The organism is Halodesulfovibrio spirochaetisodalis (assembly GCF_001672295.1).
GTDB lineage: Bacteria > Desulfobacterota > Desulfovibrionia > Desulfovibrionales > Desulfovibrionaceae > Halodesulfovibrio > Halodesulfovibrio spirochaetisodalis.
Map to the genome: position 1 here is coordinate 57,672 of NZ_JXMS01000008.1, position 57,671 is coordinate 115,342.

At 45.4% G+C, this 57,671-nt stretch carries 43 protein-coding genes and 5 tRNA genes (2 of these 48 cut by a window edge); 11 read left to right on the forward strand and 37 right to left on the reverse strand.

The features are described 5' to 3' along the window. The 3 genes from SP90_RS06090 to dksA all read right to left on the reverse strand — a co-directional run. Positions 1-905 carry the 5' portion of an NAD(P)-dependent alcohol dehydrogenase gene (locus SP90_RS06090; protein ID WP_066853642.1) on the reverse strand. Its footprint begins 61 nt before the window's first position, so the window shows 905 of its 966 coding nt (coding positions 1-905); it begins with the start codon at positions 903-905; its stop codon lies beyond the left edge, outside the window. A 122-nt stretch (positions 906-1,027) separates the two neighbouring features. Continuing rightward, positions 1,028-2,626 (reverse strand): NFACT RNA binding domain-containing protein, encoded by a 1,599-nt coding sequence (locus SP90_RS06095; RefSeq protein ID WP_066853644.1) that lies wholly within the window; start codon positions 2,624-2,626, stop codon positions 1,028-1,030. Positions 2,627-2,632: 6 nt separating this feature from the next. Beyond that, positions 2,633-2,995: an RNA polymerase-binding protein DksA gene (gene dksA / locus SP90_RS06100; protein ID WP_066853646.1), complete on the reverse strand. Its 363-nt coding sequence runs from the start codon at positions 2,993-2,995 to the stop codon at positions 2,633-2,635. Positions 2,996-3,517: 522 nt separating this feature from the next. Between dksA and SP90_RS06110 the strand changes: the two genes are divergently transcribed. From SP90_RS06110 to SP90_RS06130, 5 genes are all read left to right on the forward strand, one after another. Beyond that, a tRNA-Gly gene (locus tag SP90_RS06110) sits at positions 3,518-3,592 on the forward strand. Between the two features lie 87 nt (positions 3,593-3,679). Continuing rightward, a tRNA-Gly gene (locus SP90_RS06115) sits at positions 3,680-3,754 on the forward strand. Between the two features lie 45 nt (positions 3,755-3,799). Further along, positions 3,800-3,874: transfer RNA gene (locus tag SP90_RS06120), tRNA-Gly, on the forward strand. Positions 3,875-3,902: 28 nt separating this feature from the next. Next, positions 3,903-3,977: transfer RNA gene (locus tag SP90_RS06125), tRNA-Cys, on the forward strand. 6 nt (positions 3,978-3,983) lie between these two features. Next, positions 3,984-4,058, forward strand: a tRNA-Gly gene (locus SP90_RS06130). A gap of 209 nt (positions 4,059-4,267) precedes the next feature. On the opposite strand, the gene SP90_RS06135 is transcribed toward SP90_RS06130, so the two are convergent. Then, complete coding sequence (locus SP90_RS06135; RefSeq protein ID WP_082936317.1) at positions 4,268-6,826, reverse strand: tetratricopeptide repeat protein; 2,559 nt, start codon at positions 6,824-6,826, stop codon at positions 4,268-4,270. Between the two features lie 87 nt (positions 6,827-6,913). Between SP90_RS06135 and SP90_RS06140 the strand changes: the two genes are divergently transcribed. After that, positions 6,914-7,276: a molybdenum cofactor biosynthesis protein MoaE gene (locus SP90_RS06140; RefSeq protein WP_066853651.1), complete on the forward strand. Its 363-nt coding sequence runs from the start codon at positions 6,914-6,916 to the stop codon at positions 7,274-7,276. A gap of 159 nt (positions 7,277-7,435) precedes the next feature. Here the strand turns inward: SP90_RS06140 and treS are convergent, their stop codons facing one another. From treS to SP90_RS06155, 3 genes are all read right to left on the reverse strand, one after another. Continuing rightward, the gene (treS, locus tag SP90_RS06145) at positions 7,436-10,768 is read right to left on the reverse strand and encodes a maltose alpha-D-glucosyltransferase (protein ID WP_066853653.1); all 3,333 of its coding nucleotides are present in this window, start codon (positions 10,766-10,768) and stop codon (positions 7,436-7,438) included. Between the two features lie 225 nt (positions 10,769-10,993). Beyond that, positions 10,994-12,355: a sodium-dependent transporter gene (locus SP90_RS06150; protein WP_066853655.1), complete on the reverse strand. Its 1,362-nt coding sequence runs from the start codon at positions 12,353-12,355 to the stop codon at positions 10,994-10,996. A 535-nt stretch (positions 12,356-12,890) separates the two neighbouring features. Next, a complete protein-coding gene (locus SP90_RS06155) occupies positions 12,891-13,970 on the reverse strand; it encodes a DUF814 domain-containing protein (RefSeq protein ID WP_066853732.1) in 1,080 nt (359 codons plus the stop codon). A gap of 234 nt (positions 13,971-14,204) precedes the next feature. Between SP90_RS06155 and recA the strand changes: the two genes are divergently transcribed. Continuing rightward, complete coding sequence (gene recA / locus SP90_RS06160; protein WP_066853657.1) at positions 14,205-15,287, forward strand: recombinase RecA; 1,083 nt, start codon at positions 14,205-14,207, stop codon at positions 15,285-15,287. A gap of 102 nt (positions 15,288-15,389) precedes the next feature. Then, complete coding sequence (alaS, locus tag SP90_RS06165; RefSeq protein WP_066853659.1) at positions 15,390-18,035, forward strand: alanine--tRNA ligase; 2,646 nt, start codon at positions 15,390-15,392, stop codon at positions 18,033-18,035. Positions 18,036-18,176: 141 nt separating this feature from the next. On the opposite strand, the gene SP90_RS06170 is transcribed toward alaS, so the two are convergent. The 19 genes from SP90_RS06170 to SP90_RS06250 form a co-directional block, all read right to left on the reverse strand. Beyond that, on the reverse strand, positions 18,177-18,644 hold the full coding sequence (locus tag SP90_RS06170) for a YybH family protein (protein ID WP_066853661.1): 468 nt from the start codon (positions 18,642-18,644) through the stop codon (positions 18,177-18,179). A 216-nt stretch (positions 18,645-18,860) separates the two neighbouring features. Continuing rightward, entirely contained in the window at positions 18,861-20,063 is a 1,203-nt protein-coding gene (locus SP90_RS06175) for a dicarboxylate/amino acid:cation symporter (RefSeq protein ID WP_157471201.1), read from the reverse strand. Positions 20,064-20,727: 664 nt separating this feature from the next. Continuing rightward, positions 20,728-21,402, reverse strand: coding sequence for a phosphate signaling complex protein PhoU (gene phoU, locus SP90_RS06180; RefSeq protein ID WP_066853663.1), 675 nt, complete (start codon positions 21,400-21,402; stop codon positions 20,728-20,730). Positions 21,403-21,460: 58 nt separating this feature from the next. Then, positions 21,461-22,210: a phosphate ABC transporter ATP-binding protein PstB gene (gene pstB / locus SP90_RS06185; RefSeq protein WP_407920032.1), complete on the reverse strand. Its 750-nt coding sequence runs from the start codon at positions 22,208-22,210 to the stop codon at positions 21,461-21,463. A 49-nt stretch (positions 22,211-22,259) separates the two neighbouring features. Further along, positions 22,260-22,949, reverse strand: a complete 690-nt coding sequence (locus SP90_RS06190) for a response regulator (RefSeq protein WP_197498769.1) — start codon at positions 22,947-22,949, stop codon at positions 22,260-22,262. A 190-nt stretch (positions 22,950-23,139) separates the two neighbouring features. After that, positions 23,140-23,787, reverse strand: a complete 648-nt coding sequence (locus SP90_RS06195) for a 3'-5' exonuclease (RefSeq protein WP_407920034.1) — start codon at positions 23,785-23,787, stop codon at positions 23,140-23,142. Between the two features lie 47 nt (positions 23,788-23,834). Next, positions 23,835-25,217, reverse strand: coding sequence for a 4Fe-4S binding protein (locus SP90_RS06200; protein ID WP_082936318.1), 1,383 nt, complete (start codon positions 25,215-25,217; stop codon positions 23,835-23,837). Positions 25,218-25,220: 3 nt separating this feature from the next. After that, positions 25,221-25,886, reverse strand: a complete 666-nt coding sequence (locus SP90_RS06205; RefSeq protein WP_066853672.1) for a 4Fe-4S binding protein — start codon at positions 25,884-25,886, stop codon at positions 25,221-25,223. A 254-nt stretch (positions 25,887-26,140) separates the two neighbouring features. Further along, positions 26,141-27,517, reverse strand: coding sequence for a tRNA uridine-5-carboxymethylaminomethyl(34) synthesis GTPase MnmE (gene mnmE / locus SP90_RS06210; protein WP_066853674.1), 1,377 nt, complete (start codon positions 27,515-27,517; stop codon positions 26,141-26,143). Positions 27,518-27,607: 90 nt separating this feature from the next. Beyond that, the gene (locus SP90_RS06215) at positions 27,608-28,783 is read right to left on the reverse strand and encodes a Jag family protein (RefSeq protein WP_066853676.1); all 1,176 of its coding nucleotides are present in this window, start codon (positions 28,781-28,783) and stop codon (positions 27,608-27,610) included. A 42-nt stretch (positions 28,784-28,825) separates the two neighbouring features. Further along, complete coding sequence (gene yidC, locus SP90_RS06220) at positions 28,826-30,442, reverse strand: membrane protein insertase YidC (protein WP_066853678.1); 1,617 nt, start codon at positions 30,440-30,442, stop codon at positions 28,826-28,828. Positions 30,443-30,458: 16 nt separating this feature from the next. Then, a complete protein-coding gene (gene yidD, locus SP90_RS16460; RefSeq protein ID WP_082936320.1) occupies positions 30,459-30,707 on the reverse strand; it encodes a membrane protein insertion efficiency factor YidD in 249 nt (82 codons plus the stop codon). Then, on the reverse strand, positions 30,707-31,093 hold the full coding sequence (gene rnpA / locus SP90_RS06225) for a ribonuclease P protein component (RefSeq protein WP_157471204.1): 387 nt from the start codon (positions 31,091-31,093) through the stop codon (positions 30,707-30,709). Before rnpA ends, yidD begins: the two co-directional genes overlap by 1 nt. Continuing rightward, on the reverse strand, positions 31,081-31,215 hold the full coding sequence (gene rpmH / locus SP90_RS16465) for a 50S ribosomal protein L34 (RefSeq protein WP_074217433.1): 135 nt from the start codon (positions 31,213-31,215) through the stop codon (positions 31,081-31,083). Before rpmH ends, rnpA begins: the two co-directional genes overlap by 13 nt. Before the next feature lie 204 nt (positions 31,216-31,419). Then, complete coding sequence (locus SP90_RS06230; RefSeq protein WP_066853684.1) at positions 31,420-32,196, reverse strand: FlgO family outer membrane protein; 777 nt, start codon at positions 32,194-32,196, stop codon at positions 31,420-31,422. Between the two features lie 2 nt (positions 32,197-32,198). Continuing rightward, positions 32,199-32,873: a hypothetical protein gene (locus SP90_RS06235; RefSeq protein WP_066853686.1), complete on the reverse strand. Its 675-nt coding sequence runs from the start codon at positions 32,871-32,873 to the stop codon at positions 32,199-32,201. Between the two features lie 161 nt (positions 32,874-33,034). Next, a complete protein-coding gene (gene groL, locus SP90_RS06240; protein WP_066853688.1) occupies positions 33,035-34,684 on the reverse strand; it encodes a chaperonin GroEL in 1,650 nt (549 codons plus the stop codon). A gap of 38 nt (positions 34,685-34,722) precedes the next feature. After that, entirely contained in the window at positions 34,723-35,007 is a 285-nt protein-coding gene (gene groES, locus SP90_RS06245) for a co-chaperone GroES (RefSeq protein WP_066853690.1), read from the reverse strand. Between the two features lie 488 nt (positions 35,008-35,495). Continuing rightward, positions 35,496-37,442 (reverse strand): ATP-binding cassette domain-containing protein, encoded by a 1,947-nt coding sequence (locus tag SP90_RS06250; protein WP_066853692.1) that lies wholly within the window; start codon positions 37,440-37,442, stop codon positions 35,496-35,498. A gap of 177 nt (positions 37,443-37,619) precedes the next feature. Here SP90_RS06250 and SP90_RS06255 point away from each other — a divergent pair, with 177 nt between their 5' ends. Continuing rightward, a complete protein-coding gene (locus SP90_RS06255) occupies positions 37,620-38,000 on the forward strand; it encodes a hypothetical protein (protein WP_157471203.1) in 381 nt (126 codons plus the stop codon). Positions 38,001-38,130: 130 nt separating this feature from the next. Here SP90_RS06255 and SP90_RS06260 read toward each other — a convergent pair whose 3' ends face one another. Together SP90_RS06260 and SP90_RS06265 are read right to left on the reverse strand one after the other, a co-directional pair. Further along, a complete protein-coding gene (locus SP90_RS06260) occupies positions 38,131-38,622 on the reverse strand; it encodes a YajQ family cyclic di-GMP-binding protein (RefSeq protein WP_066853696.1) in 492 nt (163 codons plus the stop codon). A gap of 14 nt (positions 38,623-38,636) precedes the next feature. Further along, positions 38,637-40,079 carry a DEAD/DEAH box helicase gene (locus tag SP90_RS06265; RefSeq protein WP_066853698.1) on the reverse strand — a complete coding sequence of 481 codons (1,443 nt, stop codon included), beginning with the start codon at positions 40,077-40,079 and terminating at the stop codon, positions 38,637-38,639. A gap of 209 nt (positions 40,080-40,288) precedes the next feature. Here SP90_RS06265 and SP90_RS06270 point away from each other — a divergent pair, with 209 nt between their 5' ends. Together SP90_RS06270 and msrA are read left to right on the forward strand one after the other, a co-directional pair. Then, positions 40,289-41,248: a phosphotransferase enzyme family protein gene (locus SP90_RS06270; protein WP_066853700.1), complete on the forward strand. Its 960-nt coding sequence runs from the start codon at positions 40,289-40,291 to the stop codon at positions 41,246-41,248. 132 nt (positions 41,249-41,380) lie between these two features. Further along, positions 41,381-41,989 carry a peptide-methionine (S)-S-oxide reductase MsrA gene (gene msrA / locus SP90_RS06275; RefSeq protein WP_066853702.1) on the forward strand — a complete coding sequence of 203 codons (609 nt, stop codon included), beginning with the start codon at positions 41,381-41,383 and terminating at the stop codon, positions 41,987-41,989. Positions 41,990-42,099: 110 nt separating this feature from the next. Here msrA and SP90_RS06280 read toward each other — a convergent pair whose 3' ends face one another. The 9 genes from SP90_RS06280 to SP90_RS06320 form a co-directional block, all read right to left on the reverse strand. Further along, positions 42,100-43,377 carry an NYN domain-containing protein gene (locus tag SP90_RS06280; protein WP_066853704.1) on the reverse strand — a complete coding sequence of 426 codons (1,278 nt, stop codon included), beginning with the start codon at positions 43,375-43,377 and terminating at the stop codon, positions 42,100-42,102. Between the two features lie 92 nt (positions 43,378-43,469). Beyond that, positions 43,470-46,241: an excinuclease ABC subunit UvrA gene (gene uvrA / locus SP90_RS06285; RefSeq protein ID WP_066853706.1), complete on the reverse strand. Its 2,772-nt coding sequence runs from the start codon at positions 46,239-46,241 to the stop codon at positions 43,470-43,472. Positions 46,242-46,846: 605 nt separating this feature from the next. Continuing rightward, the gene (locus tag SP90_RS06290; protein WP_066853708.1) at positions 46,847-48,106 is read right to left on the reverse strand and encodes a sensor histidine kinase; all 1,260 of its coding nucleotides are present in this window, start codon (positions 48,104-48,106) and stop codon (positions 46,847-46,849) included. After that, the gene (locus SP90_RS06295; protein ID WP_066853710.1) at positions 48,099-48,779 is read right to left on the reverse strand and encodes a response regulator transcription factor; all 681 of its coding nucleotides are present in this window, start codon (positions 48,777-48,779) and stop codon (positions 48,099-48,101) included. The genes SP90_RS06290 and SP90_RS06295 overlap by 8 nt, the downstream gene beginning before the upstream one ends. A 58-nt stretch (positions 48,780-48,837) precedes the next feature. Next, on the reverse strand, positions 48,838-51,951 hold the full coding sequence (locus SP90_RS06300) for a multidrug efflux RND transporter permease subunit (protein ID WP_066853712.1): 3,114 nt from the start codon (positions 51,949-51,951) through the stop codon (positions 48,838-48,840). Between the two features lie 24 nt (positions 51,952-51,975). Then, positions 51,976-53,151, reverse strand: a complete 1,176-nt coding sequence (locus SP90_RS06305) for an efflux RND transporter periplasmic adaptor subunit (protein WP_082936321.1) — start codon at positions 53,149-53,151, stop codon at positions 51,976-51,978. Between the two features lie 185 nt (positions 53,152-53,336). Next, positions 53,337-55,274 carry an ABC transporter permease gene (locus SP90_RS06310; protein WP_066853716.1) on the reverse strand — a complete coding sequence of 646 codons (1,938 nt, stop codon included), beginning with the start codon at positions 55,272-55,274 and terminating at the stop codon, positions 53,337-53,339. Positions 55,275-55,291: 17 nt separating this feature from the next. Then, positions 55,292-56,488 carry an efflux RND transporter periplasmic adaptor subunit gene (locus tag SP90_RS06315; RefSeq protein ID WP_197498768.1) on the reverse strand — a complete coding sequence of 399 codons (1,197 nt, stop codon included), beginning with the start codon at positions 56,486-56,488 and terminating at the stop codon, positions 55,292-55,294. 20 nt (positions 56,489-56,508) lie between these two features. Further along, positions 56,509-57,671 carry the 3' portion of an ABC transporter ATP-binding protein gene (locus SP90_RS06320; protein WP_066853718.1) on the reverse strand. It continues 538 nt past the right edge of the window, so 1,163 of the gene's 1,701 nt are visible here — the last part of the coding sequence; its start codon lies beyond the right edge, outside the window; its stop codon occupies positions 56,509-56,511.

Sequence of the window (57,671 nt, forward strand, 5' to 3'; positions counted from 1 at the left end):
AGCGCATTGTCAAACAAAGACACACTCCCTACAACGGGCTCAAGTCTGTCATTGGAAAAAAGCCCCGCAATCTTTGCTAACATTGCTGTTTCTCCATGAGGAACAGACAAGAGCTTCGATTTTTTAGCGGTAAAGTAAGATGAAACTATCCCGAGGCGATCGCGTTCAGGATGCGTTGTGATATAGATACCCTTTGAGGTCAGATGCGGGCACATACTTTCCAGATTCCAGATGCCTGCCACATCAAAAATAACATCAAAGACACTTTCTGAATGCAGAATCTCTTCCTGCGTATATTCGATAAAAGTATTAACTCCCAGTCGGAGCAGTTCATGCCGCTGCCATGAACGCCCCTGTGCAGTTATCTCCGCACCAAGCATTCTTGCAACCTGCACGGCATACATGCCCACGCCTCCGGTAGCTCCGCTCAATAGAATCCGTTGCCCTTCTTCGAGCCCGGCCAGCTCTTGCAAAGCACGCATGGCTGTCATGCAGCCTACGGGAACTGTTGCAGCCTGTACGTGCGTCAACATCGAAGGCTTGTGCCCGATAACGAGCTCTGAAACTGCAATAAACTCCGCATGAGTCACTCCTCCTTCATCCACAGGAGTGTATCCGAAGACCGCATCGCCTTCTGAAAAATGCGCGCTACTCGAGACAACAGTGCCGGAAAATTCATATCCGGTAATAACACCACGTTCAGAGCGGCGTCTTTTTGTCCGCCAGTTCAGCTCCGGTGTCTCAAAAAGCCGCTTATCCCGTCCGTCAATGGAGGCAGCATGAACACGCACCAGTACTTCGCCCTTTTCAGGAACAGGTACTGGGCGTTCTTCAAAAACAATCCGTTCTTCTGGCTTGCGCTCTGGATATAAGACCAGAACATTCATTTGCTGCTGAGGTGACATGGGCAAAGCGCCTCCTTGCTACATGCTCTTCGCACCGCACTTCTAACAGCTTACCCAAGGTTTGAAAGTATAAGCAGTATTCTTTACGAAGCCTGACCGTTCTGCAGCACCAGATATCTCAATCAAATACCTGAGCGCAGAGTTTCTTCAAGTTCAGGCTCGAGCTTTACAAGCAGGGAACCCTCCGCTTCAGCACGAACTTTACCAGCAGCTGCCCCTTTAATTTTCCGGACATTTTTGACACGTGCAAACATGATTCGAGCCTGTTCATCTTCACGCTGCCAGCTTTTTATCCCCACAAGCACAGCGGCTTCACGCAACGTCTGCTCGGGAATCTCCTGATCAGGATAATCAAGATGCAACACAAGGTGCGCACTAGGGCCGTCCTCTGCATGGAACCACAAATCATACGAAGAAACTCTGTTCAAAATTTCATGATTGCCTTGTGCATTACGTCCACGCAGCAATAAAAAGCCGTCAGAACTTCGGAACCGCTGAATAAATTTATCTTTTGCCTGCCGCTTCTGCTGCCTTTTAAGAGCTCCACCGGAAAGTTTTTTCTCTGTCTGCAACTTAGGCACTTCACCTTCACCGCGCTGCAAACGCGCATACTGCATCTCTAAAATATGACGACGTTCTGCAAGCATATCCACCCCGCGCTTACCACGGGTAGCCTGCTTAAACATGTGCGCCATATTTTCTCGGATAGTCTTGCGGGGATCTAAAGTAATTGAAACAGCATCACCCGCCTGCATGCCTTCAATACCGTCCGGTACGGTAAGTGTGACAGAAGGCATTTTCCGATCAGCGTCTATCTGCCACAAACATGCTTGCAGCAGCATCGCTTGCTGTTGCCCTGCTATCATTCTTTCAAGACGATCTTCTTCCTGAGTAAGTCGGGCAAGTGTTTTTTTTGTACGCTTCAACGCCGCTGCTACAGGTTTTGCTGCAATTGAAGCTTCAGCCTGCGCCAACTCTGCAAAAAGACGCGTTTCACCAACCATAGTTGCAGCTTCAATTGCGGTAGCAACAGTACGCTCTTCACGATGTCCGCGAATGCTTTCAGGTAAAGCCCAGACAAAAGCTTCCGCCGGCTTACCGTTTTTTGCGTATACATACACATTACCAAGCTCGCTGATGTCCTCTTCAGATGCCACAGAGCCGTACCCGTATTCCAGATCAACGAACAACGCCTGTGCATCCATCGGATCTTCACCGAGTAATGTTGTCAGTACATTTCGTAAAGGAGGGGTCAGCTGAGGATATTTACTCCAGACCTCACTGCTTGCCAGAACTTGTGGCAGATCTTCAGGTTCACACCATGCAGGCTCAAAACCGGCCCACTCAGGTTCTTCCTTGGCTATGAAGACACCGTTGCACAAATCAAGCACAAGCCATGTGACAGGAGTTGTAGAAAGAGGAAAGGCAATACGTCGATTACACCAGTCAACAACAGGCGCACCAAGACGCTTACCTGCAGCGTATTTACGCAACCACATTGACTTTGCAGAAGGGGTGTCAGGATTTACAGGACGTTTGTCACTGAGAAACAGGAGGGGAAAACGGCGACCGGCCTGAAGCAGAATATTCTGCTTCCGGCCGGTGCGGTGTATTACTATTGTAGTGGTGTCGGGAGCCGGTTCAAAAAACTTTTCTATACGTGCACCGATAAGATGCACAGAAAGTTCCACACACAGCCGCCGAAAAAAGTGTGCTTCCATTATTCGCTAGTCAGCGCGCTGGCGCTCGTCCTCTTCCTGCTTGCTTTTGCAGTTAATGCAAAGCTTAGTTACAGGACGTGCTTCAAGTCGGGCAACACCGATATCTTCGCCACATTCATCACAAATGCCATAAGAACCTTCATCAAGGCGGGCAATTGCAGAGCGAATCTTTTTAATGAGCTTACGCTCGCGATCACGAATACGTAACGTAAAGGCGCGATCAGATTCTGCGGTTGCACGGTCAGCTGGATCTGCAAACATTTCACTGTTGTCAGTCAAATCATCCAGAGTTGCGTCGCCCTTTTGCTGGGCTTCTTCGAGCATTTCGTTCAGAAGCTTACGGAAGTGATCAAGATCTTTCTGTTCCATGTATGTCCTCCTCGGCATCTTTCAAACTGCGGCTGCTAATTTTTATAGCAGCCAAAACTACACTGCAAATAACGCCAAGAGTATGGTCGTATGCGCATTACCATAAAGAAGAACAACCCAATAAACTAAAATATCTTAAAAAGCAAAGCTCTCGTGAGGAGTTATAATCCATTTGGTAACATTGTGTTGTATCAGGACAAATGTAGCCCCAAAAAACAAGGTTACCATGATTATTAGATACTTCAACCACATTCGTATAGTTAATCATATATACCACCAGACAAATTCCCTCTGTTTTTTATTTTCCACAAACAGGAATACATTCTTTTTTGTAAGCTTCGCCCTTATTCTTCCCATGCAACAGCACCTCACACTCACTTCATAAGAGTGCACACCTATTTCCCAGTCCATTTTGCAGTACTTTGCAGAAAAAAAGATTTTTTTTGCCTTTTTTGCTTGACCGGTGGAGAGCCTCTGCGTATACACCTCCCCCGTTGGGACGAACAAGTCCCTGCGTAACGAGCGGGAATAACTCAGTGGTAGAGTACAACCTTGCCAAGGTTGGAGTCGCGAGTTCAAATCTCGTTTCCCGCTCCATTAAAAAACAAAATAGCAGTCGCTTTTAGCTTGATTATACCAAAAAAGTTCCTTAAAAGCTGTCTGCATTGCTCATAAGCATTATGAGCGGGAATAACTCAGTGGTAGAGTACAACCTTGCCAAGGTTGGAGTCGCGAGTTCAAATCTCGTTTCCCGCTCCAAAAATTTACTTTCCTTTCAGTTTATTTTATACTGTCTGGATATGAGCGGGAATAACTCAGTGGTAGAGTACAACCTTGCCAAGGTTGGAGTCGCGAGTTCAAATCTCGTTTCCCGCTCCACTTAAAAATTAGTTTTTTCTCTTTTTGAGGCGACATGGCCAAGCGGTAAGGCAGAGGTCTGCAAAATCTCCATTCTCCGGTTCAAATCCGGATGTCGCCTCCATCAAGAGCGGGAATAACTCAGTGGTAGAGTACAACCTTGCCAAGGTTGGAGTCGCGAGTTCAAATCTCGTTTCCCGCTCCAAAAGATTATAAAGCCAGTTCATTGAACTGGCTTTTTTTGTATCCTCTGTACTCCCTCTTCTATTTCAGTATCAACATTTCTCTGTGCCGAGCACACATTCTTTTTGTAAGACAAAAAACACTCTCCTACACAGTTGCGTAGGAGAGTGTTTTATATTCACAAGAGTAATTTTGTAAGACCAACTTACTTACAAAAGACAATTAATGCTATCAGGCTATTCCACGAGCCTTATTAAAGTACTTTTCACGCACCTTATCAAAAACAATTACCGTTCTGAAACATGAGGCAATTATTGCAAACACAGAGAATCCAAGAATCAGTTGCTTTTGGATATCCCATTTTTCTTTAAACAAAAGCCCTTGCGCCCATTCCATACCAGTCTGTTGGCCGTAGAACATTGAAAGCGGCAACGCAACGACAACAATGCACATAAACGCCACCTCGATCCAGAAAAACGTTCGGGACATTATGAGCATAAACAGCGTAGAGTCACGCACTACCTTTAAAAACTTCAAACGTTTTTCAAGCCTTTCAAGACGCCTCTCTTCTGTATCTGCAAGAAGTTGCGCTTTTTTAAAGATATCAGCGACCTGAAAATGTGTTTTTAACGCCCAAGCAATGTTGGCTGCACATAAATTATAGTTCTTATTAAATTCCACAAGCGCTCTCGGAAATGGGAACCAAGCAGCCTCCTCCCTGATATATCGCAAACGTTCCCGCTGATCTTGAAATCTTTTTTTCAAAATACCAGCTTCTTTTGTCACATACCTATCCAAATCTTTTGCAAGTCGTTTACAGCCTTGCAGGATAAGCATGTAGGACACGTAGTTTTTGATATCTGTTGCGGCATTCATTCTGTCAATCTGCTTCATGCTTTTGATAAAGAAAGGACTTCCCTCATCAAACCACTCGTGCACTTCTTTTTTCAGATTACCAAGTTCTTCAATGGCTTTTTCAACCTGACTTTCCGCTTCTACCCACGGAGTATAAAGAGCTGACAACACCTGAATGTGACCACGCTCCATCTCTGGGTCTATAAGTACCCTGTTAAAGAAATGCGGTGTACTTTCTACAAGCGAAATTAACGATGACATTGCCTGTTCTGCAAAGCCGATTTTCACCTGACACACAGACTTGCGGTATTGGGCGTCTGTCATAGTCGGACACATGCGAAGCACACGGCTATATAGATCTGAAGCCTTCTGATACTGGGCAGTGTATTCAAGCAATCGAGCCTGAAGGAATACACAATATGCCTGCTTCAACATGGTGTTAGAAAGAATCTCTGCCTCTTTCCACATCATCATTGCCTTGTGGTCATCGCCCCGCTCCATTGCGACAAAACCGGCAAGCATTCTCGGCCGCGGATCACGCGGAGCACGGATACAAATATTAGCCAACTCCTTATCTGCCACATGGTAGTCACCGGACATAAGGTAGCTGAGTGTCCCCCATACCGGGTTACTGTCACGCGGCACAACCTCTTCAAGCCCCTTCGCAAAGTCTTTCCCGCGACAAACCCACATGTGTTGCATCATACGCAGCTGTGAAAGTTCATTCACGCCATACACAGCATTTAATAAAATACCATCATGATCTTTTGAGGCCTGAATCTTCTTTAACGCTTCAGCATCCTTTTTACCCAATTGGGACTCAATGAGATCAAAGCCTTTGTTAAATTCATCGAAACTCAATGTAGAGAGCTGCTGCCACACTTTGGGAGTCAACTTGGTAAGGGAGCGGGTCGGGCATTCTGCTGATGTATGAGAGCGCATACCGCAGTAGAAGCAATGATCATGCGTTCCGGCAATCAAATGCTTGGAAGTCCTGATTGGAAGCATCCCGTTTTCTACAGAATGGTCCACTGCCATGGTCACCTTGCACCAGTCATCTACGCTATTTGAATCCAGTGAAAAATTCACATCGTGCACTTCAAAAGAACGTCCGAGTAAATAGCCGGAGCGATAACTCATATGCGGAAAATCAGGAACAAGCTGGTTCCAGTCCAACCCCATTTTTTTTGGTAAATCAGGTGTAAAGTTTAAACCGCGTTTATTGGTTACAGCAACAACAGCAGGCCAGTATAGATCACGATTGCTTGCTTTCAATTCATCAACAAGCATCAAATGTTCACGAGTCCACTGCCGCAACATCTGTAAGTTTTCCAAATGGAAAACAAGATATGAATCCTGAACAATAAATTTGATATTCAAGCGCTCAAGCAAGTCTTTAATTTCTGAAGAATAGCTCCGCCATCCTTCAAGAAAATTCTTTTCCATTGTGTTGCCGAGCGGCTTAACAACACCATACCAGCCAAGCGTTGACTGATACGGAAGCCTTGGATCTACAATAAGAGAAGACCACTCCACCGGTGCTAAACCTGAACGGGAACCTTCCGGCTTAAAAGTCAGCCCGGGAAGCCCCTTGCCATCCGCGCGACACTTCGGATGTATCCAAATCTGGCAAGAATCAGGGACAATTATCGATTGAGCAGTGAGTGCAGTATCAAGCGAAAAAGAGATTTCACGCTTCGGACTGAATAAAAGCTTTGAAGGAATAATCTGCGCATACAATTGCAGCGCATTAAACTTAGCCCACACACTTAATCGTGCTGCTGCTAAAAATACATCAGAGCTGAAGAAGAACCACAGAGCCTGATCTCTGTCGACTTCAACCTGCAACCCACCGTAGTCCTGCAATGTCTGCACGACTGCCGGGTTAAGTTCGCCATTCCAGTTTATCCACATTCCGTAGCCGGTGGCTACCATACGGGACTCCTGGAACATTGGAAGTTTCTTGAGCAAGTTTGATAAATGAGGCATATCTACCTTTCACCATTACTTTTGGGAGGACTTATGGACATTACCAGAACTCTGGCTGAACTAAAAAAAGACCCGGGTTTTGCCGAAAACGTCGGCATGACACTTATTCATAACGGTACGGTGCGCGGTTGGTCCCGCAAGGACAGACAAGCTGTAACAGCAATCCGCGTCCGTCATGATTACGATAAAATTGAAAGCATCCGTAAGGAGCTGGAGCAAAACGAAGGCATCTACCGCATTATCACAGAAGCATACGAAGGAGACTTCAAGCCCGGCGATGATGTAATGTACCTTATTGTTGCTGGTGACATTCGTGAGAATGTAAAAGCAACCCTTGCTGAACTTCTTGACAGAATCAAATCAGAAGCAGTCACTAAAGAAGAAATTTTTGCCTAATAATTAATCGGCATTTTCTCATTTTTCTCTAGCGCAAATCGTGCGTTGCTCAACAACATGACACTTTTTGCCTGACTACCTTCTTTTTTGTTAATTTTTGCAATATTTATTCCAATAAAAAAGAGCCTGCACTATGTGCAGGCTCTTTTATGTTCTTCACTATTTTCGCTTACAGACCGGTGCAGCCTGCGGACAATGAACATTGAGTAATCCTCTTAAAACTATTTCTAACTCTGCGGTGCTCATCGAATCAAATTGCCGCAAGTCACTGAATTTCTTTTGTACACTAAACACATCCAGCATACACCGGAAAGCTTTAGGACTATCTGGAAGCAGCTTGCTACCGGATACTGTTTCTGCATAACTGCGTAAGAAAACACCACCTGCGTGCCTGCGCCACACTTCTGCCCAAAGCTCAAGCTTAGGCTTATCTTCCGGACGGATAAACGAAGCATCGTACAACACGCGCAAGACGGTCTCCTGCAAGGAATCGAGCACATCCACCACATCCCGCAACCCGCTATCTTTCAATCTTCGCGCAGTAAAAGAGCGGTGCTTATGCCCTTCAAAATTCACAAAAAGAAAATCTTTCCCCGTATAAAACACTCTGCGTAAATATAAATTTCCATGCAAACGTATTTTCTGACAATTGTACCTATAGGCGAGGAACTGTTTTGCGTCTTCAAGCAACTTCTGTTTTCGTTCCAGAACCATATCTACAAGCGGGATCACCTGACTACTCAACTTTCCACGCCTGCGCTGCAACCTGTCCATAGTTTGCTTTAGAACGCTTTGTACGCTTTGGTAGACAGAACGCGCATATAACTTTGAATATGTTTCCGGCGAAAAATGCTTCCCTGCATTTCGTCGTGTGAGGGCTAAATGCATTTCGCCAAGTCGCTTCCCAAGCAAAGTAAATACCGCCACGTCCGCGTCCGTTAACACTTCTGCATTGTCCAAATCAAACCGTTCAAAGGCAATATCAAAGACATCAGCATCCAGCTCTTCAGGAGCTTTATCAATGGCACTATCGATCGTCAGTCGCCCTTCATAAAAGCGTGTAATACTGTCCACCACCATCTGCATCACATCAGATTCACTATGCGTGTATTGGCTATATGCTGCGATGTAATGTTCATCTCCCCGTTCACATATGTACTTCACCGCACCAAAATATCTTGGCACATTAGGGAAACCACAGGTCACCGACAAATGCTCCAGCATTTCCGCATCTGGATTGATGCCGTCACTCAGTCTGCGATACATCCTGAAGAACAAGTCATCTCCACATATAACAGCACTGGATTCAGGGTAATCCTTCCACCATCCATAGCAATCTTTAAATACGGGCAACCTACGTCGATCCTGTAAAACAGAGAAGGTTCCATTTCTACCGGAAACGGATTTAACCTGCTTATACAATGAGATGAATGAATTGCAACTCCATCCCTCTATAAAGCCCTCTACTAGCGCTGCATCATCTCCATCACCAGTGATTGTGCAAATCAATTCAGAGGTACGGGCAGTAATTATATCAGCCGCTGCCGTTCCTTCTACCCTGCTTACAAACAACGTATACAATTCTGACGGTTGCTGCATAAACCGCACTTCTACTACAAGAAGCCAACATTGCTCTGCTTCGCTTCCGAACGGCAATGCTTCACGGATTGATATCTCACGCAATATGGCATTGGTTCCTACAATCTTATTACGACGTATAAAATATGCCGGAAGTACATCTTGCAAACCATTTCTAAATTCCTCATCAAACATATTGACTTTAGTTGAAGAAGCAATCGCTGGAACAACTTCTGAACGAGCAACCTCTTCAGCAACATTTCGATGTAACGTAAACATAAAGTACCCATGCGGATTCAGCGTAAGATCATACATTGCAGTACGAATCATGGGGAATTTAGTATGTGACATCAACTCGATAGGCTCACAACCTTCATACCCTGCAAGATCAAGAGATGCCGCCTGCGGGAAACGAGAAAGGTTGCAGACAATCAAAATATTTTCTTCTTGATAGGTTCGGATAAATGCTAGCACTCTGTGATTATCCGGCATGAGGAAAGACACAGCACCTCGCGCAAACGCAAGGTACTTTTTGCGCATTGCAATCATACCTTTAAGCCACCAGAACAAGGATGACTTACTGCACTGTGCTGTCTCAACATTGATGGCTTCGTAATGGTACTCAGGGTCAATAATGACTGGTAAATAGAGGCTCTGAGGATTTGCTCTGGAAAAACCCGCATTTCTGTCTGCACTCCACTGCATCGGGGTACGCACACCATCTCTGTCACCAAGATAGTAGTTATCACCCATACAGATTTCATCACCATAATACAGCACAGGGGTTCCCGGCATGGCGAACAGCATCACATTCATCAATTCAATTTTGCGTCTGTCGTTCCCTAAAAGCGGAGCAAGTCTGCGCCGGATTCCTAAATTAATTCTGCTCTTCGGATCTCGGGCATACATTCTGTACATGTAGTCCCGCTCTTCATCCGTCACCATTTCTAATGTTAATTCATCATGGTTACGTAAAAATATTGCCCATTGAGCATTATCTGGAATTTCCGGGGTCTGTTCTAAAATATCTATTATCGGGTACCTGTCTTCCATCTCAATAGACATGAACATTCGCGGCATCAAAGGAAAGTGAAATGACATATGGCATGCATCACCGTCTCCAAAGTATCGGGCAGCGTCTTCCGGCCACTGGTTTGCTTCGGCAAGCAACATACGTCCGGAGTATCGCTCATCCAATCGCGCTCGCAACTTTTTGAGAAAAGCAAAAGTCTTTGGCAAATTCTCGCAGTTTGTACCTTCCTCCTCATACAAATACGGTACAGCATCCAACCTGACACCATCCACCCCCATCTTGAACCAAAAATCAAACACCTTAAATACAGCCTTATGTACCTGAGGGTTTTCATAATTTAAATCTGGCTGATGATGATAAAAACGATGCCAAAAATAGGCCTTTGCTACAGGATCCCAACTCCAATTTGACGGTTCAAAGTCTTTAAAAATAATACGAGCATCAGTATACTTATCCGGTGTATCACTCCAAACATAAAAATTCCGATGAGAAGAACCTGCAGGAGCAATACGTGCACGCCTAAACCATTCATGCTGATCTGAAGTATGGTTCAGCACAAGCTCTATAATAATACGAAGCCCTCGCTTGTGTGCCTCCCGTATCAGACGTTTAAAATCCTGAATCGTCCCGTAATCAGGATTTACATTCATATAATCTTGAATGTCATACCCGTCGTCTCGTAAAGGAGACGGAAAAAAAGGAAGCAACCAAACAGCAGTCACTCCAAGATCTTGCAGGTAATCCAGCTTTTCAATTACCCCCTGAAGATCTCCTTTCCCACTCCCGTTGGAGTCGTAAAACGATTTTATATGTAATTCATAGATAATCGCGTCTTTGTACCAAGTAGTATTATCGGTGTCGGAAATTTTGTTTTTCGGCATACAACATCCTGCAGTTAGGTAGTAAGAAATCCAATTCACCATACCAAGGAGTCGCAGGGGATGAAACGCGGTTATATTGCGCAAGAGGCTCTTTTCAACACACCAACATCAGCCGCACAATAGAAAAGGCTGCTCTTCGTTATGAAGAACAGCCTTTTTAGTTTTCAGTCAGCCGGAGGTGTTACACCTAACCAGCGCATATCGACGACACAGAAATCGTGGATATTAGAATGCACCGAGTCCCTTGAGCAATACTATAAATACGAGAACTGGTGTCACCCATTTTACAAGGAAGAACCAGGCCTTAAGAAGGCCTTCATTTGAAAGTGTGCCATTGTTGGTCAAACATTCTTTTGAACGTTCCCAGCCCCATACCCAACCAACGAACAAGCAGATAAAAGCGCCGCCAGCAGGAAGAAGAATGTTAGAACTGAGGAAGTCGTACATATCAAAGAAGTTTTTACCGAAGATTGTCACATCGGAAAGCACGCTGAAGGACAGAGTTGCCGGAACACCGCAAAGGCCTATTCCAATGGCAACAATAACAGTTGCCACTTTACGGGAACAGGACGGAATTGTTTCGATAAGAAACGCTACCGGCACTTCGAACAAAGAACACATAGCACCGATGGTAGCTACGGAAGTCAGTACGAAGAAGAGCGTCATGAAAAGCTGTCCTGCAGGGAGCGCGCTGAATACAGCTGGCATTGTCATAAAGAGCAAGCCAGGGCCTGCAGTCGGCTCAAGACCGTAGTTGAATACTGCAGGGAAAATCGCAATACCAGCAAGCATGGATACTGTCAGGTCAGCCAGCATTACACGCAGAGTAGTTTTGGGAATATCAGCTTCATCAAGGAAGTAGCTGCCGTATGTCATCATTGTCCCCATGCCAAGGGACAGCTTAAAGAAAGCAAGTCCCATCGCATTCAGTACAACTGCGACAGTCACTTTGGAAAAGTCCGGTGCAAAGAGAAATGCAAGACCCTCCCCAGCTTTAGGAAGCATGAGAGAGCGTACACAAATTGCACACAACATGAGAAAAAGAACAGGCATGAGAATTTTTGTTGTCTTTTCAATGCCTTTTGCAACACCCGCAATAAGAATAAGTGCTACAAGCGCAAGAACAAACCACTGCCATGCTAAGGAACCGAACGGATCAGATACCATTGAGCCAAACGCTGCTTCACCAACAGACTTATCCAGCCCGTTCAACTGGCCGGAAGCTGCCTTGACAACAAAGGCAAATACCCAGCCCGCAACGTCTGTGTAAAAAGCCATAATTGAGAATGCAGCAAGAACGCCGGCACACCCTACAAGAAACCAAGGGGAACCGGGAGCAAGTTTTGACCATGTACCAATGGCATTCTGGCGAGCCTTGCGGCCAAGCATAATCTCACCGATCATTACAGGGAGACCAACCACGAGAGTAGCGAGCAAATATACGATAAGGAAAGCAGCACCGCCGCCTTCACCTGTCATGTAAGGAAATTTCCAGATATTACCAAGGCCGACTGCTGAGCCTAAAGTCGCTGTGAGGACACCAAGAGCAGTGGCGAACCCATCACGATTTTTCGCAGGAGACGTCATTTTCCACCTCAACGAGTTTTACAGTTTTGTTATTTGTCGTCCCCCTTGTAGTGCGCATCAGCATTGCATTCAAGTCTTTTTGTTCACATTCATCATGCTAATTTTTCATACCCGACCACTTCAGTCAGTAATTGGAGAAATACACTCCCAACACCACTAACAGTAAGCATGACTGCTGCATTACCGTATTGCTATGCATCACAATTGTAGTATTCATTGAATAGTGGCTAAAAATACATTTTTTGCCCTTTATTTTTTATTGCTGAATAATAAAAGGCAACGACACCACCATGTCATCAGAGAATTACTCATAAACAAAAAAAGAGAGCTCTTTCAGTTGCCTGAAAAAGCTCTCTAACATTACCCCGGATTGACCGTTACCAATGAGACCTTGCAAAATCCTTTTATTAAAGGATATGGCAGCCGCCGTCAGGAGCAACTCAATCCCCTTTGGTGACAACGGCAAGGTGCCTGCATGTGATAGTATTGATTCTGCCTACGTTTCAAAGGCTGACGAATCACCCAGGAAATTCTATTATTTCGCGCGGGCACGTGCCTCTTCGCGAATTTCTTCTTTTGCATCAGGCCAGCACCATTCGGCCCAGCCCATAGGAGTTTCCCGTAGTGGAGTAACAGTAATGATACGTTCTTCTACGTTCTCCTTACTTCCAGTTACTACACTCACTTTTACAGGAACACCAGCTTTTTTTGCTTTTGGAGAATACGATGCTGCCCATGCTGCTGCATCAGCAATGACCTCTTCAGACCATGGTGCACTCTCAAACTGACGCCCAATGGAAATTGGCCCAGGATAGTCAACTACCTTAAATACCAGGTCAGTATCCAATTTTACCTTAAGAAGGGAATCGTTGTCCATCTGGTTTCTGCCTACAGACATCCAATGAGTACCGGACCAATACTGACGCCCTATATTCGCAAGCTTAAAATCTGCAACAGAAGGATTTGGGGAGTATTTAAGTACAGGCCAGTAACGACGACCGTTTTCACGCTCTGTCAACTTACACCCGCCACCCGGTGATGGAATTTCTGTAAAACCATAGTGGTCAGCAAGCCTAAGCTGCTCTTTACGTCCGCGCCCAAAAAGACCAAGTAACTTGTCACGCTGAACAAGACCGGATTCTTCCATAGGAGTAGGATCCTGACAAAGAGCGCATAAAGGGCGAAGCAGTACAGCCTGCACGTCTGCATCACGCTTAATAACATTCAGAGTATCTCTGCGCTGCGACATTGGGCGCTGTCCGATGACCTCACCGGAGATAATAAATTTAGCGCCGTATGATTCCATCAACTCATGAGCTTTTCTGAGCATCAAGATCTTACAGTCCACACAGGGGTTCAGAGTTTTACCAAACCCGTGCACAGGTCGCTCCACCATCATGCGTACGTACTCTTCTGACACATCAATTGCATCAATTTCCATGCCGTACAACTTTTCCCAGTGGCGCACCAAATGCGGTTTACCAAAAAACGGGGTTACAAAATGCAACCCTTTAACCCTAAGCCCCTGATCCTGTATAACCTTTACAGCAAGCAGAGAATCCAGTCCGCCGGACAGTAATGCCACAGCGTCATATTGCTTCGTTACCTTTTCCATGCACGCCACATAAGGCTCATTGAACATAAAAGCAAGAGCACTTTTCCCCTGAGCACCCTATTCATCTGATTTAATGAATAAAGATTTTCCTGCATATATTTTTTTGATATTCTATAACTGTAAAATGTACCTAACCCTACGTTGTACTTTTTTGAATATTGCCCACCACAGAGCGATTTGCTATTCACGATGAACGCTCCCTAAAAAACAACACTTTCCGCACGGAGATTAAAGATGGCTACTAAATCCGCAATGAGCCCTGAAGATATGCGTCGTGAGGCTCTTAGCACAGCAATGAGCACTATCCAGCGTAAATACGGACAGGGCTCAGTAATGAAGCTGAACGATGATGCGCATGTCGCAATTCCTGTTATTCCTACAGGCTCTATTTCTCTCGATATGGCGCTGGGCATTGGCGGTATCCCTAAAGGCCGTGTGACTGAGATTTACGGTCCTGAATCCTCCGGTAAAACAACCCTTGCACTACATGCCATTGCACAGTGCCAAAAACAGGGTGGAACCGCAGCATTCATTGACGCCGAACATGCTCTTGACCCGACATATGCCCGCCGCCTTGGGGTTGACACAGAAGCGTTACTCATTTCACAGCCGGACTATGGTGAACAGGCTCTCGACATTGCCGACATGCTTGTCCGCTCCGGTGCGGTAGATATTATTGTTATCGACTCCGTAGCTGCGCTTATTCCGCAATCCGAGCTGGAAGGTAATATGGGTGAGACTCAGGTAGGCAGTCAGGCTCGCCTTATGTCACACGCATTGCGTAAACTTACAGGCACCATCCATAAATCCAACGTGAGCGTTATCTTCATCAACCAGATCCGTATGAAGATCGGCACAATGGGCTATGGTAACCCTGAAACCACTACCGGTGGTAATGCGCTGAAATTCTACTCTTCTATCCGTATTGATGTTCGCCGTATCCAGTCTCTTAAAGATAAAGACGAAGTATTCGGTAACCGCACCCGTGCGAAAATCGTAAAGAACAAGGTTGCACCACCGTTCCGTGAAGCTTTATTCGATATTTTATACGGAACAGGCATATCCCGTACTGGCGAATTGCTCGATCTTGGTGTAGAACACGGCATAGTAGATAAAAGTGGTGCCTGGTACGCGTTTGGCTCTGAACGATTAGGTCAGGGTAAAGAAAACGTTCGAGCGTTCTTGAACGAGAATGACGCGATCAGAGATCAGATTGAAAAGAAATTACTCACACATCTGGGCGTAATAGAGGAAGAGACTGGGGAAAAACAGCCGGAAGAACCTGCTGCTCCTGCTAAAAAATCTTCCAAGAAATAGCACCACTTCTCATAATATGAGAATAAAGTACGCCGCCCTGAGATCAGGGCGGCGTTTCTTTTAACAATAAGCCGTTAATGTTTTTCCAAGGGAGACAACGCTGTGATTACCGCAAACGAAATTCGGGAGAAGTTTCTCAAATTCTTCGAGGATAAGGGACACGAAATCGTTTCCTCTTCATCCCTCATTCCTGCTGACGACCCCACTCTGCTCTTTACTAACGCAGGCATGGTTCAGTTCAAAAAAACCTTCCTCGGTCAGGAAAAACGAGCGTATGTTCGAGCCACCACTTCCCAGAAGTGTCTGCGCGTAGGCGGCAAGCACAACGACCTTGAAAACGTCGGCCGTACAGCCCGCCACCACACATTCTTTGAAATGCTCGGCAACTTCAGCTTTGGCGACTACTTTAAAAAAGACGCCATCCGCTATGCTTGGGAATTCATAACAGAAGAGCTCAAACTTCCTAAAGAAAAGCTCTACATCACCATCTACAGCGATGATGATGAAGCAAAAGAATTATGGATGTCCGAAGCTGGCGTGCCGGAAGACAAAATTTTCCGTCTCGGTGAAAAAGACAACTTCTGGTCAATGGGTGACACCGGCCCTTGTGGACCATGTACTGAAATCCACGTTGATCAGGGTGAGCACATGACTTGCGGCCCAGATTGCGGAATCGGTAAATGTGACTGTGACCGCTTCCTTGAGATCTGGAACCTAGTGTTCATGCAGTTCAATCAGGATGAGCAGGGTATCCGCACTCCTCTTCCTAATCCTAATATCGATACCGGAATGGGTCTTGAGCGTATTGCTGCCGTTTGTCAGGGCGTATATTCAAACTATGACACCGACCTGTTCCTCGAGTTCATCAACTTTACCGCAGCCCTTGCTGGCGTAACCTATAAAAAAGACGGCGAAGACGTGGATACTGCTCTGCGCGTTATCGCCGACCACAGTCGCGCCATTGCATTTATGATCAGCGACGGTATCCTTCCATCTAACGAAGGTCGAGGGTATGTACTGCGCCGCCTTATCCGCCGCGCTTACCGCTTCGGTCGACTCATGGGACTTTCCGGCTGTTACATCCACAAATCCGTTGCAAAGGTTGTGGAGGTAATGGGCAAGCAGTATCCAGAACTGTGTGAAAACGCAGAATTCATGGATCGCGTTGTGATCATGGAAGAAGAAGGCTTCAACAAAACACTGGATAAGGGCCTTGCTCTTCTGGAAGATGAGATTCTTGCAGTTGAAAACACCTCTGCGAAAACGCTTAAAGGCGAAACTGTGTTCAAACTGTACGACACATATGGTTTCCCTATCGATATCATTAATGACATTGCTGAAAAGCGCGGTATTGCTGTTGATGAAGACGGCTTTAACGCGTTCATGACACAGCAGAAACAGCGCGCTAAAGCTGCGTGGAAAGGTGCTGCAGGCGATACACTTGCCGCACGCTTCCAATCTCTTCTTGAAGAAGGGGTGCGCAGTGAGTTTGTAGGATACAGCAATCTTGGTGTTGAAAGCCGCGTTGCAGTTCTTATGAATGAAGAAGCTGAAAACGTTGACTCCCTGACTGCAGGCCAGAAGGGATACCTTGTTTCCAGCAAAACTCCTTTCTACGGCGAATCAGGCGGTCAGACAGGTGACCACGGTGTGATTTCCGCTGATTCTGGTCAGGCTGCTGTAATTGATACTCTTAAGCCGAATGCAGAGCTTACAGTACATCATATTGAAGTATCCGAAGGCACCATCCGAAATGAGCAGGCTGTGACCTTGCAGGTAAGTGAAGAGCTTCGCCTTGCTTCCGCACGTAACCATACATGCACCCACCTGCTCCACGCTGCTCTGCGCAGAGTGCTTGGTGACCATGTAAAGCAGTCTGGTTCTCTGGTAACACCAGACCGCCTGCGCTTTGACTTCACTCATATTTCTGCGCTTACTCCTGAAGAGATTAAAGCAATCGAGTTGGATGTTAACACAGCTATTATGGCAAACATTCCACTTGATGTAGCAGAAATGGAATACGATAAAGCAGTTGAAAAAGGTGCCATGGCTCTCTTCGGTGAAAAATACGAAGATAAAGTCCGTGTTGTTGCCATCGGCGATAACTCTGTTGAGCTTTGCGGTGGTACCCACCTTTCCGCAACAGGTCAGGCAGGCTCCTTCTTTATTCTTTCTGATGGCGGTGTTGCCGCAGGTATTCGCCGCATTGAGGCTACTACCGGCTTTAATGCGCTCAACCTTTCTTTTGCTAACCGTGAAGAGCTGCAGGAAATTGCCGGACTGGTCAAAGGAAAGCCGGGTGATGTTGCGAACCGTGTTAAAGGGTTGCAGCAGGAAAACCGCACCCTTCGCAAAGACATGGAAAAGCTTGCAGCCAAGGCAGCATCCAGTCAAGGTGGTGACCTCATGTCCAACGTTACAGATGTGAACGGTACTAAAGTACTTGCAGCACGTGTAGACGTACCGAATGTAAAAGCACTGCGCGACATTATGGACGACATTCGCTCTAAACTTGGCTCCGGCATCGCATGTCTTGCAAGTGCAGATAGCGAAGGCAAAGTAACGTTACTCGTAGCAGTTACCAAAGATTTGAATGACAACTTCAAAGCAGGCCAGCTCATCGGTCAGATTGCCGGTGAAGTTGGAGGCAAAGGCGGCGGCCGCCCTGACATGGCTCAGGCAGGCGGTAACAACGCTGATGGCATCAACGCTGCATTCGATAAACTTAAAGAGCTTGTAAAAGGCTAATCAATAGCTTTAAAAAGCAAAGCCCATGCACAACCAGTGCATGGGCTTTTTTGTTTTGCGTAATAGGATTTCGCGAAAGAGCGGGCGTAGCCATACTGCAAACCCGCTTTTCGCATACCGGTGTGCCTGAACTACTAATGCTTATAATACATTAGAGCCGCCGCTATGGTGGTCTATGGTAAACAACCACGTGCCGTCGGGCTGTTTTTCCAACACCTCTATACCACTACTGATAACTTCCTCCTGATTTCCATCAGGAGTTTTATACACAGAACGGTATTTGGACCTGAAAAGTACTGTATTTTCTGACTCCACTTGATACACGGTTTCGAGAGAAAACGTATCCACCATATCAACCATGATGGTAAACACCCTACGGATACTGCTTTTTCCGCTTACTTCAAGCTTCCCATCCCGTAAAACCATCACAGCATCATCTGAATAAAGTGCGCAAAGCTGATCGATATTTTTCTCGGTTAACGCTTTGACGAACAATGCGTGTGCCATGTCCGGATCAGTAATTTTCTCAAGAGGTATTGCTGGCTGCTCTGCAGCAGCCCAGACCGGCATCAGCAAACAAACACATAATACGCCGATTAGTTTTTTCATATATTCTCCGTACTCAGATAAGTATGCGCGAGTAATCGTGATTATTATGTTCGACAATACAGCCTCTCTCTATCCATATTTGCGCGCAATTATTACATTTGCGTTATCATTCTTTTTTCATAAAAAAAGCCCGCAGTGTGACTGCGGGCTATAAGAGCTGACAAGGTAACGATGCTCAGCAAGACAAGCCTAAGCTTGCCTGTTGAAGTGAGGCAACTACATTGCGTTGTACACTTCCTCATCAAGTTCGTTTTCTGTGCGGGATACAAGAACTGCGGTCATGGCATCGCCTGAAATATTCACAGTAGTACGAGCCATATCAAGGATGCGGTCAATACCTGCGATAAGCGCAATACCTTCCATAGGCAGGCCGACAGAAGAAAGAATAAGGGAAAGCATGATAAGTCCTGCACCTGGAACCCCAGCAGTACCAATGGATGCAAGTGTGCCTGTGAGCATGATAGTTACAATATTACCCATTGTAAGGTCGATATTGTAGGCCTGTGCAATAAAGAGCGCACAAACACCCTGATAAATTGCAGTACCGTCCATGTTGATAGTAGCACCAAGTGGTAATACAAAGCTGGAAACTGAAGATGAGACACCAAGGTTTTTCTCAGCACAGCGAATAGTGGCAGGAAGTGTACCAGCACTGGACGTAGTTGAAAACGCCACCATGATCGCATCAAGAATCCCGCGGAAGAACTTTACTGGATTCAATCGAGCAACAACAGCCACATAGCTGCTGTATGTCACGAACACATGAAGAATCGCGCCAACGTAAACTGCACCGATAATTTTGGCGAGCGGCAGCAACGCATCCAGACCATACTGAGCAACCACTTTTGCGATAAGAGCTGCAACACCGTATGGAGCACACGCCATAACGATTGCTGTCATGCTGTACATTACTTCTGCAAACGAAGAGAAAAACGTTTTAACAGGAGCAGCCTTTTCGCCGGCAAAGTTGATAGAAAGACCAAGAAAAATAGCGAAAATAATAATCTGGAGAATGTTTCCTTTCACCATAGCATCGATCGGGTTCTTAGGAATAAGACCAGTCAATGTCTTAGAAAGGGAAGGTGCTTCCTTGGCAACCTGTTCACCGGCAGCAACAAGATTCATACCTGCGCCAGGCTGAAGCAGCTCGCCCACAATGAGGCCGATGGAAATCGCAATCAGTGTTGTGGTGAGATAGATACCGATGGTTTTTGCACTGATACGGCCAAGTTTTTTCACATCATCCATGCTGGTCATGCCAGTAACAAGAGATGCAAACACCAACGGTACGATAAGCATTTTAATTGCATTAATAAACAATGTTCCGACTGGCGCAACGTACGGAACAAATGCCGGTGCAAACGCACCAAGAACCACACCCACAACCATACCGATGAGGATTTTAGTCCACAGCTTCATTAGAGAGTTCTCCTTTGCTTGCTGATGCAGAGCAGCATCACAAATATAATGATACAAAAACAGCAGAACCGGATTTACAACGACTACTGGCAACACTCTGGCCTACGCCTCTCTCGTAAACACAAAGTTCGTCGAAAACCGGTTTTAATCCAAAACAATATGTCACACACAAACTCATGGAGTTTTACCCAGCAGTGATGAAATGGTAAAACATCCTGATAATAGTCCACAGAACAAGAAAAAAGGCAGACCCTAGACTGCCGTTACTACCTTGAAATAGACATTTTTTTACAGTGCTGACACTAAATGATGACGGTGAATAGCGCACCTTTGCTTTTTCGTCAAACACGTCACCTAGCCGCCTGTTCAACCGATATCAAACATTACGATTGCGCTATTTTTATCTTGATTATCTTAGTACTTTTTATTTTTTCACATTTCTGTAATATATTTTCTGCACAAACACCTTGCAAATACTCTTTACTATCCACCCATTACACAAAAAACCTCTGTACAATTTCTGTGTACAGAGGCCTTAGCAAAAAACATGATTATTTTATCATTTATGTAAAAATTACAACATCAAAGGGTGTTCTTCAGACTCTTCCATATAAAAACTATTTTTTCTAACCAGACAAAGGGAGCCTGTAGCGTAGCATGGCCATTAAATAATCTCTTTCTGGCTGCATATTTTATGCTTAATGCTTTCACCTTCAATAATGAATACAACAGCTTCACCTACATTTGTAGACAAATCTCCCACGCGCTCAAGGCTGCGTGAAGCCAAAATGGCTGCAACAGCTCGTTTAACGGCTGGTGACTCATAGCCCATGTAGTTGACCAGTTCTTTAATCACTTCCACATCAAGCTCATCACACTCTGCATCCATTCGACAGACTTCACGGGCAAGCAAAGAATCTCCTTCACGCATGGAAATAATGGAAGTTTTCAGCATATCCAAGGCAACAGCACAAAGCTCCTGCAAATTCTCTTCAAACGGCAACGCTGGTCGGGAAGAAAGATATTTTGCCTGCCGGGCAATATTTACTGCTTCGTCACCGATGCGCTCCAAGTTCACTGCAACACGCATCATTCCAACAATAGAACGAAGGTCAACGGCTACAGGTGCATCTAACGCAAGCAAACGCAAAGAAATTTCATCCACTTCACATTCAATCTCGTCGATAATTCTATCTTCAGCAATTACGCGCTCAGCCAATTCTACATCGCGGTGTAATAGCGCTGTTGTGGCACTTTCAACAGCATTCTGTGCTCTTGCTGCCATTTCCAACAACTTGGCGCGTAAGGCGTCAAGCTTTACATGAAACTGAGTCTCCATTCTCTTCTCCCAAACGTTGTGAAAAATACCCCGCACCCATCATCAATCAAGCACAGTGCTAGCCAAATCGACCGGTAATATAATCTTCTGTCTGTTTCTGCTGCGGTCTGGTGAACAACACCTCAGTCTCACCATGTTCAACAAGTTTACCCATGTAGAAAAATGCTGTGTTGTCTGAGACACGTGCAGCCTGTTGCATGCTGTGCGTTACAATAATGATTGTGTATTGCTTCTTAAGCTCAAAAATAAGCTCTTCAATTTTTTGCGTTGCAATAGGATCAAGTGCTGAAGCAGGTTCATCCATTAACAATACTTCTGGCTCTACGGCTAATGCCCGTGCAATACACAAACGCTGTTGTTGTCCGCCGGAAAGCCCTAGTGCCGAAGTTTCAAGACGATCTTTCACTTCATCCCATAACGCAGCACTTTTCAGGCTTTCTTCCACCTTCGCGGCAAGATACGAAGCATCTTTGACACCATTCACGCGCAACCCGTAAGCAACGTTTTCAAAGATTGTTTTTGGAAACGGATTCGGTTTTTGAAAAACCATTCCTACACGTCGGCGAAGCTCTACAACATCCAGCTTTGGATCGTTAATATTTGTACCATCAAGAACAATCTCTCCCTCCACTCGTGCAACAGGAATCAGATCATTCATGCGGTTCAAACAGCGCAGGAATGTAGATTTTCCACAGCCAGAAGGGCCTATAAGCGATGTAACCTGATTTTGTGCAAATTCAAGGTTTATATTTTCCAATGCCTGAAAATCACCGTAGTAGAAATCCAGCCCCTTGGCATACATTTTCATATTGATAAACTCCACCATTGCTCAGACATCCGAAGACGATGTTCAGATGCTATTCTTTAAATCTGTATCCGACACCACGCATTGTTTCTATATACTTTGCGTAGTCTCCGATCTTCTGGCGTAATCTTCGCACATGTGTGTCTACAGTCCGTGCATAGCCCTCAAATTCATATCCCCAAACAGTATTCAACAACTGGTCACGTGTACGAACGCGTCCCTTATTCTTAAGCAGTTCTGCGAGTAGTTTAAATTCTGTTGCCGTAAGCAACACTTCTTCACCGTCGATAATAACCTTGTATGCATCCATATCCACAACAAGCCCATCCATTTTCAGGCTTGATGTTTTTGTTGCAGGCTCTGCGGGCGCATTACGTTTAAGCACAGCACGAACTCGTAAAACAAGTTCCCTCGGGCTGAACGGTTTAACCACATAGTCGTCTGCTCCAAGCTCGAGCCCTACTACTCGGTCCACTTCTTCGCCACGTGCAGTAAGCATAATCACAGGAATCGACTCTGTTTCCGCACTGCGCTTGAGAACCTTGCAGATGTCCAGCCCACTCATGGACGGGAGCATAATATCAAGAATGATAACGTCAGGGGCCTCTGCCAGTGCAGCATCCAATCCTTCCTGACCATCTGCACGGGTAATGACATCAAATCCGGCTGCTTCAAATGTAAAGGTAAGCAGTTGTCTAATGTCTTCATCATCTTCGACTAGCAAAATTGTATTGGCCATCAGTTTCCTCCAACTCGCATGACGGTTACATCAGTAATTCATTACAACCTAATGGAGACATGGTTACATGAATATGACAAAACGAATAAATCTTAAGCAATGGTTCAGAATCATATCCTTTTTGGTTTCAAAAAACAAAAAAGGTCGGAATCAAAAGATTCCGACCTTTTTTGCATTGCGTAACCGCAGTGCATCAATCAAGGGGAAGTCCAGCCATAAGACCGGTTTCTTCCATTCTAATGTGAATGAGGCGGCTGACCCATGCATCTGTAGCAGCATAGACTATCTGCTGATGTGTCAGCTCCTTGTTCGCCCAGTTTGAGCATTGTGCTCCTTTGGAAATCCTGAACTCAAGGAGGTTAGCAGCCAAGTTGCGTAACCCGTGAGTTTCAAGTCCAATATGACGGGCGACTTCTCCCAAGTCCACCACACCCTTATCTTTGAACGGGGACAGCTTCTGTAAATCTTTAATGTCGTCTCTGACGGCTACTCCGGTTTTAAGAATAGAGTCGTCGGCAAGCAACGAAATAAGAGGTTCACTAAACGGTACCCAGTTCAGCTGGATGAGGAAGACTACATCCGAGCACGCTAATTGAACCAAAGAAGGAAGATTTATTTTACCCTTACGGAACGTCGGTCTGGTTTCGGTATCAAACCCGAGCAGATCCTCTTGTCGCATGCGGTTTACAGCATACTGCAGCTCACCTTCTGTACGAATAAGACAAATATCTCCGTCATATCGTCGTAATGGTAATGAGTTAATCTCTTCCTTGGTAATTTTGCGTTTATATTGTTCTGGATCGTACATCATAGTCATATTCAATGGACTGTAAGAATACATAACCACCGTAGTCTCGTAAAGTCCTTTGGTTCAATGCGACCCGACAACTACATTCGTGCAACTCCAAGAAATATTGCATGCAACGATGTTGCAAGTACTACAAACAGATGCGTCACCCAAGGTGCCCCTATACCAAAGAAGCGCACCTCAGCAGCTCCATGCCGGCATACCGCAGTACAATCACGGCAAAGTGAACAGGAAAAAGATGGCGACCCAGCTGTCAGACGTTCAAAACTGATTGCATTATATCGGCATACAGCTGCGCAAGCGCCACATTTGGTACATGTATCAGAAAAGCGCAAGCGCCAAGGACTGAGTTTCCCAAGCAAATTTGAAACCACCCCCAGAGGACAATACGCACTACAGTGAACCATCATCTTTTGCTTTCTACTGATAAAAAGCATTATTCCCACACCAACAAGTCCAAACAAGGCTGCCAACCCGCCCGCGACAGCTACTGGAACTCCAGTGAGTCCCATTGAAAACGCTAATCCAAAGACTACCAAAGCAAGTCCAATACGCACTTTAGGCGCCCAAGCAGGTAAACGTCCTGTTTTTCCATTCCGAACCCTGCCCATGCGATCGTCCCAAGCTCCTATGTAGCACAGATGACTGCACCAAGCTGGTCCGACAAGCAGCACTGAAATAGAAAAGAGGATTAGCATAAAAAAGCCGCTTCCCCTGAACAGAGGGCCAGCAACAATTAATGCAGGAACCGGTAAATGCAACGCACCTGTCATCAAAAACGTACTGACCCCAGCCAAGCCCAGCGCGAGCTGTGCAAAAAAGACAAAAGAAAAGAATGCCCATGCATACGAGCGGGCTTTTCGCTGGGTACGTTTATCAATAAGAAGCCCGCATAGCCAGGCAGCATAGCAAGCTATTATGAATATCTCCACAGCTCCGCTTCCAGGGAAAAAGCGATCAGCAAGGAGAAGTGTCATTTTTTTCGGCATGGCATGGCACAACCACAGCCCACCACTTGTTAACGCGAACGTCACAGCCTGACTCCACGCAAAGGTACGCCCCGTTGAGAACCGTGCAGCCGCCTTATCTGTACTGAGAAGCCATGCGCCAGCAAGACTAAATCCGCAGACAGCACTCATGATTACAGCTAGGCGAATCCATGGTTGCCCGACAGCCATTCGAATCTGAACAAAATCAATTCCAGTCTGAATCCATAAAAATGAGCCCAAAAACAGAACTGTTGCACACACGATTCGCCCCCATGCAAGTCGTGTAAAGCACAGGCCAGAGACACCGGCTAAAGCTATTGCAAGTCCTGTATCACCGAAGCGCAAAAAATGTGCAGCAAGCAGCAGCACTCCCAGAACAGGAATAACAAGCCAACCTGCTTTAAGTGGAGAAACACCGGAGGTCTTATCACAGATACCGGAGGTTGAATTACACTTTTTTTGCACCATATTCATCTGTTATCCTTTACACTGGACAGCTTTGGCCATTTCTAACCGTTGCATCAAAGATTTGTAATTGTCGTCAACAAGTGTACCGAAGCGTAGTTTTGGACGGTATTGTTCCATGTAGTAGAAGAGACACTCTGCAATAATCGCAAGTACCTGCTCCTTGCAAAAAATACCTCCAAGTTCAGTGGCAAGACGAGGATGCCTACCCAGCTTACCGCCAAGAACCACTCTGTATCCATCCTCAGATGCACTAATTGCGCGCTCGGGGCATTTTTCCATGCACAAGCCGCATTTCATACATTGTTCCAAATCAAATACAGGTTCACCCTGATTATAAGAAATTGCTTTGTCAGGACATATGCGCCCGCAAAGTCCACAGTGAGAACAGGCGGAGGCAATGAGAACAGGCTGTTTAGCACGAATGATGCCGATATCGGCGATATGAGGGCGTGAGCAACCGTTCGGACAGGCTGCCACAGCAACTTTAAACGTATGGTGGTGCAGAAGTGGCCCCGTAATCTGTGTCCGAATAAATCCATCCCATCCGGTTTGCTCTACGACCTTCTTGATGGCTTCCGGTAAAGTATCATCTGATGGCATTGCAAAACGACAATTACCGCCAGAAATTCCGCGACACGCTTTTATCTCAACTGATTCAACAGCTGGTTTGGACATAAAAACTCCTACAAATATCTGCTCCAACGTAATGCACACAATCAACAGCAGCACGACTAAACCATGTATAAACGTTGCGCACCATACCATATGACAGCAACGCCCACAGTGCATCACGCTGAAACAGTGCTATAATAATAAAAAAACGACACAGGATTACTGTGATATACATCACACACCTGTGTCGTTATTGCTATTCCAAGTGCCTATTAAGAATATATCCTGATAATAAACACTACTCAAGTTTTTTAAAACTACTTACCAATGCAGAAACTTTCAAATATCTTATTCAAAATTTCATTCGGCGTAGTTTCACCTGTGATTTCAGAGAGAATAGAACAAGCAGTCTCCAATCTGACTCCCAAAAGGTCGTACGGAACCTGCATAGCAAGATCATCAAGCAGCCCCTCAAGCTCAGCAACGGCTTGTTCAAGAGCATGGCTCTGACGCAAGTTCGGCACAAGATCCCCAGCTTCAGGCTCTTTTGCATCACCATGACGACTCAAAATCGTAGTGCGAATAGCATCAGAAAGCAGATCCAGTCCCTCTCCATGCTTTGCAGAAATCTGCACAAAAGCACAGCCAACTGAATTTACATCTTGTGCACCACCAGCAATATCAACTTTATTCCATACAAGAAGTACATTTTCTGCACCAACAGAAGCAATCAATTCTTTCTCGTGCTGACCAAGTCCTCGGGTGCCGTCTACTACCAGCAATACAAGATCTGCCTGTGATGCAAGATCACGGCTGAGACGTACCCCTTCCTGTTCAACGATATCACCTGTTTCACGCAAACCGGCAGTATCAACGAGGCGGATAGGAAGCCCGTCAAAGGTAAGGTGCTCTTCCAAGAAATCTCTGGTTGTTCCTGGAATATCAGTAACAATTGCGCGCTTACGACCAAGCAGTCCGTTCATCAAACTGGATTTGCCAGCATTCACTTGCCCTGCCAGAACCACAAGGGCACCATCACGCCAACATCTGGCCCGATCAAAGTTCCCTAACAAGGTGCGAATGGCCTGCATTACTTTTGTAATATCATCCGAAAATTCTTGAGGATCAAGGCACTCTAGATCCTCTTCAGGGAAATCTACAGCAACACACAGCTTCATGCGAATCAATTCAAGCTGAGTGCGCAACTCCACAATACGCTGCCCGAGAAGACCGTCAAGTTTAGCTTGCGCCAGACGTACTCCTTCCCGCGCTGGAGCTGCAATCATCTCCGCGATAGCTTCGACTTGCGTCAAGTCCATACGCCCATTCAAAAAAGCCCGTTTGGAAAATTCGCCACAGTCAGCAGGTCTGGCTCCGTGTGCAAAAACGGCCTCGAGCACACTACTTAAAATTGCCGGACCGCCATGACAATGAATCTCTGCACACTCTTCACCAGTAAAGGTTTTAGTGCCCGGCATATGTACTACCAGCACATCATCAAGATCCTCGCCTTTAGCATCAAGGATATGTCCATGATGAAGTACCCACGGGCGAAACCCTGTAAATTTGCTGCTGGAAGAACGGAACAGCTTACTAAGGATAGCACCGGAATCGCTTCCGCTGATGCGGATGATGCCAATTCCGCCCTGCCCCATTGCGGTAGCTATTGCTGCAATTGTATCATTCTGGGTCATATGACTGTGTCCTGAAATATTTTCTAGAGAGTAACACAAAAAAGAGGAGCCGAGGGCTCCCCTTTTTTTACTACTGTATCGTCAAAAGCGCTACTTGCGCTTGCGACCGATAATGACACGCTTAAGCGGGCCATCACCTTTACTACGGGTCTGGATTTCATCATCATCCTGCAATGCAAGATGAACCACACGGCGATGATAGGAGCTTAAAGGACGCGTAGATTGCGGCTTGCCGATCGTTTTAGCTTTTTCAGCCAAATGCAGAGCAATATCACGCAATTTATCATCCTGTCGCTCACGGTAGTCGCCAGTATCCAGCTGTACCCGTACTGCAACACCGAACACCTTAGCGACAATACGGTTTGCAAGGTACTGGAATGAAGCAAGTGTCTGACCTTCGCGGCCAATCAGCAAGCCTGAATTATCACCACTTGAAATAGACGCTTTTACGCGACCGTCTTCAATACGGGCTTCTACAGGAGTCTCACCGATAACTGGAGTAATAAGGCGGTTTACTACTTCAGTTACAACCCTCAATAACTCTGTCTGATCGAGTTCATCAAGGTTTGCTTCAGGGATCGGATCCGCTTTTACCGGTTCAATAGCAGACTCAGGCTTAGAAGCTGAGCGCTGCGGTCTTGGAGCCGGAGCACTTTCCTGTTTAGGGGACAGTGCCTTTTGCGGACGGCGGCGCTGGTTGTTACGACCGCGCTTTTGCCCTTCCTGCTTCTCTTCGCCAGCCTCGTGTTTCTTACGAGCAGGTTTTGCACCTTGAGGCTTTTCAGAAGGTTTCGCTGTCTGTTTTTTCTGACCGCGAACGCCTTCCGGCTTAGAGCGCTGGGAACGTCCACGTTCCTGCTTTGGTTTAGCAGTCTGTGCATCTTCGGAAGAAGCAACAGACTTTTCTTTTGCTTTTTGTTGTTTTCCGGACTGAGGTTTTTCAGAAGATTTCTGAGTACGTTCCTGCCGTTGTTTCGGCTTCTCAGTCTTGCGCCCGGTTTCTTGTTCCGCCGTAACCGGAGCAGCATTTTTCTTAGAGCGTCGGGAAGATTCTAACGGGGCAGACAGTGCCTGTGAATCAAACTGAACCTGCATTCTGCGGGCTCTGATCTTAGCTTTCTTCGCCCCTACCAGACCAAAAATACCGGTCTTGGCATCATTGATAAGTTCAATTTCCAGTTTTTCCCGAGGACTATTGAAGTAGCTACATGCTTCTTCAATAGCATTGTCAAGGGTTTTTCCCCTGAACTCTTTGTATCCATCCATGCATACACCTCAAAAGGTAATCGCGTTTCAAAAACAGAGGCGTTACGCCTTACGTAGCATGAGCCACTGCTGGAAGATGGAGAGCACGTTGTTTACAAGCCAATACACCACAAGACCGGCAGGGAAGTTCAAGAACATAAACGTAAAGACCACTGGCATGATGAGCATCATCTTGCGCTGAGTCGGGTCACCGGTGCTCGGGCTGAGGAGCTGCTGAAGCAGCATGGTTGCACCCATCACAATTGGAGTGATGTAATATGGGTCTGGTGCAGATAAGTCAGAAAGCCACGGCATGTTCGTAAACGGCAAGTAATCGATGAATGAAGCATGACGCAACTGAATTGCGTTAAGCAAAGCCTGATACAAGCCAAAGAAAACAGGAATCTGGATAACCATCGGCAGACAGCCACCTACAGGGTTTACCTTGTAAGTTTTGTACAATGCCATAACTTCCTGGTTCTGCTTTTCGCGATCGTCTGCATACTTTTCGCGAATTTTCTGCATCATAGGCTGAAGCTTTTTCATAGCTTCCATAGATTTATAGCTCTTACGAGACAATGGCCAGAAAGCAATCTTGATAAGAATGGTAAGCAGGATGATTGCTACACCGTAGTTACCAACGTACTGCTCAAAGAAGTTGATCATTTTGAGCATCGGCACTGCGAGAACAGTAAAGAAACCATAGTCTTCTGCTGCACTCAAAGTATTAGGAGCTGCGGCAAGGTACTTGGAAATCTTAGGGCCGAAGTAGTAGGTTGCTGTCGCAGAGGACATGTTACCAGGTGCAATACCAATATTATCTTTTTCAAGCGCAATTCTGTACACGCCGCTCTGGTATTTAGCTTTCAGAGCAAGATCAGCACTCTTTGGTGCAATGGCTGCAATAAAGTAGTTGCTTTCCACACCCGCCCACATCATAGGCAAAGTGTTGCTGATACCGTTGCCGAGAGTTTCGGCATCGTCTTCAGTATCAAGACCTTCTGTATCAGTAAACCATGCAACACGTGTTTTGTTGTACGGGTTACCGGCGTCGGTCATACTGTCGGTATCAAGAGTGTAGTCCAATCGAACATTACGCGGGTTTTCGCCAGCGTTAATGATATTTGTTTTTTCAGTAATAGTGTAATTATCTGCTGTAAATGAGAATTCTCGCTCAACACGCAGTCCTGCTACTTCACCAACAAACACTAGCATGCCGTTCTTACCGTTTTCAAGAGTAAGGTCAGAGCCTTTGAGGCTCCATGCAGCTTGTTCCCAGGTGCGCTCACCGTCGATAAGCAGGCCGAGAGGAGCGAACGCAGATGCTGGTTTACCAATAAGGTCAACCATAGGAGAATCAGGGGTATTTTCCGCTTTGTAGTTTTTAAGAACAAAGCTCTGCAATACACCACCGTTAGAGTGGAATACTGCAGTGTAGAGAGGAGTATCAACAGTAACAGTGCGACCGTTTTCTGCTTTGAAAACTGGAAGCGTTGGTGCTGGTGTGTTTTGTGCTTGCTGAACCTGTGCAGGGGCATTTGAATCTGCTGCTGCAGTTCCCTCTACCGCGGTCTGTTGTACAGGCTGCGGAAGCCACCCCATGTACTCAGCGATGTAGTTCCACCCTACGGTGACAACCAGACAGAGTACAACGGTAATTATTACTCGGTTTTTATCCATGGGCCCTCAATAGCTCCTATGCATAGGGATTATTATCTTTGGAAGGCGGGACGGGATCGTGCCCCCCTGCTGACCAGGGGTTACAACGCAAAATGCGCCATCCGGCTAGAGCTGATCCCTTCAATAAGCCGTGGCGCATCACGGCCTGCGCCGCATACTCTGAACAAGTGGGTTCAAAGCGGCAGGCAGGCGGAAAAAGAGGCGAAATACAAAGCTGGTAAAATCGTATAGGCGCTACCAGCAGCGTGCGGAAGATTTTCTTCATTACGCTTCGTCTTCCCCATCCCGAGCGGACCTTTCACGTAACTTGTGAATGATCGGTAAAATTTCCTGTGTGACAAACGTAAGGTCAACACGCTCAGGATCCATCCGGCGTTTAGGCACTACAACTACATCTATGCCGTTCGGTATTTCCCGCTGATTCAGTCGAAAAAACTCGCGTAAAACACGCTTCACGCGGTTACGTTGTACTGCCGATCCTGTTTTTTTAGTCACGGCTAACCCCACACGCCATGGGGCAGTCAGGTCTTCTTTTTCTAAGACAAACAGAACAAAATTCTTAGAAAAATATCGGCGACCGTCATCGTAGCATTTAACGAATTCAGGCCGCCGTGTCAGCCGATGTGTTCTTGGGAACGTTAGGCAGATAATTTCGCACGACCTTTAGCGCGTCTGCGACGAAGAATCGCACGACCACTAGCGGTTTTGAGGCGAGCACGAAAACCGTGGGTTCTTTTGCGCTTAATTTTGCTTGGCTGGTAAGTTCTCTTCATGAGATGACTCCTTTAAAAAAATGAACGGCCTCTTCTACAGAGTTAACGCGTTCACGTCAAGTTTATCATAAACATACAAAACGTCAGCCCCCATTATCTGGCAGCTGACTAATTATAACAAAATATAGTACCGAACAGCTGTGTATACATAGAGGGTTTTGCTTGTACCATCAAGCATAAACCCTCATTTATAGCGAATTTCCACTACCTTTTTAAATCAGCCGAGCTGGCAGGAGCACTCAGAACAGGAAAGTTGGTCATATCAACCTGTCCATCAACCTGCGGATTGATTGCTGCAGGCCCTGAAAGAGCAGCTGTCTTCTTCGCTTTTGCTCTTCTTTCGCGCACAGAAAAGGCATTAGGACGCTTATTGTACATAGCCCAAAGATCTCTCTGTTCACCTCTGTCTTCACGCAGAAGAACTGCAAATTCACGACGGTTTTTCAGTGTGTATTCATGTGCAGCAAGTACAACCCCGTCAGAGATACGTAACATTCTGATAGAAACATACACTCTATACGGTGTCGGAACATAGCTGCCTACTAATACCACCTGTGCATTATATTCTTTTTGCATCAACTCGGACACATCACGACTCAAAATAAACTCACCTTCTTTAGGAACAACGGTGTATTCTTTTTTCAAACGTGATTCCAAGACTCTGTACCCGAACTGACTGATGCGGGAAGAAATTTGCTGCATCACCAGTCTACCAAGAACTGAGGAATGGCGAAGGTCATTAAGCTGAACCATACTTGCGATCAGCACGGGACTATTTCGACTTACCTTACCACTGATCTGCTCAGCGATAACATCAGCTGCTAAGAAGTTTTCAGCAGAAAGGGATGATGGCTCAAAACGCAACTCAGGCAGGCTAACAATCTGCTCTGGAGCAGGTGGAAGAACGCCACCTTCCTGTGCAAAAGCTGCCGCTGGCAACAAACAAGCAACCGCAATAAAAAGGGAAAGAATCTTTTGCATTACTATTCTCCTGAAACCTTAACTTTGCGGGCAGGAAACTCATTAATCCGGTAACCGCGTTCATATGGTGGAATAAAGTTTCCGCGCTGACTTTCTGCCACACTCAAAATAGAAGATGCATGCATAACATATCTATTATTATAGCTAAGCCCTACGGATAAAATTATCGCTTTATATTCATCACGGCTCCATAAGCTGGCTCTTCTGCCAGTGGATTTAATACTCTTCCCAGCGCTAAGAGTATCTGAACCTGCGGAACCGATAAGCTCTGCGGTAGTTCCTATGTAGCCTTTGTCACTCTCTGTAGAAACAGGAAGGGTTACATACGTTAAGTTGATAACATCTTTTTCCGGCTTTACTGCAACCTGCAATCCGCGACTGATAAGCTCTGTATTCAACAGGCTGTAAAATCCAGTTGCAAATGCTCTGTCATTAAGCGGACGCATATAAATTGGTTTTTCTTCAAGGTCAGGACGATCATCAATCGCGTCCTCAACTCTATCTGCAATTTCAGCAGCCCATACGCTCCAGTCATCCACTGCAACAAACTGCTTATTAACTACGGGCGACGATGTACGCGCAAATGTAGCTTCCCGTCCTGTCTTCATACAACCAGCGGCTGTTACTGCCAAAGCAACCAAAACTACAGTTGCCCATATTCTTTTACTATTATGCATGTGCGCCTCTTCACGTTAATTTGTACAAAGCGTCCCCGAAGACGTTTTCTACCTACTTTTCGGAAGACCACGCAGTATCTTTAAAAAAGTTATAGACCATAAAAAAAGGCCGGAGCGAATGCTCCGGCCTTGAATAGCTAGATAGCTGACGTGCAGTACGATTAGTACATGCCGCCCATGCCACCCATGCCGCCCATGCCACCTGGCATTGCAGGTGCAGCAGCTGCGCCTGCAGGCTCTGGCTTATCTGCGATTGCGCACTCAGTGGTGAGCAGGAGAGAAGCAACAGAAGCTGCATTCTGCAGAGCGATACGGGTAACTTTCTTAGGATCGATAACGCCGGATTTGATGAGGTCTTCGTATTCGCCGATTGCAGCGTTGAAGCCCATACCGTCTTTACCGTCTTTAACTTTTTCTACGATTACGGAACCTTCGAAGCCTGCGTTAGCAGAGATCTGACGAAGAGGCTCTTCGATAGCGCGACGGATGATGCGTACGCCAGCAGCTTCATCATCGTCAGCAGGTTTTACGTCATCGAGAACGGAAGAAACACGAACAAGAGCAGTACCACCGCCAGGAACGATACCTTCTTCAACAGCAGCACGAGTTGCGTTGAGAGCATCTTCTACACGGTCTTTTTTCTCTTTCATTTCGGTTTCAGTTGCTGCGCCAACGTTGATAACAGCTACGCCGCCAACGATTTTAGCAAGACGTTCCTGAAGTTTTTCACGATCGTAGTCAGAAGAAGACTCTTCGATCTGAGCACGGATCATTTTACCGCGTGCTTTGATGTCTTCTGCTTTACCAGCACCGTGAACGATGGTGGTGTTTTCTTTATCAACTACAACACGCTTAGCGGAACCGAGTTCTGCAACGGTGATAGCTTCGAGTTTGATGCCCATTTCTTCAGAAACAACCTGACCACCGGTAAGGATAGCGATGTCTTCGAGCATTGCTTTACGACGTTCGCCGAAACCAGGAGCTTTAACAGCAGCAACGTTAAGAGTACCGCGGAGTTTGTTAACAACGAGAGCTGCAAGAGCTTCGCCGTCTACATCTTCAGCGATGATAACGAGAGGCTTAGACATTTTAGCAACCTGCTCAAGAACAGGAAGCATGTCTTTCATGTTGGAAATTTTCTTCTCGCAGATAAGGATGAGTGGCTCGTCCATTTCTGCAACCATTTTGTCTGCGTTAGTTACAAAGTAAGGGGAAAGGTAACCACGGTCGAACTGCATACCTTCTACTACGTCAAGAGTAGTTTCGAGGCCTTTTGCTTCTTCAACAGTGATAACGCCTTCTTTACCAACTTTGCTCATTGCTTCAGCAATGATGTTACCGATAGTAGCATCGGAGTTAGCAGAAATGGTACCAACCTGTGCGATTTCTTTCTGGTCGCGGGTTGGTTTTGCAAGAGCGTTAAGCTCGCCTACGAGAGCTTCAACTGCTTTATCTACACCGCGCTTAATAGCCATTGGGTTACGGCCAGCAGCAACGAGTTTTACACCTTCACGGTAGATAGCCTGAGCGAGGATGGTAGCAGTAGTTGTACCGTCACCAGCGATGTCAGAAGTTTTAGAAGCAACTTCTTTAACCATCTGTGCGCCCATGTTCTCGAACTTGTCTTCAAGTTCGATTTCTTTAGCTACAGAAACACCGTCTTTAGTGATAACAGGAGCACCGAAAGATTTTTCGATAACAACGTTACGGCCTTTAGGGCCGAGGGTCACTTTAACAGCGTTAGCAAGTTTATCAACACCGCGGGAAAGGCATTCGCGAGCTTTTACGTCAAAAAGAATTTCTTTAGCCATTTTGGTATATCTCCTAAGAATCTAAAGAGAGGAAAAAATTAAGCGATAATTGCGAGAACGTCTTCTTCACGCATTACGAGGAATTCTTCGCCATCGATATTGATTTCGTTACCTGCGTATTTGTTGAAGAGAACAACATCACCAACTTTAACAGTCATAGAGATGGTGTTACCATTTTCAACACGGCCCGGGCCAGCAGCAACGATTTCGCCGCGAGAAGGCTTTTCTTTAGCAGTGTCAGGAATGTAGAGACCGCCAGCAGTCTTCTCTTCAGCTTCAAGGCGTTTTACCAGAACTCGATCGCTCAGTGGCTTCAGATTCATAAGTATAAACCTCCAACATAATGTTACTATAAATAAATTTTCGACCGTCACAGTCACGTGTGCCAGCCTTGTGCTCTGCCTTGTTACTACGCCCAAAAACAAGCCTAGTATCTAAAAAAGCCAAAGCAACCAATTACTATTTAAATCAGACCCGACGAAATTTTCCATCGGGGTACATACTTATTCAAAACTGTCAGGGAGTATAAATCGGTTTTCATAATTGAAAAGGGGCTGACGTAATTTTTTTTTACTACAAACTATTTTTTAGTGGAAAAACAATTTGTTACGCACTTTATTTTTTCACTCTACAACAATCTTGCTGTATTGCAAAAAACATATCCCCACCGACAAGCATCAGAGTTGTATGACACTCCAAACCGACAAATACGGCAAACAGGAGCACGGCTATAGCGTAAGGACAACAAACTCTCAAGCATTAATCGTACAAAGCCAGCTTGTGTCAACGGCTACTGACATAGCCACAGTAATTATTTTTCGAAACGAGATAGCTCTTCAGCCCGTGCTTCAACTTCTTCCCACCGCAACATAAGCTCCTCTTGCTCAACAGCCAGTGCCTCGAGGCGGGCTGTTGTTTTTTCAAACTCTTCAGGGCTTGTTGCATACAGCTGTGGGTCTGCAAGCTTTTCTTCCATAGTAGCCTGCTCCTCTTCCATGCTCTCAAGTTTTACAGGAATTTCTTCCAACTCCTTGCGCAGCATGTCCAATTCGCGCTGTTCATTATATGATAGTTTTTTGGGCTTATCAGCTGACTTTTTAGATTCGCCTCTTTGTTGAGCCGTTTTTTTTGCTTCCACTTTTTCAGCATCAGCATCCGGTCGCTGGCGCAGCCAGTCATCATAGCCACCGACATATTCATTAATGACACCATTGCCTTCAAATGCCAGTGTCGATGTGACTACGTTGTTTACAAACGCACGGTCGTGGCTGACGATTAACACAGTTCCTGAAAATTCCACTAGCTGCGCTTCAAGCAGCTCCAATGTTTCCACGTCCAGATCGTTTGTCGGTTCGTCCAGCACAAGAACATTACACGGCTGAGTAAAGAGCTTTGCCAACAACAAACGGTTACGCTCACCACCCGAAAGCGTGTTCACGGTCATATTCATCCGTTCCGGATCGAACAAGAAATCCTTGAGATACCCGACAACGTGCTTTCGCACACCGCCAATCTCTACCGTGTCATTTCCATCAGCCACGTTATCGCGCACGGATTTTTCTTCATCCAGCACATTGCGAAGCTGATCGAAATACGCCACTTCAATCTTGGTTCCATCCTTGATGCTTCCCACCTGCGGAGAAAGTTCACCAAGCAACAGCCGTAACAAAGTAGTTTTCCCCACACCGTTAGGACCAATTAACGCTACTTTATCCCCACGGGATATGATTGTAGAAAAATCTTTTATTACAGCATTGGTGGCATCGGGGTAGGTATACGTTACATGCTCAGCTTTTACTACAACCTTGCCGGAACGATCAGCAACCTGCACTGCCATACCCACATTGCCAGAACGCTCTCTACGTTTGGCACGCTCCTTACGTAAATCCTGTAACGCTCGTACACGTCCCATGTTACGAGTTCGACGCGCTTTTATGCCTTTACGGATCCAAATCTCTTCTTCTTTGAGTTTCTGATCCATACGGCGCCACTCTTCTTCTTCGGCATGGAGTACTTCTTCTTTGCGCTCCAGAAACGTATCATAATCACAAGACCAGTCGGCAAGATGCCCCCGATCCAGTTCAACAATCCGGTTAGCAACCTTTCGCAGGAACATTCTATCGTGCGTAATTAATACAAGAGATTTCACATAGCGAAGCAGAAATTCTTCAAGCCACGTAATGGATTCAACATCCAGATGGTTAGTCGGCTCATCAAGAAGTAATAAGTCCGGCTCTGACGCAAGGGCACGAGCAAGCATAGTGCGACGTTTTACTCCGCCTGAAAGAGAGGAGAATTCAACATCCGCATCAAGTTTCAGATGGTTTATTACGGACTGTATCTTCTGATGCAGTTCCCAGCCACCCTTTTCATCCAGCACTTGCTGTGCCTTGGACATAGCTACCAGCGCTGCATCAGCATCACTGCCAGTATCCAGCTGCACAGACGCATCATGGTAACCGGCCAAAGCTTGACCTAATTCTCCGAGCCCTGATGCGACAACACTATATACGTTGCCCGTGATATCTTCTGGCACTTCCTGCGAGAGCATAGCAACCTTCAAGCCCTGCTGACGCGCTACAACTCCGCTGTCCGGCTTGATATCACCGAACATCAGTTTCATGAAAGTTGACTTGCCAGCGCCGTTACGTCCAAGCAGACAGACCCGCTGTCCTTCTTCTATCTGCAAGCTTACACCGGACAACAGTTGAGGCCCGCTTAATGTAAGTGAAACATTTTGAATACTTAAAAGTGCCATAATATATCTCCAAACCGAACATGCATAAATTTCAGGTCTGTGTTGTATATGGGCGAGCAATAATTCGCAAGAAAGCAATGGTTACTGATACAGCTCTTGTCAACGACTTCCGCAGTACCTTGCTCCTTGGAATAATAAGCCGCCAGTGATACCATGCTCATAAATGAAGGGAGCGATATGATGCGAGTAAAACCAATGGGAGAGCTTATCTCCGTACTATCTGAAGAAGCTGAAAAAGTTGGCAAATTAGAATCGCTTGCCGAAGAGCTGGTACAAGACTCTACCAATCTACAACGATACCGTGCTGTCCTTGAAGAAAAAGCTCGTGTTCTTGCCGGACTCGCTCAACGCGCTCGTCCTATCACAAAAAAAATGCCGGAAGAAGACGCAGCTCCTCTCCAGCACATGCTCAATAAATTTTCCCAAAGCGCTGCAACGTCACTCCGTATCGGGTCACCTTTTTACATGTCTGCCCTGCTTTACCCGCAAGATCATCAACAAGGACAGCCTAATGATCTTGAAATATTTATTGAGCAGCTCAGGCAAATGCAACAATAATGACACGCCAACTTTGCCACTCTTTACGACGCACCTGTAGATTCCCTGATAGGATCACTTAAAAAGTAAGGCTGTCCTCCAAAATGAAGGACAGCCTTTTTTTACTACTATAATAGAGAGGCTGCGCAACCTAGCTTTTCATATTCACGAACTGAAGTGGAATGCCGTAGTCAGCTTCTTTCAGCATAGCTATCACAGCCTGAAGGTCATCCAACTTCTTACCAGTCACACGCAACTGGTCATCCTGAATCTGAGCTTGTACTTTAAGTTTAGACGCCTTGATCTCTTTAACCATTTTTTTAGCAAGATCTTTTTCAATTCCCTCTTTGAGAACAACTTCGCGCTTAAGTGCACCTTTAGATGTTGGCTCCGAGTCTTTAAATTCAAGTACCTGCGGGTCAACTTTACGACGCAGACAATGTGTTTTGAGCATTTCTGCCACAGCTTTCATTTTAAGCTCGTCTGCTGCAAGAATGCTTAAGCGTTTATTGCCCTTATCAAGACTGATCTCAGTAGTTGTCCCACGAAAATCATAACGGGTCTCAACTTCTTTTTTCACGTTGTTCACAGCGTTATCAAGTTCCTGCAAATCAACTTTATTTACTACGTCAAAAGATGGCATGGTTATGTCTCCTGCTATGGCTGATTATCATCAGCTTCTTGAAATTTCTTTTGGTCTATTTTCAATTTTTGAAGCTTACGCGGCGTGTGCGGCTGCTTCAAAGCTGTACGAGATGCAGGGCGCAGATCGAGAACTTCCAACGCAGCCCCTTTTTTCTCGACAGGTTTTGAAATAATTTTTGCTTTGGCTTGCGGACTGCCCGGCACAGCTTGCCGTGCTGGGCGGTTTCGCGGTGGAGCCTGCTCCGCCCCGAGAACTGTTCCCTTTTGGCGAAAACGCTGCGGGCGCGGTTGCTTTTTCAGTTTTGCAGGCTTTGCTGCAATGCTGCGCTGTTGAGCATTGTAATCAAAGTCATCCACATAACACTGCCTTAGATCATCCCCAAGCGCACGCTCCAAGGTTTTCATCATAGGCGAGTCTTCTGCTGTTGCAAACGTAAAGGCACTACCTGTGGCACTCGCTCGTCCCGTTCTACCTATTCGATGTATATAGGTATCCACCGTCGGCGGAAAATCGTAATTGATAACATGAGAAACGCAAGAAATATCCAGCCCTCGCGCTGCAATATCTGTAGCCACTAAAATTGAATACTTACCCCGCCGGAATCCGTTAATGGCTTCCTGCCTTCTTCGCTGCGTCAATTTGCCTTGCAAACAGGTAACATCAAAGCCGGAATTACTGAGCTGCCGCCATAACCGCTTTGCACCATGTCTGGTTCTCACAAAGACAATAAGCGACTGAAAGTTCAGAGAACGTAAAATGCTCTTCAACAATGGTGTCTTCAAATGTTGCGCAACCGGATAGATAGCATGAGTTACGGTTTCAACAGGCGCAATGGAATCAACTTGAATATGCAATGGATTACGCATTGCATCAGTAGCCATAATCTCAAGCTCATGTGGCATGGTCGCAGAAAAAAGTAAGGTCTGCTCACGCCTTCCAGTCAACTCAAGTATCTGCTTAATGTCATCAATAAAGCCCATGTCCAGCATCATGTCTGCTTCATCAAGCACCAGCATTCTTACTGCAGACAACGTAACAGCTCCGCGCCGTACCAGATCAAGCAGCCTGCCCGGGCATGCTACTATAATATCCACATCACCCTTCAGTTGTTGACACTGAGCATGCAGACCAACTCCGCCAAAAACGGTAACACAGCTGAGGTCTGTTTTGCGGATCATCTGCTGAATGTCGGATGAAATTTGTACTGCAAGCTCTCTGGTGGGAGCTACCACTAAAGCACGTACTCCATCCGCGGGGCTGGTGAGCAGTCTATGCAACATGGGAAGGACAAATGCCAGCGTCTTACCAGTTCCGGTGCGGGCAAGCCCCAGAAGATCATGCCCTGCTAACGCAGGAGGCACCGCTTCATCCTGTATGGGAGTGGGATCTGTAAACCCTTGAGCAGAAAGTGCGTCAAACAACATGGGATGCATGGAAAAATGAGCAAAACTCACAGTTCAATCCTTGAAAAAACGATAATGGCAAAAATCTGTACAACCTCGTTATAGTACCCTGCGCTAGTGTTAAGCGCAATGGTTTACGCAGCTCATGCAGGTAATTTAGTTACGAAAACGCTTTCATGTCATCCGTTTTCTCTGGACACACAATGCTTCAATAGATAGTCTATAAAAAGATATTAATTACTATTACCACTAAAAAAAATATGAAAACACTTTTCGAAAAATACTCGCGCACATTTATGCGACATCGTCCTGACATCAGTATTCCCGGCAGCCCAGAACGGTGCATCTCCCGCTTTGTTGCTGAAGATACCACGGGAACTGTATGGCTTGTGGAACAGCTTAAATCCACGCAAAAAGACTGGCGCTCAATAGTTGGGGAGCTACTGGTACGCCTGCATCAAGAAAACACTCTTCACGTACATGCTCCTGCCACAACAAAAAATAATGAGACCGTAATCCTTCATGAAGGACTCCCGTATCAAATAACCCCTTTTATAATCGGGACAGATCTTCCCCGTCCTGAGTATTGTGCAGACACAGAGCGTGGTCGAGCAATTGGTAACTTTATCCTAAGCCTGCAGGCTGCAGGAGAAAACATACCCATCCCGGAGAACTCTACTCCGCCACTTCCTGAGTATATTGAAGATATTGTGGGGACAATTAAGCAGCACAGACCAGAGATGATGCCGAGAATCGAGCGCGTTTTACAACATCTTGAAACGTTCTTTACAGAAGAAAGATCAATCCCTGCTGCTCTCGCACACGGCGACTGTCATCCGTTAAATATCATCTGGAATGAAAATGAGATCGCCGGTGTCATAGACTGGGAATTCACAGGTAAAAAAATTGCTCTGTATGATGCTGCAAACTGCATAGGTTGCGTTGGAATGGAACACCCAAACTGGCTCATTAACGGTCTAATTCCAGAACTTGTTACAACTATCAGAGCTGGCAGTAGCATTATTGACGTTCATATTCATCAACTCATTCCGAGTATAGTTGCACTGCGTTTCGCCTGGCTTTCAGAATGGCTACGAAAAAAAGACACGGAGATGCAGGAACAAGAATTAGAATACATGCTGCTTCTTGCCACCAGCCAAAAAGAAATTGAGGGGTTCTGGGAACGACACTATTCACATTCGATACAAAGCCATATGTAATTAAGACCTCATAGCCTCTACAATAAAGGGCAGTACCAAGAAGGGGCATTTACTCTTTTTATCCCTTGAATCATCCCTATTTCTCCAAGCCATATGCTAGAGTACGAGAGTACACCCACAAGGAGAGCAACTATGTTTCGATATAAGCCATCAATTTTGACATTGTTACTGGCCGGAGTCCTGTTAAATTTCTCTACACAAGCCAGCGCTGCTCCCCAAGCTACTGCAATTTTTGCAGGTGGCTGCTTCTGGTGTATGCAACCTGCCTTTGACAAAGTTCCGGGTGTAACCAAAACCATTGTCGGCTACACAGGCGGAACAACACAAAATCCAACATATGAGCAGGTAAGCACCGGAACAACAGGACACTTTGAAGCAATCAAAGTCATCTACGACCCTAAAAAAGTTTCGTACGAAAAACTTTTGGATGTGTACTGGCACAACATTGATCCGTTTGATACCAACGGGCAGTTTTGCGATATAGGCTCAACATACCGAAGTGCAATTTTTTATGAAAATTCTGCGCAAGAAATGCTGGCTGATTCCACAAAAAACGATGTTGAAAAACGATTCAAGCGTTCTGTTGCAACCAAGGTTCTCAAAGCTGGAGCTTTTTGGCCGGCAGAAGACTATCATCAGGATTACTACATGAAAAATCCGGTTCGCTATAAATTCTATCGATACCGGTGTGGTAGAGATGCCCGGCTGAAAAATGTGTGGGGCGACGAGTACAAACATTAATTAAGCATCATTTAAGCCGCTCTTCATCCAGAGCGGCTTTTTTTTGATACCAAACGATAAAATACGAATCAAAAAAAAGCCGGAGATAGTATCTCCGGCTTTCCTAAGAGCTATTCTTTTTCTTGTCTGAATGACATCCATTCATACAAGAGACTGATTTCTTCACCACGCAAATCGAACTGTGTCCGACTGCATAAGTCCTTAACATTACGCATAAATGCTTTTTTAACCTCGTCCAGATCCACCACATCCTGTTCAGAAAGCGGGTAACCACCACGAGAGATGCCTACAAGAACGAAGTTTACGTGCGCTCTGCCAACCGGCACGCCTGCTTCTACACACTTATCGCGGACATTGCGCGATGTATTTGTGAGGAAAAAGCCGTTCTCGTTCACTTCATCTACAATAAATTCTAACAACTGATTGTAGTGAACAGGCATCAACAATGGAACATCTGTAAGACGATGCACCCTGAGAGCAAAGTCAAAGAGTTCCGGATATTGTGTTTTAAATTCTGCCCTGACACTTGTTTCTTCCGGCTCATCATGCCGTCCCGGATCATATACATATCCCGGCACAACATTAGAAATTTCCAATTCGCCAAGTTCAAGCGCCTCTAAAAATTCACGGAATCTTCCGTAGCCGAACCAATCATGCCCTGCGTCCAGCTCTTTCTGAAGATTATGGGACAACTGTGCCAACGGCACCGGGGACGAAGACTCCTGCACCATACTTTTAACGACATCTGCTCCACGATCGAGCATGTCAGCGTCAGTGCCGGTACTATCCTCTTCAGAAGTCTGGGTCTGAGCCGGATAGTCTTCAAGTCCTTTTTCTTCAAGAGCCTGCTGTACAAACCAGTCTTCGCGGATACGCCAAGAACTAGCTGCAGTATACGCCGGAGAGGCATATCCTACAGAAAGTACCAGTGTTCTTCGCGCATGCTCCTGCAGCCTGATCAGGAGCGGAGTAAAGTCCGCATCACCGGAAAGTATGATAAATTCATCAAAATGTGTTTTATGGCTCAATGTATCCATTGCATCCATAACAAGATGGATATCCGCACTGGTCTTACCTTGATTAGTAAGCGGCGGACAGTCAATCACGTTAAATGCTGCGCGGATAAAAAAGGGCCTGTATTGATGGTAACAGTGCGGATTGAGATAACAACAACGCATTAAAATACGACGGCGAACTCCATCACCGTACAACATCCGTACTGCATGAGTTTCCAACCACTTAAGCCAGCGCTGGGGGTTAGTTGCAAACACATGAGCCGCTGAAGGTTCTATCTCTTCCAAGCGCGTGTATATATTGTCGAAATCGACGAATAAAGCGCTATACACCTCCTCAAATCCATACTGATTTCGAAAACCTCTTCGATCCATATTTTCCTCATTACGGATAGAAATAACAAATCAGATTATAAAAGCATAACTCTAGTACTTATAGTGATACCTGCCGAGCATAGAAATAGCAACTATGAACTCTTCCTAACTGCCTGCTCTGCAACTAAATATGCACCGGTGACAGAGTTACTGTCGTTGATAATTTCCTCAGGAGTCCCCGCAGAAACAACACAACCGCCATTTTCACCACCACCGGGACCAAGATCGATAACATGGTCGGCAGCCATAATAACATCGGTATTATGTTCAATAACAATAACAGTTGCCCCTTTATCAACCAACTTCTGCAACACTCTGATAAGTTTTCCAACTTCATGCATATGCAAACCGGTTGTCGGTTCATCAAGGATATAGAGGGTTCCCGGAAGATTTCGCTTACCAAGCTCACGTGAAATTTTAATACGCTGTGCTTCACCGCCAGAAAGGGTTGTCGCAGGCTGCCCAAGTCGAATGTATTCAAGCCCTACGTCCTCAAGCACGGATAGACGACGTTTCAATGTCGGGTGATTTTCAAAGAATGCTTTTGCCTGACGTACAGTCATGCTCAATACGTCTGCAATATTCTTATCTTTATATTTTACTTCCAATGTCTCATGGCTGTAACGCTTACCACCACAAACATCGCAAGTAACATACACGTCTGGAAGGAAATGCATTTCAACACGAATCTGCCCGTCACCGCTACATGCCTCGCATCGTCCGCCACGAACGTTAAAACTGAAACGCCCCGGTTTGTATCCGCGTTTTTTGGCATCCGGTGTCATGGCAAAAATATTACGAATTTCATCAAAAATTTTCGTATAGGTAGCAGGGTTGGAACGCGGGGTACGCCCAATAGGGGTCTGATCAATAGAAACGATTCGCTCAATCGCATCCATTCCTTTAATCCCTTTAATCTGTCCCGGGTTATCGACCTTTATAGATTTAGAAAGCGCAATGTGTTTATACAACGAATCAACAACAAGGGAACTTTTACCGGAACCGGAAGGTCCGGTTACACAGGTCAACGTTCCAAGCGGAAACGTTACATCAAGATTTTGCAGGTTGTTAGTAGACACGCCCTGCAAGACAAGGTCACGTTCAGCAACTCTTCGCTCTTCAGGTATATCGATGACCATCTCACCACGCAGGTACTTAGCAGTCAGCGTATCTGCCTCTCCAAGCATTTTATCTACAGAACCGTTGAACATTATTTCACCGCCAAGCATGCCGGAACCAGGCCCGAGCTCGATCAGCGTATCTGCTTCACGCATGGTTGCTTCATCATGTTCAACAACCAGAACTGTATTGCCGCGTTTCTGAAGACTGCGCAGTGTATTAATGAGACGTACATTGTCCTTTGGATGCAATCCAATGGACGGCTCATCAAGTACGTATGTTACTCCGACAAGGCCGGAACCAAGCTGCGAAGCCAAGCGGATACGCTGCGCTTCACCACCGGAAAGGGTAGACATGTTACGGCTAAGGGAAATGTAATCCAGCCCTACGTTCACCATAAATCCAAGGCGATGGGTGAGCTCTTTCAATAGGGGTTCTGCCACAACCATCTGTGATTCTGAGAAACTCTGCTGTTGCAACCACTCAAGAGCGCGCCAAATAGAAAGAGAACAGAAACCATAAATAGAATGTTCACCCACACGGACTGAAAGCGACTCTTTTTTCAGTCGTGCGCCGTCACAGACAGGACACGGATGACTTTGTCTGTACCGTGAAAGTTCATCGCGCCATGCATGACCAAACTGCATGCCGCGTTCAAGCAATGATACAACCCCCGGCCAATCTCCCTGTCCTTGAAACAGAGCTTTCCATGCTTTCGCAGAAAACTCAGAAAAAGGAGTATCCAATGTAAAACCGTTCTTTTTGCCCAGCGCCTTTAACTCATCAGCATATCGCTCCATAACCTTAGGATTTTTCCATGGGAGTAACCCGCCGGATTTAAGCGACAGCCCTTTGTTCGGGGCAAGCAAATTAGGCTCAAAATAATCTACAGAGCCGATACCGGAACAGCGGGAGCATGCTCCCTGTGGACTGTTAAATGAAAAAAGCTGTGGCGAGAGACGCGGCAGGCTTATTTTACAGGTAGGACAAACAGACTCGGTTGAAAGAATCGTATCTTCCCCGCCTACGACAGAGACGACAAGACGCCCTTCCCCATATTTCAGCGCAAGCTCAACAGAGTCTGCCAAGCGCCCGCGCAGACCTTCTTTAATAACAAGACGGTCAATAACAAGGTCAATGGTGTGCTTCTTGTTTTTTTCCAATGCCGGAGCATCATCGATGGTGTGCATTTCTCCGTTAATTCGAACACGGACAAAACCTTGCGCTTTCAGTTTTTTAAATCTGTCAGCATGCGTCCCTTTCTGATGCTCTACAAGCGGAGCAAGCACCATGAATTTTGTTCCTGCTTCAAGCTCCAGTATCTCATTAATAATCTCATCTGCAGCACGTGCAGCAATCGGCTTATTACACTTAGGACAGTACATAGTGCCAAGACGAGCATAGAATACACGCAAAAAGTCATAAATTTCTGTAACAGTACCTACTGTCGAACGCGGGTTGCGTGTGGATGCAGTCTGCTCCAGAGAAATCGCAGGTGAAAGCCCCTCGATTTTATCAACATCCGGCTTATCCATCTGCGGCAGAAACTGACGCGCATAAGCAGATAAGGATTCTACGTACCTGCGCTGCCCTTCCGCGTAGACAAGGTCAAACGCAAGAGTAGATTTACCGGAACCGGAAGGACCGCACACAACAACAAGCTCGTCTCTTGGAATATCAAGAGTCAGGTCTTTAAGGTTATGCTGACGGGCACCTTCAATATGAATCACGTTATCTTTGGTCATTTGCTATCTCATACGTGCTTTGCACTATTAGTAACTAGTTATCATTAAGTGTAGCCAGTAGCAGTATGTAATCAGTTCTCAACTTAACGCAAGCATAGAATTGTGCAAAAGCAGGTTTGGCAGAAAATCATCTCCCACCTGCTTCGGCCCCCTTGCTCTGCAAAAAACTTAACAGCCTGACAGGATACAAGCTCTTAGCGGCCTCGTATGCATAGTATTTTACTGTCACCCTAAAAAACACCCTCAATAAATTAAGGTAGCTGTTCCAGTTCAAACAGTTTTACTATCTCTACCTTTCGGGCATGCTCTTTTTGACATTTTCACTTCGGTTATAAAAACAGGCACTGAAAAGCATACTCTTCAGTGCCTGTTTTTATACCAAGACGCATAACTACGCCTTATACTGTATGCCCCACTCGTCGGGTATTATCTCATATGCTGTTATTGCTCGCGGCAATATTTTTCTTGCATAAGTCCGGTTGGTCATCGGTGGTCAGCCAAACGACATTGGTCATTGATACTTAATACAACTATGTTTCCTGACTGGTATAAAAACAACTCATACAGCAAATTATCATGAATGGTCTTTTATGTGTGTAGCGGTATTAACTGTCCTTGAAATAAACAAGTACCGTATATGTTGTGGGCTTAGGTAACAACGTCAGCTCACATCCTATCTTGCGGGCAAGTTGTTTGGACAGCTCCAGCCCAAAGCCAAAGCTATCTTTTTTTATAGAATTATCTCCCTGCTTTTGGTCATTTGTGATCATTACTCCATTATCAACAGTCTCAATACATACCCCTCCCTGATGCGTATGCTGAAATGCATTTCTAATCAGGTTGCTTATCAATATCTGCAATGCAATCTGAGGTGCTTGCACTGTCACCTCATTGATTTTTGTATGAATTGAAATCTCTTTCCCATTGGTTAAATATAAATTCTCGTTAATGGCATCATGAAGCAGTACATGCAGATGGACTGCACTCACAGGTAATGGCGCAGCATCGTCCCTGCAAAGCCATAGTAATAAATTACTCATATGATGCATTTTGTAGGTTGCTTTTTTCATTCGCAAAAACGGAGGATTAAGCAACGCATTCTGTTCGATTCCAAGCCGTTGAAGCAACTCAACGTTATTCAACATAACAGCAACTGGGGTACGTAATTCATGACTTGCAAACTTTTGGAACTGCTGTTCTCGTTTTGCGGAATCATTCAACCGTTGCATACCTTCATGGAAAAGCCCTGCCAGCGTATCAAGTTCCTCATAAATAAAACTTTCCGGTTTCTTTTCTAAAGAATCAGGTTTTATCTGAACCGCCCAGTTTGATAATTTTTCAACAGGTCGAGCAACCCGCCGCAACATAAACCAAGCAGAGGAAAGAATCAGCAATATGCACGCCCCACCCAAAAGAAGCGGGGTGTATAAAAAGTACATATCGAACTGCTTCATAGTTGGTAGCGACTTTACATCGTCAAATCGCTCCGAAAATAAAAAATATACAATTTTTCCATCTGCACGCAGAAACGGGTACAATTTGTGATATTCATACTCTTCATCATTTATCGTTATATATCGGCCCTCTACTACAGCTTTCCCTGCAATCTTTTTCTTAATTTTTTCTGGAAGCTGCTCATACTCGGTATATGCAGATAAGTTTGAATTACTTGGAAGCGGAATATCTGATTGTTTTTTATATTTCTCGTTGTACCTGTATGCTTCTACAGCAAGCTGAACTTCTGTATTGAGGTCGAGCCCGCGGATAAAAAAGTGCTGAAGCAAAACGGTATAACAACACACTAGTAGAAAAGTAATTACAGCAAAAAAAATGATGATCGTTTTTCTAAGACTTTTTTTAGCCATCGCCAGGCTCTCTTAATGCAAAGCCAACACCTGTAATTGTGTGGATAAGTTTGTGAGCATACCCTTTATCAAGTTTTTGCCGCAACTTATGCATATAGACATTCAGGCTATTACTGTCTGGAATATCTTCTCCCCACACAACACGAATAAGTTTTTCTCTTGAAACAGGCTTCGGACTTTCTTCTACAAGACAAAGCAACAGTGCCCATTCTTTAGGGGTAAGCTCCAACTCCTGACCATCACGCCAAGCTTTTCTCACACTTGTATCAATGGAGAGCTCCCCGACAGTCATTTTTTGTACCTGTCCACTTCGTCGTTTTGCCAATGCCTTTATGCGCAGCATCAACTCTTCCATAAAAAATGGTTTCGCAAGATAATCGTCTGTACCGGCATTAAATCCCGAGACCTTATCTTCTATTCCGTCCAGCGCGGTGAGCATAAGCACCGGAGTATCAACTCCGTCCTGTCGAAGAGCAGAGCAGACACCATAGCCATCAAGCTCCGGCAACATTACATCCAGCACCAGCACATCGTACTCATTCTCTCTGGCAAGCATGAGGCCTTGTTCACCATTCGATGCGTAATCACATACAATGCCGTCTAGCTGAAGATGGTCAATCAATGACTGAGCCAGATCTAAGTCGTCCTCAATTAACAGTATACTTATACCCATCATATTCTCGTATTAAAGATTGATGAAGGCAGGGATCCCCCTGCCTTCACCAGAACTATCATTTAAGGTCAGAGTCTTTTTTCTTGCGCTTTAACGATAAGACCCACACAAAAAATACAGGCGTAAGGAGTATACCAAGCGTTGTAGCACTCAACATTCCTCCAATAACTCCCACACCTAATGCCCGCTGGCTGGCTGCCCCTGCACCATGAGCAACTGCCAGCGGAATAACGCCAAGAATAAACGCCAGAGAAGTCATTACAATAGGACGAAAACGCAGTCGTGCACTTTTAATTGCAGCTTCTCGCGGAGAATCACCCTCCTCGTAATAGCTCTTTGCCACCTCAACAATTAGCACTGCGTTTTTTGCAGCAAGCCCGATGATTGTAATCAGTCCAACTTTAAAAAACACATCGTTAGACATATTCAAACCTAAGGAGGCAACAACAGCGCCTAACGCACCCAACGGCACAATCAGCATTACTGAAAGTGGAATAGACCAACTTTCATAGAGCGCAACAAGAAGTAGAAACACCACTGCAAGCGCCAAGCTAAATAACAAAGGAGCCTGAGCTCCTGCTGCTTTTTCCTGATATGAAAGTCCTGTCCATTCATACCCGACAGATCCCGGGAGAGTATCAACAATTCGTTCGAGTTCTGCCATGACTTCACCGGAACTATGCCCCGGCGCAGCTCCTCCGGTTATTTTAAGCGCATTATACCCATTATACCGGACAAGCTGGGCAGGCCCTACCTTCCATTTCAAGTTCACAATCGATGTAAGCGGAACCTGATCACCTTTGGCATTAGGAACATATACGCGAACTAATTCATCAGGACTTTTACGGCTTTTTCCATCTGCTTGCACAATAACTCGTTGTAAGCGTCCGGCACTCACATAATCCGTCACCATACTTGATCCATAGTATGCTGAGATAACGCTGTTGACAGAGTCAAAGCTAACCCCGAGGGCTTCAGCTTTTTCACGGTCAATATCAATCACAAGCTGAGGGCCATCCGGCATACCATCAATCATCGCATACGCAATGGCAGGGGAACTGTTTACCTTGCTAATGAAGAGCGCTGCAAGTTCATTGAACTTATCTCGACTCAACTTTCCTTTATTCTGCAAGCGGAACGCAAAGCCGCCTGTTTCTCCGAGCCCATCGATTGGCGCAGGCGCTACAGCAAATACGCTCCCATCAGTTGTGTCCGAGAATGCTGCATTAAACTTGCCCACCACATCCTGAACAGATTCCCCTTCACCACGTACAGACCAGTCTTTCATAGCAGGCATAAGCATTGCTGCGTTTTCACCTTCACCGGAAAAACTAAATCCGATAACAGACATTGCGCCCTTCACCGCAGGTACTGTTCCAAAGTAATTGTGTATCTTTTGTATCAATGAATCTGTTCGTAAATAGGTTGCCCCGGCTGGAAGCTGAACGCTTACAACAAAGTTTCCCTGATCTTCTTCTGGCACAAAAGATGCCGGAAGCTGCATGTACGAATACCCAAGGATTGCTATCAGCCCCGCATAAATAGCCATGTAGCGCCAAGTACGCTTTGTGACTGATGTCGTTACATTTTGATAGTTATTTTCAAGCTTACTGAACCGATTATTAAACCAGTTAAAAAATCCTTTTTTCTGCTCACGTGAACCTTTTTCCACCGGCTTCAAGATTGTTGCACATAAAGCAGGCGTCATTGTCAGCGCAAGAAATCCTGAAAAAAGAATTGATACGGCGATGGAAACAGCAAATTGCCGATAAATAATCCCTACAGAACCACCCATAAACGCAAGTGGCAAAAATACAGCAGATAATACTGCTGTAATACCAACAATTGCACCGGATATTTGCTGCATTGCCTTGATTGTCGCTTCTCGCGGAGGAAGCCCGGTCTCTTCCATTATTCGTTCTACGTTTTCAACGACGACAATAGCATCATCAACTAGAATGCCGATTGCCAGCACCATTCCGAACATGGTCATCATGTTTACAGAAAATCCCAGAAACGACATTACCCCAAAGGTTCCCAGAATACATACAGGAACGACAAGCGTCGGGATAATCGTATAACGAATGTTCTGCAAAAAAAGGAAGATAACAATAAAAACAAGGATAATTGCTTCGAACAACGTGTGGATAACTTTTTCAATGGCAACAGTAACAAACTTAGAGGTATCCAGCGGAATTACCATTTCCATGTTCGCCGGAAGAACACTGCTAAGTTCCTGAAGCTTACTTTTAACACCCTGTACCGTACCCAGCGCATTAGCACCTGACGCTAACTGGACTGCAGTTGCCGCAACTGGCAGACCGTCCATGCTTGATACAAAGCTGTACGATTCAGGCCCGATTTCAATACGAGCTACATCAGCAAGATGTACGGAAGAACCATCCTGATTTGCTTTCAGTAAAATTTTACCAAATTCTTCTGGTGAATTGAGCATTCCCTGAACAATAAACGGTGCGGTAAACTCCTGATCAACCGCAGGACGGCTACCAAAACTTCCTGCGGCGACCTGTACGTTTTGACTCTTAATTGCAGTTGTTACGTCAACAATAGAGAGACCGTAGCTCAATAACTGTTGGGGATTCACCCACACGCGCATGGCACTTTTTGCTGCAAAGAACTGCAGCTTCCCTACCCCGTCTACACGACGAATTTCATCATTTACGGTAGTAGCCAAAAAATCAGCAAGTTTTTGAGGGTCGCTGTTCTCAGCCCCTTTCTTATACCGAACACCGTAGATCATTAAAAAACCAGAGCTGGCCTGTTCTACTGTTACACCTTGGTCTTTCACAGCTTGCGGCAAACGTGCTTCAGCTTTTTTTAAGCGGTTCTGCACATCAACCTGAGCCATCTCAGGATCTGTTCCCGGCTTAAATGTTACTGTTATCTGTGCTGCACCTGTCGCGTTACTGGAAGATTCATAATAAAGCAGATTGCTTGCTCCATTAAGTTCTTCTTCAATAAGGCTGACAACGGTGTCATTAATCGTTTTTGCTGATGCACCAGGGTATGTAATCATCAACTGTAACTGAGGAGGTGCCACCTGAGGAAACTTTTCTACCGCCATATTAGGAATGGTCAGCACTCCAAGCATGGCAATAAAAATTGCAATAACCCAAGCAAAGTTCGGGCGATTAATAAAAAAACGAGACATATATGTTATCCTGAAATAATAAACTTACAAAGATGCATTAACGCTTGAAGAGGGAGTGGCAGAGTTTTGTGCATGTTCTTTTACAACCACCTGCATACCGGACTGGAGATTGCTTCCGCCTTCGACAACAACCGTTTCTCCTTCCTGCAGTCCTTCCAGAACCTGCCATTTGTTACTACGCATTTGCCCTGTTTTTATACTACGCTTCTGAACTGTTTGATTTTTGGTCAACACAAACACGTATGGTGCTCCACTGGCATCCAGTTGAATAGCACTTTGAGGTAAAAAAGTGGTCTGAAGTGCAGTACCTACTGCAATTTTCACGCGAACATACATTCCCGGTAAAAGCATGCGATCTGGATTCTGAAAAAGCCCGCGCAGAGAAACCTGACCTGTGCCTTTATCCACTGTCACATCGGAAAAAAGTAACGTGCCGTGTGCTGTGTAATTAATTTCTTTCAAACTTACAGTAAGCTCTGAGCTTGAATTTGAATCTTCAGCCTGCTGAACCATAGCTTTCAGAGCAAGATACTCTGTAACAGGCTGACTCATATCGACGTAAATGGTGTCCAGCTGCTGAATGGTTGTTAAATGAGTTGCTTCACCCTGCCCAACGAGTGCTCCCTCTGTAACTAACGCACGACCAATCCTGCCAGCGATAGGGGCAGTCACAGTGGTGTAGCTTAATTTCAACTTGGCAGCATCCACCGCAGCTTGTGCTGCTTGCAACGTTGCTTGTGCTGTTTTGAAATTGGCAAACGCAGTATCATATTTTTGGCGACTGACCGACTTTGTCTTCAACAGAGACCGGTACCGCTCTGCTTGCTGCTTTACATCAAATAAATTTGCTTTGGCCTTACTCAATTCTGCTTCGGCTTGCACAAGTGCTGCCTTAAACTCAGCAGCTTCAATATGAAACAAGGCCTGCCCAGCCGTCACCTCCTGCCCTTCCTGAAAGTCTCTCGATAAAACCAATCCGGACACACGAGCACGCACCTGAGCAACCCGACGAGCCGAAACGCGTCCCGGCAACTCAATGGTTTCTTCAAAATTGCTCATTGCAACAGTACTTGTTTTAACAATCGGCTTAGGAGCCTCCACATTTTCGATTTCTGTCGACGAGGCTTGATTGCAACCTGAAAGAGTAAAAGTAAGAGTTAGTATGGCCATCCATTGAATGACTTGTTGTATATACCGCATATAAGCACCTGCATTAACATAGCGTTGTTGGTTATTAAGTAGAAAACAGGAAGCTTGATAACAGATGCATTCTTAAAAAAATATTAATCAGGAGAATTCAGGATAAAAAAAGACGCCCTGCACTATGGCAAGGCGTCATACTCTCATAATGAACCCATCGGTATGTATCTACATAAAGCTATTCGCTATTCATATCGCAAAGCAGTAACCGGTTGTAATTTGGACGCTCGGATAGCCGGTATTATTCCTGAAATAAAACCTATGACCGTAGCGCAAGCAAAAGCACAGGCAATAATCCACACAGAATACGTCAAAGGTGAGCGCAACATCACTGTTGCATACAACGTATTTGCTCCAAAAGCAGAAATAACTCCCAGAGCACCACCGATAAAGCACAGCATAATCGCCTCGGTAAGAAACTGCATACATATTTGCTGCCGTCGAGCTCCAAGAGCCATACAAACCCCGATCTCTCTAGTTCGCTCTGCCACGGATACAAACATTATATTCATTACGCCCACTCCACCCACCAGCAAGGATACAAACGAAATGCATTGCATTAATAAAGATAACGTATTGGCTGAGCGCCTCACTGTTTTCTGAAGCTGATCAGAATTAAAAATAAAAAAGTCTTTTTTCATACCATGCGCACGCACAAGCAATGAAGTTATCTGCTTTTCTGCAGACTGGGCAGCAACATCCGGTTTCAACTGCACGGTCATGAATGATATTGGAGCTGTTCCTGTAATTTTATGCTGCATGGTTGAATGCGGAACCCAAACCATAAGAGAATCCGAAGCAAGAAAAGGAGTTCTCTGTTCTTGAGCAACGCCAATAATGCGTAACGGCACTCCGGCAAAAAAGAGAACATGCCCAACGATTTTTTCATTAAAAGGAAATAGCACTTTTCTTGCTTCGGCTCCAATAATCACAACCGATGCTGAACCTGCAACCTCTTTGCCTGTAAATAGTCTTCCTGTTTCTAAATTAATTTTCTGCGCCTCAAAGTAGGATGTATTAACACCGATTATTTCTCCGCCAGCTTCATACCCACGACTGACCAACCTGCCAGTCTGCTTCATAACCGGTGAGACGCCCAAGACATAGTTTTGTCGAGATAATCTTTGCGAATCCCGAAGTGTCAAACAATTCTTCTGCCAATGCTTCAGGCTTCCGAATCCTTCACCGGGAAAAATTGTCAGAACATTACTACCTAGATTTTGTAAATCCTCTACAATTTGCTTCTCTGACGCCTCTCCTAAAGCCATCACAAAAACAAAAGAAGCAATTCCAATCAAAATACTGAGGCAGGTTAATATGGAGCGTATCCGATGAGCCTTAATTGCCCGCAGCGCCATCATGTAGACCTCAAAAACGAAATGTCGCCAATGAACCATTGAAGAAAAAACAGATCTACCGGCTGCAGAACGCTCTCTTGCTTCTGCATGCGTTTGTTCTTCAACTATCTTACCATCTGATATCTGTATTACCCTGTCCGCGCTTTGAGCGAGCACAGTATCATGAGTAACCAGAACCACTGTACGCCCTTGCTTATTCAAGGAGCGAAGTGTCTCAATTACACGAGCGCCATTTTTTGAATCAAGCGCGCCTGTAGGCTCATCAGCCAAAATAATCTTTGCACCATTGAATAAGGCTCTGGCTATACACACCCGCTGTTGTTGTCCGCCCGAAAGCTCATGAGGACTACTCTGGCTTTTTTCTAACACCCCTAACTGTGAAAGTAGCTCGCTACTGAGTGCTCTCCGTTTAGCGCGTGGCATTCCGCTGTATACGCCGGGCAACGAAACATTGTCTTGTACCGACAATGCATCCAGTAATAAGTACTGCTGGAAAATAAACCCGAAACTTGTGCTCCGCACTGCAGCTTGCTCAGCTGAAGTAAGAGAAAAGATGTCCCTGTCACCCAGTAGATACGAACCAGAATCCGGCACATCCAGGCACCCCAATAAATTCAATAAGGATGATTTTCCTGAACCAGACTGCCCAATAATAGCAATAAACTCTCCATCTTCAATATCCAGAGATATATTCTGTAAGATAGGAATCTTTTCTCCGCCAGATTCAACTACTTTTGTCACGTTGCGTAACGAAATGATCGGCATAAGATTCTCACGTGCAACTAAAAAGAAAAGGGGGTGGGTAACGATTCGTCAGGAATACTCTGCGAGACCACAATTGCATCCCCTTCAGAAACATTCGAGAGCACTTCCACAACCATTTCATTTGCTACCCCAGTCTGTATTTCCTTTTTTACAGGAATTCCGTTCTCAAGAATTCTCAAAAAGCTTTTACCTCTTTCGTACGCCACAGCATCCAGCGGAACTTTAATGACACCATTAACTGTTGCAATACAGATACTATGTTTTGTCGTCATACCAAGCTTCAACTTTCCATCTATATTTTCAACAAACAGCCGTGCATAATAATAAACCGCATTACCATTCGAAGCTTTTTTTTGCGGTTGCGTTTCACTCACATCTGTTGGAGCAGGATCAATTGAACGCACATATGCAATGGTGAACGGCTCTGCATCTGATATTGTTGAAACAGTCACAGGCGCTCCCGGTCGAACTCGTGCAATGTCTGCTTCAGATATTTTTAGTTTAATTTCCATCTGCGCTAAATCAGCAAGCTGGACAATTGTCGGAGTCTGCTGAGCTGCATTCACAGTTTGTCCTGCCTTTACGGGCATGGAGACAACAGTTCCGGAAATAGGAGCAGTTATCCTTGTATACGCCACATCATCTTCAGCCTTTTTCACTGAAATTTGGGTTTGTCGTATTACAGCACGCAACTCAGCTATTTTAGCATGCGCGCGCGCCACAGCATTCTGTGCTTTTTGATATTGCTCGGTTGATGTCGCATCTTGATTCAGCAGTTGAATCTGTCGAGTATAATTCTGCTTCGCCTCTATTAAGGACACCTCACTGGCTGTAAGCTGTGCCGTATACTTGTCCAGCATTGCCTTTTGTATCTCCAGTGCGTTTCGCTGAGGTGTCGAATCTATTTCAGCCAGCATGTCACCACGCCTTACGGCCTGTCCTAACACAACATAGATTTTTTTTATCTGCCCCGAAACTTGAGCACCGACAGTTACCAGCTCAGCCGCAGTCACTTCTCCAGTGCAAACTATTTGCTGCTCTATGCTTCCTCTCACTGCTGGTTCGGTGATATACTGAATACCGGCACTGCGGTAGCTTTCCTGTGAATATCCATAGGTACTGCACACAATACCCACAATGAATACTAAAAGTAATACGATGCGTGAAAACACTGCTCTTTTCCAAGGTCGCCATGCAAAAATTCTATCAGTCACTATTTTCATCCCAATGCCCGCTAGCCTGCAGCGACAAAAGATCCGGTTTCGGCCACAGTAGTGGCTTCGTATGACTGATGCATCCGAACCTTACAATCACGTCCTACTTCCAGTATGTAATCAAAATGGGTAAGCAACTTCATATCATGCACTATCATTATGACCGTTTTATCTTTCAATTCATCATGTAGTACCCCAAACAGATTACGAGCAGCTTCTGAATCCATATTTGAAGTTATCTCATCAAATAAAAACCATTCAGTATTGCGAAGTAGCGCCCGAGCAAAAAGAATCTTTTGACGTTGCCCGCTAGATATCTGTTTTCCATTCTCTCCAACAATATCATCAAAAGCTAAGTCTCTGAGCCCAGCACGCGCCAGAGCATCATTTATATTCTTTGCCTCGCACAAACTGCCCATGCATACATTTTCTTCAACAGTACGGTTTAATAAAAAGCTATCTTGCCCTACAGCAGCAAAGGCAGCTCTATACTTTTGCAAATCAAAGGATGCAGCAGTAATGCCGTTAATTAAAACTTGCCCTTCATCAGGGACTGCCAAACGCTCTATCAACGTAAATAGTGTAGATTTACCAGAACCGTTTGCTCCTATGACAGCTACCTTATCTCCCTTTTGAACAACAAAATTAGCCTTATTCAAGACCCTGTTCTCTCCATATGAAAAGGAAACATTCTTGAATTCAACACTGTTAATTTGTTCTACCGGTGCACTGCCTGAAAACTCTTGAGCCTGTCTGGTGTGATCTAACAATTGAAAATAACGAGTTGCTGACGGAATGATACCGGAAAACATGAACTTAAGATTCAACGTAGCGGAAATAGGTTCCAACACTTGCATGCTGTAACTAATAAAAGCAAACAGGCTGCCAAGAGTCAGCGTTTTATCAAGAATGAAGTACGCCCCTACCAGCAGTAACAAGACTTCCATACTGTGCATCAAAAAAACTTCTGAACACAGATTCATGCTTTGCAAGATATTCAATTGACGTTGAGAGTCTGCAACGCCAAAGACATGCCCAGCAACCTCTTGTTGCATTTTTTTTTGAAGACCGAATAACCTGACATCTCGTATCGCGTTAAGGGCATCACCAAACCAATGACCAAACACTGTGTTTTTTTCCAACAACTGCCCCATCTTCTTTTCACGCTGATCAGAAAAAAAAC

Excerpts from the sequence above, each read along its gene's own strand:
- SP90_RS06095 (WP_066853644.1), bottom strand. The coding sequence starts at position 2,626 with ATGGAAGCACACTTTTTTCGGCGGCTGTGTGTGGAACTTTCTGTGCAT.
- dksA (WP_066853646.1), bottom strand. The coding sequence starts at position 2,995 with ATGGAACAGAAAGATCTTGATCACTTCCGTAAGCTTCTGAACGAAATG.
- SP90_RS06135 (WP_082936317.1), bottom strand. The coding sequence starts at position 6,826 with ATGGTAGCCACCGGCTACGGAATGTGGATAAACTGGAATGGCGAACTT.
- SP90_RS06140 (WP_066853651.1), top strand. The coding sequence starts at position 6,914 with ATGGACATTACCAGAACTCTGGCTGAACTAAAAAAAGACCCGGGTTTT.
- treS (WP_066853653.1), bottom strand. The coding sequence starts at position 10,768 with ATGCCGAAAAACAAAATTTCCGACACCGATAATACTACTTGGTACAAA.
- SP90_RS06150 (WP_066853655.1), bottom strand. The coding sequence starts at position 12,355 with ATGACGTCTCCTGCGAAAAATCGTGATGGGTTCGCCACTGCTCTTGGT.
- SP90_RS06155 (WP_066853732.1), bottom strand. The coding sequence starts at position 13,970 with ATGGAAAAGGTAACGAAGCAATATGACGCTGTGGCATTACTGTCCGGC.
- recA (WP_066853657.1), top strand. The coding sequence starts at position 14,205 with ATGGCTACTAAATCCGCAATGAGCCCTGAAGATATGCGTCGTGAGGCT.
- SP90_RS06170 (WP_066853661.1), bottom strand. The coding sequence starts at position 18,644 with ATGAAAAAACTAATCGGCGTATTATGTGTTTGTTTGCTGATGCCGGTC.
- SP90_RS06175 (WP_157471201.1), bottom strand. The coding sequence starts at position 20,063 with ATGAAGCTGTGGACTAAAATCCTCATCGGTATGGTTGTGGGTGTGGTT.
- phoU (WP_066853663.1), bottom strand. The coding sequence starts at position 21,402 with ATGGAGACTCAGTTTCATGTAAAGCTTGACGCCTTACGCGCCAAGTTG.
- pstB (WP_407920032.1), bottom strand. The coding sequence starts at position 22,210 with ATGAAAATGTATGCCAAGGGGCTGGATTTCTACTACGGTGATTTTCAG.
- SP90_RS06195 (WP_407920034.1), bottom strand. The coding sequence starts at position 23,787 with ATGTATTCTTACAGTCCATTGAATATGACTATGATGTACGATCCAGAA.
- SP90_RS06200 (WP_082936318.1), bottom strand. The coding sequence starts at position 25,217 with ATGAATATGGTGCAAAAAAAGTGTAATTCAACCTCCGGTATCTGTGAT.
- SP90_RS06205 (WP_066853672.1), bottom strand. The coding sequence starts at position 25,886 with ATGTCCAAACCAGCTGTTGAATCAGTTGAGATAAAAGCGTGTCGCGGA.
- mnmE (WP_066853674.1), bottom strand. The coding sequence starts at position 27,517 with ATGACCCAGAATGATACAATTGCAGCAATAGCTACCGCAATGGGGCAG.
- SP90_RS06215 (WP_066853676.1), bottom strand. The coding sequence starts at position 28,783 with ATGGATGGATACAAAGAGTTCAGGGGAAAAACCCTTGACAATGCTATT.
- yidC (WP_066853678.1), bottom strand. The coding sequence starts at position 30,442 with ATGGATAAAAACCGAGTAATAATTACCGTTGTACTCTGTCTGGTTGTC.
- yidD (WP_082936320.1), bottom strand. The coding sequence starts at position 30,707 with ATGAAGAAAATCTTCCGCACGCTGCTGGTAGCGCCTATACGATTTTAC.
- rpmH (WP_074217433.1), bottom strand. The coding sequence starts at position 31,215 with ATGAAGAGAACTTACCAGCCAAGCAAAATTAAGCGCAAAAGAACCCAC.
- SP90_RS06230 (WP_066853684.1), bottom strand. The coding sequence starts at position 32,196 with ATGCAAAAGATTCTTTCCCTTTTTATTGCGGTTGCTTGTTTGTTGCCA.
- SP90_RS06235 (WP_066853686.1), bottom strand. The coding sequence starts at position 32,873 with ATGCATAATAGTAAAAGAATATGGGCAACTGTAGTTTTGGTTGCTTTG.
- groL (WP_066853688.1), bottom strand. The coding sequence starts at position 34,684 with ATGGCTAAAGAAATTCTTTTTGACGTAAAAGCTCGCGAATGCCTTTCC.
- groES (WP_066853690.1), bottom strand. The coding sequence starts at position 35,007 with ATGAATCTGAAGCCACTGAGCGATCGAGTTCTGGTAAAACGCCTTGAA.
- SP90_RS06250 (WP_066853692.1), bottom strand. The coding sequence starts at position 37,442 with ATGGCACTTTTAAGTATTCAAAATGTTTCACTTACATTAAGCGGGCCT.
- SP90_RS06255 (WP_157471203.1), top strand. The coding sequence starts at position 37,620 with ATGATGCGAGTAAAACCAATGGGAGAGCTTATCTCCGTACTATCTGAA.
- SP90_RS06260 (WP_066853696.1), bottom strand. The coding sequence starts at position 38,622 with ATGCCATCTTTTGACGTAGTAAATAAAGTTGATTTGCAGGAACTTGAT.
- SP90_RS06270 (WP_066853700.1), top strand. The coding sequence starts at position 40,289 with ATGAAAACACTTTTCGAAAAATACTCGCGCACATTTATGCGACATCGT.
- msrA (WP_066853702.1), top strand. The coding sequence starts at position 41,381 with ATGTTTCGATATAAGCCATCAATTTTGACATTGTTACTGGCCGGAGTC.
- SP90_RS06280 (WP_066853704.1), bottom strand. The coding sequence starts at position 43,377 with ATGGATCGAAGAGGTTTTCGAAATCAGTATGGATTTGAGGAGGTGTAT.
- uvrA (WP_066853706.1), bottom strand. The coding sequence starts at position 46,241 with ATGACCAAAGATAACGTGATTCATATTGAAGGTGCCCGTCAGCATAAC.
- SP90_RS06290 (WP_066853708.1), bottom strand. The coding sequence starts at position 48,106 with ATGGCTAAAAAAAGTCTTAGAAAAACGATCATCATTTTTTTTGCTGTA.
- SP90_RS06295 (WP_066853710.1), bottom strand. The coding sequence starts at position 48,779 with ATGGGTATAAGTATACTGTTAATTGAGGACGACTTAGATCTGGCTCAG.
- SP90_RS06300 (WP_066853712.1), bottom strand. The coding sequence starts at position 51,951 with ATGTCTCGTTTTTTTATTAATCGCCCGAACTTTGCTTGGGTTATTGCA.
- SP90_RS06305 (WP_082936321.1), bottom strand. The coding sequence starts at position 53,151 with ATGCGGTATATACAACAAGTCATTCAATGGATGGCCATACTAACTCTT.
- SP90_RS06310 (WP_066853716.1), bottom strand. The coding sequence starts at position 55,274 with ATGCCGATCATTTCGTTACGCAACGTGACAAAAGTAGTTGAATCTGGC.